This is a genomic window from Pseudomonas abyssi (assembly GCF_002307495.1).
In the GTDB taxonomy this organism is placed as follows: domain Bacteria; phylum Pseudomonadota; class Gammaproteobacteria; order Pseudomonadales; family Pseudomonadaceae; genus Halopseudomonas; species Halopseudomonas abyssi.
Window position 1 is genome coordinate 1 of sequence record NZ_NTMR01000031.1, and the last position, 51,343, is coordinate 51,343.

The window sequence follows — 51,343 nt, forward strand, 5'->3', positions numbered from 1 at the left end:
AACCATTAAATCCGTATACCCGAAAAACGGAGGAGCCAGGATTCTGATTTTACTGCCATTTCCGGACTAGATCACTGCCAAAAGGCCAGCCATCTTGAAAATCCGGCCTTCAAAGACTCAGTTTTAGCAGTAATCAGCTGCGTCATTAATCATTCTTCGAGTTTAATTCAGAATCAACGGGGTCATTCTGGCTGTCTGTTGGCGGAAGATCGATCGAGAATAGCTGGTACCGTTTGTTCTCCCCCAGCTTCTGAGCGTCAGTGGCCCGCGGACCAAGAACCTTATCTACCGCATCGTTTGGAATTGCGGCAAAGACCCTGGCGTACCCGTCAGCGTCCAGCAGACTGTCGAATTCTGTGGAGGTGATTTCGACAGCGTCGCCCAACGAATAAAAACGTGCGGAAAATGGCATCTTGCCAATGTAAAAGATTGGACCGTCTCCCGCTTGCTGAATGCTCTCATACCGGCCTATCAATTGCTTCTCGGTTTTTAGTGGTTTTACTCCGCTCACACCTATGAACACAGAAAGGGTAAAGAGAACGGGTGCAAGTAATACAGCACCCGACCTGATTCTGGACCAGGGACGTAAATTGAGCTGCGACACCCATCCGGCAATCAGAATGGCCGAGAACGGCAGAGAAGGAAGTATGTAAGTCCAGAGCGTGTTGCCTGCCAGGGTAAAGAACAGCATTGGCGTTATCGCACAAAACAACAGATACAGCGTTGAGGCGTCTTGAACAGCACCAGTGAATATATCCTTTGTTTTGCCTCGCGCCGCCGCAAGGCCAAAGCCAACCAAGCCAATGATACCCCAGGGGAATGAAGCCCAAATCCAGAATATCCAGATCATGCCCTTGGGCCGGTCATGGGCACTACCGTACAAATCGCCGGCCCACCCGGGGTCCAGAAACCGGCTAAAGTGTTCGCCAATGATGAAATAGTTGAGGAACCCGGGCGTTTTCAATTCAGCGAGCACGTACCATGGCACGGCAATCGCCAGTGTCAGAAGTGAGCCAAGAAGCCAGGGTAATTTTTTTAACGGTTGTAACTGCTGCCTGAAAATAGCAGCCCATAGCACCAGGGGGGTAACGGTCAATACAACAGCCAACGGTCCCTTTGACAACAAGCCGATAGCCAGGCCCACGAAAAACCACCAGCGCCAATAGTCAGACCGGCCCGAAAGCACGAACCACATGCTCACCAGAGAGAGGGTCGTTCCAAAAACCAGGAATGTATCCGTCATGACTGCGCCAGCACTGATATAAGTGAGTGCCATCGTGGAAAGCACAAGAGTAGACCACCGAGCGACCGCAGCACCTCGCGCATGATTTGCGAGGCACCACGTCAGCCATACGATTCCAATCGTGGCGAACCATGCCGGTAGCCGCAATGAGAATTCAGACAGTCCAAATATCTTTAGAGAGGCCGCTTGAGCCCAGAATGACAGGGGAGGCTTCCCCCAGAACGGAACGCCGGGTTCAAACCAGGGCGTTATCCAGTCCCCGGATTCAGCCATTAACCGAGCGATTTCAGCGTATCGGGGCTCCGTTGTATCCACGAAGGGAAACAGCGTCATTCCGATAAAGCGACTGAACAATACGGCAGCCAGTACCCAGAACCAGGGCTCAAATCGCTTTAACATTCTTGACGCCTCTGAAGTTGCTGATTTGGTCTCGGCTTGATACCTCTTTGTTCTCGACCACTTCTTCGGTCAGATACAGTGGTCGCTGTTTCGATTCGATGTAGGTTTTGCCCACATACTCACCAACGATACCAACGCTCACCAGTTGTATGCCGCCCAGAAAACTGATGAGGGCGATTAACGATGGGTAGCCGTCAGTCGGATCGCCGAGCATTATTGCCTTCGCTACAATCCAGACACCGAACAATCCACCAACGGAGGCGGCCAGCAAGCCGACAAGCGTTGCCCATCTGAGAGGTGACACTGAGAAGGAAGTCAGGCCTTCAAGGGCCAGGCCGACCAGGCCCGGGTAGTCCCACTTACTCTCGCCAGCCACTCTCAATGCCCGGTCGTATTCGATGATCGTCGTTGGCATACCAACCCAGGCAAAGAGTCCCTTCATGTAGCGGTTGCGCTCTCCTAACCGGAGAAGGGCATCAACTGCCCGCCTGCTCATCAATCGGAAATCACCCGTGTCGACCGGGATTTCAGTGCGACTGGTCTTATTCAGCAAGCGATAGAAAAGGTGCGCACTCCAGCGCTTGAGAAAACTCTCGCCTACACGTGATCGACGTTGCATCAGAACGACATCAAAGCCGGACTTCCAACTCTTGACCATCTCGGGAATGTATTCAGGTGGATCCTGAAGGTCCGCATCCAGAACGATCACCGCATCCCCCTTGGCATGCTCCAGCCCTGCTGTTACCGCTGCCTCTTTGCCAAAGTTGCGGCTTAGCTTGACGAGACGGATGCTCGATTTCCTTTTAATGAAAGTCCTAACAAATTCGGCACTGCCATCCTCGCTACCATCGTCCACAACCACGATCTCCGAGCGAATATCGAGGCTCGCAAGGATCGGCAATACATGCTCAAAGAATAGGGGAAGCATCGAACGCTCATTGAACACCGGAACCACCAGGGAAAGCAGCTCTGATTCATTCGGCGCACGGGAAGTCTCAAGAGGTTTGTTCATGAAATACCAGCCTTTGGTAGACAACATAGTTAAATACAGCGACAGCCGCAGTGGTTAGAAGCTGAGCAGGCACAACAGAGATTTCAAACAGTTGATGCAGGACTAAAAAGATCAGAACGTTCAGGAGAGCTGCGAGTGAACAGGAAAAGGCATATCGCCAGATGGCCTGGATGTGTGGGCGTGCGTTTGGAAAGGCCAAAGTTCGCTGCAACCAGTAGTTGGTAACCGCTCCTACAACGCTTCCAGAAAAGGTGGCTGCTACGGGGGCCATGCCAAGCAGAACCAGGCCGGACATGGCCGCCCAATGGAAAAGGGTTGCCATTCCTCCGGCGGCAATAAATCCACTTATTCTTTTAAGGCTACTCTGATTAATTCCGACGTTCATTTATAATGGATCCAGTCCCGATAACGAGTTAAACCTCATGCGCCAAGATTCCTTTTCCGATGCCGGATTCGAGAAATACCGGAATAAGGAATCAGGGATATCCCAGTTAAGACAGACAGATTACTGGATAGTTCATATCGGGATCCAAGCATCAGCTCACGCTTTTTCAGACAGCAAGAGTATTCTATTTTCGGTTCAGCCCCGGATAAGACATTTTGGGTATACGGATTTAATGGTTGATGGGGCACCTTCACCCCATCAACCATTAAATCCGTATACCCTATAAATCAAGGGCGATTCGCTGGTAGCGATGTTGCGGGCAAGTTATGGAAACAAAAAAGCGCCCCGAAGGCGCTTAGAGTGCAACTGCTTCCAAAGGAGCTTGGAAGCTGCCGGAGGCGAATATCGTTCAGATATGAAGCGGTTAGTCAGCTTTGGTTTCTTTCTTGCTTTCCGTATTGTTCTGATCTTGGCGGGTATCCTTAATCTGTAATTCGTCTATTTTTCGTTTGGCGGATTCGGTTCCGTGAATTCGTTTTTGATCTGCTCGGAATTTTTCATAAAATTTAATTGAGCGGTCATAGCCATCTTCTGCATAAGACAATGCGGAGCCGCAGATTACCAAACCAACAACAATAGCTTTCAACAGATTCATAGGGCAGTCCTCGCTAAATTCAAAGGTGGCTTGCTGAGCTTTCTCGCTGAGCCCTGCAGGTTCGAATGAATTTTGCGTGATTGAAGCTAACAGCAGCATGAGCCAAGCATTACATTATTGAAATGTAATGCTTCCATTGCGCGGTGACATGAGCGCCTTGCTTCGTCATGTCAGCACCGAGGCGCACCAATCTGCAAGGGCCTATCCTACGAAAAGAATGATTGGAAGATTACAATCTTGTCATCCTCGGATTGACGCCGTATCATCTATCATTAGCGAGCAACGTCGTTTAACGTTTGAGAGGGATCGGCCAGTTATCGGCAAGTTTCAGACGATAATGCACGAACTCGCTTGAGAGTGGTCGCATTTCTGTCAGTGTGGTTTGGAAGGCCAGATGGTATTGGTGCTAGTATTATCTATTACTTTTTTTGGGCTCCCTATCCTTGTCTTATGTTATTTAAGGACGGTTAAAAACCAATGGCTCACGAACATAACCATAACACCGAAGCCATAGGCGATAAGCGTTTAATCGCTGCCATTGGCGTTAATACTGTGCTAACTCTGGCACAAGTTGTTGGAGGAATAGTTTCTGGCAGTTTATCACTCATAGCTGACGCGCTACATAACTTGAGCGATGCCGCATCACTGGTTATTGCGCTCATCGCACGTAAAATCGGTCGCAAACCGCCAGATGCTTTTAAAACCTTCGGCTACCGACGCAGTGAAACCATAGCGGCTTTGATTAACTTGGTCACGCTGATTATCGTTGGTCTCTACCTCATCTACGAAGCTATAGGTCGGTTTTTTGCCCCACAGCCCATTGAAGGATGGACAGTGGTCGTGGTGGCGGGAATAGCCTTGATTGTAGATGTCGTCACGGCCTTGCTCACCTACACAATGTCTAAGAATAGCATGAATATAAAGGCGGCATTCCTGCACAATGTGTCGGATGCGCTGGCCTCCGTCGGGGTTATTATTGCCGGAACATTGATTCTTCTGTATGGCTGGTACTGGACGGATACTGTCCTGACACTGATGATTGCTGGGTACGTGCTCTGGCAGGGCTTTAGCATGCTGCCTAAAACCATTCACTTGTTAATGGAGGGCGCACCAGAAGGAGTTTCCATCACTGATATAATCAATGTCATGGAGCAAGTGGACGACGTTGTGAGTGTTCACCACGTACATGTCTGGGAAATTGCCGAACATTCAACTGCATTGGAAGCTCACGTTGTCATCAAGAAGGCTAGCCTGCCCGAAATTGAACGAGTAAAGACTGATTTAAAACGAGTACTTCATGAGCAATTCAAAGTCAGCCACTCGACACTTGAAATGGAACTAGACGGCAGTGTTTGTATCGACACCAGGCAGGCCGACAGTCATCGCAGCGAAGCATAAGCCTGCTTTGCGCTCAACGCTGTTGCTAGACAGTTAGCTCGATATCAACCGGAGTGAACTTGTGACATCACTCGTTGCCGCTATGTCATCGACCAGAGACATGCTAGCGGCATGTGCCCAAATCAGTTCCTCACGAGGAGATCAGGCTAGGTCGTGGGCATCTTCGGCATGCTGATGTGACGAGTATGCCCCGGCAGTCGCTAACGCCGCCGAGGCTCAGAGCCAGCGGCGGACTTGTGCGCGGTAGCGGACGAATGATTCGCCGAACAGTGCTTCCAGCGCCCACTCTTCGGCTGCTATCTGGAAACGGTTCATGTACAGCACGAAAGCAACCACGCCCAGCAGGGTCAGAGGCGAGGCCAAGGCCAGCGCCCAAGCCGCAAGGATAATGGCGAAGCCTAAGTACATGGGGTTGCGGCTGTATTGGTAGATGCCAGCCTCCACTAATGCCGAAGCCTGCTGCGGCATTAGTGGATTGACCGTAGTGCGAGCGCGGCGAAACGACAGTACGCCGGCGAGGCACACGCCGAGCCCCAGGAGCAGTACCGGCAAAGCGAAGGTCAGGCGCTCGGTCCATGCCAGTTCGATGCTCGGCAATCTGGGTCCCGACAACCCCATCAGCAGAGCGATCAGGACCGCTACGAGCAGCGGTGGCACGCGGTTCTCCAGCGCGCTCATAGGGGGCCATGCCGAGATAAGGAGAAAATTCATTCATTTAGGCTGTAGGCTTCTGTTCTGTAAGGCTTTTCTGCAGAAGTGGCCACATCAGAGCCGTGGGCTGGTGAAGGTACTCGATGCTGTGGAGCGTGATGCGATTAAGCCAGCAGAGAAACGGTTTGGCTAAGGCTTAACGGGGGCATGCCGAGATAAGGCAAAAATTAGGACATTTGTTCTGTAACCTGCTGTGTCTAAAGGATTAATTTTGAGAGGCGCTGCTCAATTGCGGTGGCTAAATATTGATCAATTATCTCTGCCGAGATAATTGCAGATAATTCCCGCCGTCCGTACTCAGCGCGAGTTCATAAGATTGGAGAAATGCCGAGTTAGAGGGCCTGCGAACAGCTTTGGTCGAGGCTTTGCGCTTCGACGCATATGGCTGCTTAGCACTGGGGGCTCTCCCAGAAGCGACAAAGGCGGCCTCAACGAGACCGCCTCAAACCAAGTTTCATCACCGGTACACGTACCCGGGAGAGGAAGCTCTTGGGCAGGTTTCAATAATAACACCGATCAAAGCGTCACTGCCAAAGCCCTCTCGCACTGCCGAGTAGCCTTCAAGTAATGTTCATTCGGTCTCTCTCGAAACTACGGTGCGGATGGTTCGAAGCCATCATGCGCAAACTCGGGGCCAAGATGACATTATCAAATGGCCAATTATCCTGGAGGCAGTTATGGGAAGACTCCTCGAAAAACTGGGTTTGCCGAAAGGCCACTACTACCTGCACGTCGCCGTGCTGGCGGGCCTGCCGATTTCGTTGATCTCCGATTTGGCGAGCGAGCTGGAACGGTCGGCGGAGCAGATTGCGGAGTGGGTCACTGCGTCCCCCGACAGTACCGTGATGTCTATGCAGGCAGGTGAGGTGTTCTGTCGTCTTATCGAGATCCTCGATGCGCTATTGGAGCTGCACGAAGGTGATCTAGGAGGTTCGCTCCGCTGGCTAACGGCACCGAATGTCGTGCTGTCCAATGAGAAGCCGGTCGAGCTACTGGTAACCGGATTTGGTACGCGCGCTGTGCGGCAGGCTATTCGTTCGATTGAATATGGACTGCCAGTTTGATCCCTGCCGAGGGCGGCCTTTGAGCTGGAAACACAGGGTCATGTACCTGTTTCATTACCGCTGGTAGTGAGCGGCGTATGCCCGAGCAGTTTCAGGTGCGTGATGGCTTCGGCCAAGCGCTCCTGCAGGATCTGCGCTTGCTGCGCCTGGGTCGCGGAGGTCTCGCTTAACCGAGACACCTCCTCCTGCAATGTGCTGCAGCGCTGTTCCAGGGCCTCATTCGCGCGTTCAGCTCCGATCAACGTGCGCTGAGCGGCTTCCAAGGCCTGGACCTTCTGCGCCAATAGCTGTTGCTGTGCATGCTGCTCTTTTTGCAGCTGCCGCGCCTCTGTGAGCAGGCGCGCATTGTCGCGGTTCAGTTGGGTCAACTCGTCCTGTTTGACGATCAGGGTCTGCTGCAATTGCCGTAGTTCCAGTTGCAGTTGCTGCATCTGCGACTCGTGGCGACGCTGCTCCTGCTCACGCTGTTCCTTGCTGGCCTGGCGATAGTGCTCCAGGGCATCACGAGCATGTTGATGCTTATCTTCCAACGAGAGGATTTGCTCATCGCGATCCCGCAGGCGCGTTTCTTGGTCTTGGTTGGCTTGCTGTAGGCGGGCATTCCCGACCTCAGCCTGCTGACGCATCTGTCGTTCCTGCAGTAGCGCTTGCTGGGCAGTCTGGAGCTGCTCCGTGAGCTCAATGCACTGACCTTCCAGCTGCTGGATACGGCTTTCTGCCTGCTGAACCTGGTTCTGGTAATCAAGTCGTTCCCGAGCCAGTTGCTCGCGCTCGTGCGCCACCTCGGCCTTCGCTTCCTCCCTGAGCTGATCCGCCAACTGGCCCACCAGGTTGGCCAACTGCTCGCTGAGCGGCAGTACGACAGCGCTCCGATCGGAGTCAGCGTCTTCGAGTTCTTTCAGGTAGCGGTGAATGGTGGTTTTTGAACCAGTGTTTCCCAGTTCGACCCGTATCGCATCGATGCTGGGGTTCTCTCCTCGCGCCAGGATGGCCTGGCGGGCCTTCTGAACCAGCGCCTTATTGATGCCGCCGCGGGCCATGGTCTGCTCCTACGATTTCGTATTGGATTACATACCACGTATTTACATACTAATTTGTTCTGAAGTAAAGCAGGATTTGAAGGATGAAATAAGATAAAATAACCGAGACTTATTTAATGGGATGGGCGAAAATGGCTATTTTTCAGTCGTTTTCCAGTACACATAGGGCAAACCCCAGGCGATGAAGGACGTCGAGCGCTATCTGCATGCCGGCACGCGGGAAAACACCCGCCGCAGCTACCAGTCGGCCGTCGAACACTTCGAGGTGACTTGGGGCGGCTTCCTACCGGCGACCGGTGACAGCATCGTGCGCTACCTGGTGGACTACGCCGACACTCTGAGCCTCAGTACGATGAAGCAGCGGCTGGCAGCCCTCGCCCAGTGGCACATCAACCAAGGCTTCCCCGATCCAACCAAAACACCCACAGTGCGCCAGGTACTCAAGGGCATCCGCACCCTGCATCCGGCGCAGGCTAAGCAAGCAGCCCCACTGCAGGTGCAGCATCTAGAACAGGCAGTTCAGTGGCTGAATCAGGAGGTCGAACGCGCTCAGCAGTCGGGCGACTTGGCAAGTCTGCTACGAAGCCGACGCGACATGGCGTTATTGCTGGTCGGCTTCTGGCGGGGGTTCCGCAGCGACGAGCTCTGCCGCTTGCAGGTTGAGCATGTCCAGGTTGAGGCCGGCGCCGGCATGACCTTGTTCTTGCCGCAGAGCAAGGGGGATCGGGAGAACCTTGGCACGACCCATTACGCTCCAGCCCTGAAACGCCTCTGTCCGGTACAGGCTTATCTCGACTGGATCAGTGTCGCCGGCATAGTACGAGGGGCCGTGTTCCGCCGCCTGGATCGCTGGGGGCACCTGAATGACAGAGCGCTGCATCCCGGCAGCCTGATCAGCCTGCTACGCCAGATATTGCAGCGTGCGGGTATCCCGGCTGAGCTGTATACCAGTCATTCGCTGCGCCGCGGCTTCGCCACCTGGGCCACGGCCAATGGCTGGGATCTCAAGGCACTGATGACCTACGTGGGCTGGAAGGACATGAAGTCAGCCATGCGCTATATCGACCCCGCTATTTCTTTTGGTGGCCTAGCAGCTCGACCCGCCCTTGAACTTAATGCTGGCACTTTGACTCACTCGCCAGCTTCTCACTAATATCGACGCAGGACAGGAGTGACTGTGCAATGAGTACACAGACAAGCATCGAATGGACGGAAATGACTTGGAACCCCGTGGTGGGATGTACCAAAGTTTCGCCAGGCTGCAAGCATTGCTACGCCGAAAACATGGCGCACCGGCTGCAGGCGATGGGGACGCCAGGATATGAAAACGGTTTTCGCTTGAGTCTGCGACCGGAGAAGCTTCAGGAGCCGTTGCAGCGCAAGAAACCGACGATTTACTTCGTGAACTCAATGTCTGATCTGTTCCATGAACATGTGCCAGACGATTACATCGATCAAGTCTTCGAGGTGATTCAGAAGGCCTCTCAGCACACATTCCAAATACTCACTAAGCGTGCCGAGCGCCTAGCTACATACTTCGGCAGCCGGACACCGCCTGCCAATGCCTGGCTGGGGGTGTCTGTTGAGGATCGCGAGTATGGAGTGCCAAGGATCGACTGTTTACGCCGTGTAAACGCCACTATTCGCTTTCTCTCTGTTGAGCCACTGTTGGAGGATTTGGGAGAGCTGGATCTGACTGAGATTCACTGGGTGATCGTTGGTGGTGAGTCAGGGCCGAAAGCCCGGCCGATGAAACAAGAATGGGTGGATAACATACACCAGCAATGCGATTCATTCGGCTCAGCCTTCTTCTTCAAGCAATGGGGCGGCTGGGGCTCTGATGGAGTGAAACGCTCGAAAAAGGCCAACGGGCGGCTGCTGAACGGCCAGACCTGGGATGAAATTCCGCTACTCAATCTCGCCTGATACCAAAATAAGGAATGCAGATGGCCAAGGATGAAGAGAAGTATCGTTGGGATTGGGGAACGCAGACCTTCCCGACCATTGATCCGCACAGCAGGATCAAACATCAGATTATTGATGATTACATACAGGCCTACATTGATGTTCTGATGCGGAATCAGCAGATGCCGGAGCTGGGGCTATCCATAGTTGATGGTTTCAGCGGCGGCGGCATCTACCATGACGGCGCTGGCGGCACCCACTTCGGCTCTCCAGTAATTGCACTGGAGGCCATTCAAGAATCAGAGGTGCGTAACAACCAGGGTCGCATCAAGCCGCGCACCATTCGCTCGCAGCATTATTTCGTAGATGTGAAACCTGAAAACATTGCTTGCCTGCACGCTGTACTGGCCGCTCGCGGCCATGCCTCTCGAGTGGGTAGCGATGTCCACCTGCATAGTGCCGAATTTACCCAGGCCCTGCCAATCATTGCGCAAAAGCTCAAGTTCTTCGGGAAAGGCGAACGCGTGCTTTTTCTCTTGGATCAGTATGGATACGGCGACGTACCATTTCCCAAGATCAAATGGATTTTCCAGAATCTGAGCAGTGCAGAGGTTCTGCTTACATTCAATGTCGACTTCCTGGTTACGTACCTTGCTGACCGACAGGCAAACCGCAAAGCTATTTCCAATATCGGCTTAGATCACCATGTGCCATGGAGCACGCTGAAGGAGTTGAAGGCACATCAGCCTCGAAATTGGCAATACATCATTCAGCGCTTCCTTTCGGAGGGAATCAAACAAGAAAGCGGCGCGGAGTACATGACCGTATTTTTCATCCGTCCAGCTGGCAACAACCCGATGGCCTATTGGTTTATCCACCTGGCGAACAACTACCGTGCCAACGATGTAATGAAGAAAATTCACTGGAAGTACGGCAATAATTTTTCCCATATGCTGTCACCGTCCAGTTTTTTCGGATATGACGCCAATCGCGATATCGCCGTAACTGGGCAGCCTGATCTTCTTTTGGATGAACACCATTTTGATGACGCAACGGCCGATCGCATCCGTGATGAGCTCTCAGAACTCCTCCCCAGGCAGGTTTATGATCGTGAGCGGCAGCCGTTCAGCGGACTAATGACCGGACTGACGAATTACACCATGGCCGACGAGCTACGTGTAAAGCAGGCTCTGGATATGGCGATCGCTACAGGCGATGTGCTTGCGGTCGGAAAGGACGGAAAAACGAAACGCCGCAAAGGCACAAGCATCAAATCCACTGACACGCTGATTGCCCCTCCACAGAGGCCAATGTTTTTTCTGCCGCCGGTGAAGAAGACCAAGCCCGAAAGCTGATTGCAATCGACGTGCGCACGCGCGAAGGCGGATCACGGCTCATGGTTTGCTTCAAGATTAACCAACGGAGCTTGAACCTCGGCCCGAACACAAGCATTCGTGGCGCGCGGCGGGTCAACCTTTAGTAGCGCAGTGTGGCTGCCGCTATCTGCAGGCTGCCGGAGCACTCTGGAATGAGCTTTATAGGCGATTATAAAGTGATTATAGAGCGATTATAGAATCTGATTTTTTGGCCCAATTTGAAGGCTATTAGTCCAGATAAGTCGGCTTCCAGCGCTTTCTGCGCAGGGATGTGCTTGATGCCCTGGCCGTCATTCCTGGCCACTGAGACTCCGATCCGCTTCGAGCAGGTAAGCGGTCTGGCCTGTTTTCTCAGGGGTTTTGGTGTATTGCGCTCCAGCCTCAATGAGGCCTATCAGGGCCCGCGTCGGTTATGCAGGCTGTTGGATGCCAAGATCTTCGGGCTCTCGCACGGCAAGTCATGGTTACCATCATCGAGGATACGATTAGGCAGGAGCAGCCATTTCCTCAGGACTGGCTCGGGCAGCGCGTCTGCTATGTCTACGATGAACCCATTATCGAGGGCGTGACTCTGTGACCAGCACTATCAGTCTGCGAATCCTCTTGCGTGAGCGCTGGCGGGAGTGATCGCAGATGGCGATCCCGCCATGGTGGGGTTGTAGGTTTAATGGGCCCAACAGTACGCATCATAGGCACTTATGGTCTTGGCTTCGGGGCTAGTTGACTACCATAAGCGATCCCGTGCTTGAGCAGATTACCCAAGCGACTGAAAAGACCTACGAGGCATCGAGACCGGTTGCTTCAAATAACCAGTTGCTGGCCTGAGGGGGCATAGCTGCGAACAACACGAACCGGACGCATAAAAGAAAGCCGCCCGAAGGCGGCGCTGAGCGACAGGCGCTCGGACTCTTGGTTCCGCTTACTTCTTCAGCGATTGCAGGTAGTCCTTCAGGGTCTGATCGTCCGCAGATTTAACCGTCATGCCATTCGGGCCGCTACCGATGTCGGTGAACTGCTTGGCCGGCTCGCCGGTTTTCTTGAATTCTTCCAGTTCCTTAGAGCCTTCGCGGAACACCCACAGGCGGCCATCTTCGACTTCGGTGACAAAGCCAGGCTTGTCGTACTGACTAGCGAAGGCGGCGGTGGCGAACAGGCTGGTCAACAGCATTGCAGTCAAAGTCATTTTTTTCATCGCAAGGTTCCTGCTTGGGTTAGAGATGCGATGAAGCCTAAGGCTCTTCTGATGACGAAAAGATTACAACATTCATATATGCGATCAGGCAGATGTTACTGAGTATTTCTAGCTCACGATATCGGTCTGACGGCAGCAGGAAGCCAGCAAAACCAAGCTATTGACATCACTTTCCGGGGAGCTCGTGCACCGGATGATGATTTTCGCTTTACTGTATATTCGATAAAACATATATTTGCTAAACCATATTCGATTCGAGATTTGGCAATGTCTAACAAGACCCGCGTGCTGTTCGTTTGTGTGGCTAACACTGCTCGCTCGCAGCTGGCTGAAGCGCTACTGCGACACACTGATTCCGAACGTTTCGAGGCATTCAGCGCCGGCACTGAGCCTGGTGAGGTTGATCCGCGCACCCTGGATGCGCTTGAGCACCTTGGCGTAAGCACCGAGGGGCTGCGCAGCAAGTCCATTGATGAGTTTGCCGGCGAGCGTTTCGAATACGTCATCACACTGTGCGATAAGTCGTCTTTGGAGTGCCAGGCCCTTCCAGGTGCTGGTGAGGTACTGGCGTGGAACTTTGAAGACCCGGTGACCAGCACCCAGCCCGACGCATTCCGCCACACCCTTCACGAGATACACGAGCGCATCAAGATGTTCGTGCTGGTGAAAACTAAACGTTGAGACCTCTATGGCTGACCACCTGACACCGACCACCGTATTCAAATGCCTGGCTGACGAGACCCGCGTTCGCCTGATGCTGCTCATCACCCGCGAGGATGAGTTGTGCGTTTGTGAGCTGACCTGCGCGCTGGATGAAAGCCAGCCGAAGGTTTCCCGCCACCTAGCACAACTGCGCAACTGCGGTCTGCTGGAAGATCGCCGACAAGGCCAGTGGGTCTATTACCGCCTGCACCCCAGCCTACCGGACTGGGTGATCGCTGTTCTGAAAACCACTCTGGATGCCAATCAGCATTGGCTCAGCCTGGATGCCAAACGCCTCGATGTGATGGGCGACCGCCCGCAGCGGCTCGCTGCCTGCTGCTGAGCCGCACTCTACTTTTACGAGATAGCTCGATGAAGATTTTGTTTCTCTGCACCGCCAACAGCTGCCGCAGCATTCTTTGCGAGGCTGTGTTCAACCACTTGGCACCGGCTGGCATGAAAGCCTACAGCGCCGGCAGTCAGCCGAAAGGTGTAGTGCATCCGCTAAGCCTGAAAACGCTGGAGAGCGCAGGTATCTCGACTACAGGGCTCTTCAGCAAATCCAGCGATATTCACGAGAGTCTAGCCCCTGACTTCGTGATCACGGTCTGCGACAAGGCTGCCGGCGAAGCCTGCCCGGTATTTTTTGGGCCGGCGACCAAGGCTCACTGGGGGCTGGCTGATCCATCGGAATACCAGGGCAGTGAGGACGAGATCGAAGCCGCTTTTGCCGCCACCCTGGAGCAGATTAAAACCCGCGTTGAAGCCTTCCTGGCTTTACCGCTGCAGATGGATACCGAGCAACTCAAGGCTGAGCTGGCCTTGATCGGTACGCTCTAACTCTGGAGGCATGAGGATGAGCAAAAGCCGCCTTTCATTTCTTGATCGCTACCTGACGATCTGGATCTTTCTCGCCATGGCCATTGGGGTCAGCCTGGGCAGCCTGTTCGAGGGCCTACCGGCCAGGCTCAACAGCTTGTCGGTAGGCTCGACCAATATCCCGATCGCCATTGGCCTGATCGTGATGATGTACCCGCCGTTGGCCAAGGTCAGGTATGAAGAGCTACCCGAGGTGTTCAAGGACAAGCGCATTCTCGCGCTGTCGCTGATCCAGAACTGGGTGATTGGCCCGGTACTGATGTTCGCCCTGGCGGTGATCTTCCTGCGCGATTACCCCGATTACATGACAGGCCTGATCCTTATCGGCCTGGCGCGCTGCATTGCCATGGTACTGGTGTGGAACCAGATCGCAGGGGGTAATAACCAGTACGTTGCTGGCCTGGTCGCGTTCAATAGCATCTTCCAAATCGTGTTTTTCAGCCTGTATGCCTGGATCTTCCTCGGCCTGCTGCCACCTTTGTTCGGACTACAGGGCAGCGTGATCGACGTGAGCTTTGTCAGCATCGCCGAGTCCGTACTGATCTATCTCGGCATTCCGTTTCTGGCTGGTTTCATGACGCGCAAGCTCCTGATCAGCCGCAAAGGCGAAGAGTGGTTCAACCAGCGTTTCATCCCCCGCATCAGCCCGCTGACGCTGGTCGCTTTGCTGCTGACTATCGTGGCGATGTTCAGCCTCAAGGGCGACATGGTGCTGCAACTGCCGCTGGATGTGCTGCGCATCGCCATCCCGCTGACCATTTACTTCGTGGTGATGTTCTTCATCAGTTTCTGGATGGGCAAGCTGTTGGAGGCTGACTACCCACGTACTACCGCGCTGGCCTTTACCGCTGCCAGCAACAACTTCGAACTGGCTATTGCTGTGGCTATTGCCACGTTCGGTCTGGCTTCGCCGGTGGCCTTTGCCACGGTGATCGGCCCTCTGGTGGAAGTGCCGGTGCTGATCGCCCTTGTCGGGGTGGCGCTGTGGCTCAAGCGCCGCTGGTTCGACCAGCCTCGCGCAGCACTCGCTCAGGAGTAGACGTATGTCTGAAGAACACATCCCCAATCTCGATGCTCAACTAGTCGATCTGCCCACCCTCGACAAACTCGGCGGCCCTCTTACCGTCAAGCACAAGCCGCGCATCTTGCTGCTCTACGGATCGACCCGCGAACGTTCGTTCAGTCGCTTGCTGACTGAGGAAGCCGCTCGCCTGCTGGAGCACTTCGGTGCCGAAACTCGGATATTCAATCCATCTGGCCTGCCGCTGCCGGACGATGCTCCAGATAGCCATACCAAGGTGCAGGAGCTGCGCGAGTTGATGCAGTGGTCGGAAGGACAAGTCTGGTGCTCGCCGGAGCGTCACGGCTCGATGACTGCCGTATTCAAGGCGCAGATCGACTGGGTTCCGTTGGCCATGGGTGCAGTCCGCCCAACTCAAGGTAAAACCCTAGCGGTGATGCAAGTCTGTGGAGGCTCGCAATCCTTCAACGTGGTCAACCAGCTGCGTGTACTTGGCCGCTGGATGCGCATGTTCACCATCCCGAACCAATCGTCTGTCCCGAAGGCTTTCCTGGAGTTCGATGAGGCTGGCCGGATGAAACCCTCGGCTTTCTATGACCGCGTAGTGGACGTGATGGAGGAGCTGGTGAAGTTCACCCTGCTGCTGCGTGAGCGTTCCGACTACCTGGTTGACCGCTATTCCGAGCGAAAGGAATCGGCAGAAGAACTCTCGAAACGCGTTAATCAACGTTCCATCTGAAGGATTTTTTGATCGTGCAACAGCATCCGTACTCCGTGCTGACCTCCGAGCAGGTCAAAGGCCAACTGATCTTCACGCCGTGCCCTGGTACCAAAGACACATCGGTCGCTGAGGCGCTGGACACTCTCAAAGGGGCCGGTGCTTCAGCCTTGCTGACCCTGATGCCCACCGAAGAACTGACCCAGAACGAAGTCGAAAATCTGCCTGGGCAGTGTCGGCAGCGCGACATCGAGTGGTTCCACCTGCCGGTGGAGGACGATCAGGCGCCCGGTGAGCGATTCCAGGTGGCGTGGGACGTTAATCGCGAGCGGATCAAGCAGTTGCTCACGGAAGGTAAGAACATTGCCATTCACTGCAAAGGCGGGTCGGGTCGTACCGGCCTGATTGCCGCACAGCTGCTGATCGAGTGCGGCGTACCACTGCGCGAGGCGATCAGTGATGTGCAGGCGCTACGCCCCCGTGCGATTCAGCACCCAGCACATACCCACTACATCAGCCAGTTCGACACAGCCCAGTCGTAATTCCCCGCAGCTAGCCGCCCCGAGAGAATACAAACATGAGCATCAAAGTAGGTATCAACGGTTTTGGTCGTATTGGACGTCTCGCCTTGCGTGCAGCCTGGAGCTGGCCAGAGTTCGAGTTCGTACAGATCAACGACCCGGCAGGTGACGCAGCGACTCACGCCCACCTGATCAACTTCGATTCGGTGCATGGCCGCTGGAACAACGAAGCCAGCGCCGAGGGTGATCATGTCGTGATCGGTGGCAGCCGCATCAAGGTCACCGCCAATAAGGCGATTGCTGACACCGATTGGTCGGGCTGCGATCTGGTCATCGAAGCCAGCGGCAAGATGAAAACCGTTGCAGTGCTGCAGGCCTACTTGGATCAGGGGGTGAAGCGTGTGGTGGTGTGCGCGCCGGTCAAGGAGAAAGGTGCACTGAACGTGGTTATGGGGGTCAATCAACACCTGTTCGATCCCACTCAGCATCGCATCGTTACCGCTGCGTCCTGCACCACCAACTGCCTAGCTCCTGTGGTCAAGGTCATTCACGAGAACCTGGGTATTCGCCACGGCTCGATCACTACTATTCACGACCTGACCAATACCCAGAGCATCCTCGACCAGCCGCATAAGGATCTGCGTCGTGCTCGTGCCTCGGGCATGAGTCTGATCCCGACTACCACGGGTTCGGCCACGGCCATCGCAGAGATCTTCCCCGAGCTGCGCGGCAAGCTGAATGGCCATGCCGTGCGCGTACCGCTGGCAAACGCTTCTCTCACCGACTGTGTGTTCGAAGTCGAGCGCGCCACTTCTGCAGATGAGGTCAATGCGCTGCTCAAAGCCGCCGCCGATGGCCCGCTAAAGAATATCCTCGGCTACGAGGAGCGTCCCCTGGTCTCAATTGACTACCGCACCGATCCACGTTCTTCGATCATTGATGCACTGTCGACCATGGTGGTCAATGACACCCAAGTGAAGATCTACGCCTGGTATGACAACGAGTGGGGATACGCCAACCGCGCTGTAGAGCTGGCCAAACTGGTCGGTTTGGCCAATTAACAGGGAGCGATCATGAAGGCGTTGTCAGCCCTTTCCCCGGAAGTGCGCCAGTATCTGCTGGTCACCGGCAACTACTGGGCCTTTACCCTCACCGACGGTGCCTTGCGCATGTTGGTGGTGCTCCACTTCCACACCTTGGGCTACACGCCGCTGCAGATCGCGGCGCTGTTTCTGTTCTACGAGATCTTCGGCGTTATCACCAACCTGGTGGGCGGCTATCTCGGGGCTCGGCTGGGCTTGAATCGCACCATGAACATTGGCTTGGGCCTACAGGTTGTGGCGTTGTTGATGCTCACTGTGCCCGTCGCCTGGCTAACCATCCCTTGGGTGATGGGCGCGCAGGCCATGTCGGGTATCGCCAAAGACCTCAACAAGATGAGCGCCAAGAGTTCGATCAAGCTGTTGGTGCCTGACAACCAGCAAGGCACGCTCTACAAGTGGGTGGCGATCCTCACTGGCTCGAAGAATGCGCTGAAAGGAGTTGGCTTTTTCCTCGGCGGTGCGTTGCTGGCATTGATGGGGTTCACGGGCGCAGTGCTGGCGATGGCCGCCGTACTGGCCCTGATCTGGATAGCTAGCCTGTTCCTGCTGAAGAAAGACCTGGGCAAGGCCAAAGCCAAGCCCAAGTTCCGCGACATCCTCTCCAAGAGCCGGGCGATCAACATTCTCTCTGCGGCCCGGCTGTTCCTCTTCGGTGCCCGTGATGTGTGGTTCGTGGTGGCCTTGCCGGTCTACCTGAGCACCGTGTTTGGATGGGACTTCTGGCTGGTGGGCGGCTTCCTGGCGGCTTGGGTCATCGGCTACGGCATCGTGCAGTCGTTCGCCCCGAACATCACCGGGAAAAAACGTGGTCATGTCCCCGATGGGCGAGCTGCTTTTGTTTGGGCGTCACTGCTGGCTGGCTTACCTGCGGCTATTGCCCTTGGTCTTTCGGCGGGGTTGTCGCCTCAGGTTGTGCTGCTGGGTGGGCTGATGCTGTTCGGCGTTCTGTTCGCTGTGAACTCGTCGCTGCACAGCTACTTGATCGTCAGCTACGCCAAGGAGGATGGCGTGTCGCTGGATGTGGGCTTCTACTACATGTCCAACGCGCTGGGGCGACTGATCGGTACGTTACTCTCGGGCTGGGTATTCCAGGCTTATGGTCTGGAGGCCTGCCTGTGGGTTTCCAGTGCGTTTGTGCTGGCCGCTGCGCTGATTTCCATCGCCTTGCCCAGGCACCTCGATGCGGCTCCGCAGGCCTGATCAAGCGGCTCAGAGCGGAGGCCCTCAGGCCTCCGCCGTTGCCAAAAACTGTTCGATCTCGGTTGCGGTGCTACGTGCCGTACGGGTCACCCCGATCAGGGTTGCTGAAGCCGATCCCGTCCATTCGCCATAGCCCACCAGCCAGAGCCTGGGTTCGTGGACGGCGCGAGTCCCCTCAACCTCGACTCGCCCCTCATCGTTGATCAGCCCCAGGTTGGTCAGGTGACCCAACGCGGGTTTGAAGCCGGTGCACCAGATCACTGCATCGACCATGGTCTCCGTGCCATCGGGCCAAACCACACCATTACGGGTGAAGCGTGTGAAGGTGCATATTCCGGCCCATCGTGACCGCCCATTCCGTTTGAACGTGACCGCCTGTTCTGGGCTATCGTGACCGCTTATTCCGTTTCATCGTGACCGATTTTGGGTGCTTGCCCGGAATCGTCGGTCACGATGCCGGAATCATCGGTCACGTTCCCCCGGAATCACAGCCAACGCACTGGAATTCTTGAACTTTATCCAGCATACCCCTTTCTTTTTTTCGAGGAAGAGCGGATGCCGGCTGCGAGGATTTCCATGCGACAGATCATCGAGATATTACGCCTCAAGTACGAAGCCGGTCTGAGTCACGAGCGCATTGCCCGTGCCTGCGGCCTCTCCAAGGGCGTGGTCGGCAAATACGTCAGCCTGGCCCAAGTCCAGGGTGTTACTTGGCCACTACCGAAGAACCTAGACGAGGCCCGGCTGCACGCGTTGTTGTTCCCGGCCAAGACGCCCCCGTCACGCTTTGCCGAGCCTGATTGCTTCCAGGTCCACCAGGAGCTCAAGACCAAAGGCGTGACCCTGCAACTACTCTGGGCCGAGTACGTGGAGCGCCACGGAGACAAGGCCTACCGCTACAGCCAGTACTGCCATCACTACCGGCTCTGGCGTGGCCGGCAGCGCCGTAGCATGCGTCAGGTCCACCGTGCCGGTGAGAAGATCTTTATCGACTACTGCGGCCCGACCGTGCCTGTGGTGGATCGCTCTACCGGTGAAGTGCGCAAGGCACAAGTCTTTGTGGCAGTGTTGGGCGCCTCCAGTTACACCTTCGCCGAGGCCACTTGGAGCCAGAGCCTTCCAGACTGGGTCGCCTCCCACCAGAGGATGCTCAACTTCTTCGGCGGGGTACCGGAACTGCTGGTTCCGGACAACCTCAAGGCAGCAGTGACCAAGGCGGACCGCTACAGCCCGACGATCAACGAGACCTACGCTGAGCTGGCCTGCCATTACCAGACAGCGGTGTTGCCTGCGCGGCCCTACAAGCCCAAGGACAAGGCGAAGGCCGAGACGTCGGTGCTGTTGGTCGAGCGCTGGATCCTGGCCCGCTTACGGCATCAGACATTCTTCTCCCTAGCCGAACTGAATACCGCCATTGCCGCGCTGCTACCAGCACTGAACCAGCGCCCGTTCCAAGGCCGGGTCGAGAGCCGTCAAAGCCTGTACGACGCGCTTGACCGTCCAGCCCTGCGACCGCTCCCAGCAACGCCCTATACCTACGCCGAGTGGCGCAAGGCTCGACCGGGCATTGATTATCACATTGAGATAGACAAGCGACTGTACAGCGTACCCCATGCCTTGGTGGGGTTGGTTCTGGACGTGCGGTTAACGGATACCGCCCTGGAGGTTATGCACAAGGGCCAGCGTGTTGCCTTGCATCCCCGTCACGGGAAGAGCCGCTTCGTCACTCTGACCGAGCATATGCCCAAAGCGCACCAGGCCCACAAGGACTGGTCTCCGGAGCGCTTCCTCAATTGGGCCAAAGACATCGGTCCCGCATCCCTGCAGGTGGTGCAGGGCCAGCTCAAGGATCGCCCCCATCCTGAGCATGGCTATCGCGCCTGTCTGGGGTTGCTGAACCTCAGTCGGCGTTACAGCCGTGAACGCCTTGAGCAGGCCTGCGCTCGGGCGCTGTCGATCAACTCGGCCAGCTACCAGAGCATCACCTCAATCCTGAAACAAGGACTTGATCAGCTCCCCCTGCCACTGGCTGAGGAAGAGCGTGATCTGACCGACCTGCCTGCGCATACCAACGTTCGCGGCCCGCATTACTACCACTGATACCGGAGAGATCTATGCTGACCCAAACCACACTCAACACGCTGCGCCAACTCAAGCTGACGGGCATGTGTGACGCCCTGGAACAACAGCGGGCTCAGCCCGAGACCCACGATCTGGCGTTCGAGGAGCGCTTGGCTCTGCTGGTGGACCGGGAAGTGCTGCACCGGGAAAACCGTCGGCTGGACCGCCTGCTCAAGGCTGCCCGCTTGCGCGTGCCAGCCTGCATCGAAGACATCGACTACCGGCACCCGCGCGGTCTGGAGCGCTCGCGCATGGCGGGCCTGGCTAGCTGTGACTGGATCAGGCAATCGCTGAACCTGTGCATCACCGGCCCCACCGGCTGCGGCAAGACCTGGCTGGCCTGCGCCCTCGGCAATCAAGCCTGTCGCCAAGGGCTGTCCGTCCGTTACCTGCGGGTGCCGCGGCTGTTCGAGCAAGTAAGGATCGCCCACGGTGATGGCAGCTACGCTCGCCTGATGACGCAGTTGTTGAAAACCGACCTGCTGATCCTTGATGACTGGGGTATGCAGAAGATCAATGCCCAGCAACGACAGGATCTGATGGAAGTGATTGAGGATCGCCACGGACGAGGCTCAACCCTCATTGCTAGCCAGCTACCCACCGAACACTGGCACGACTACATCGGCTCCGCCACGCTCGCCGACGCCATCTTGGACCGACTGCTGCACGGAGCCCATCGACTCAATCTGAAGGGGGAATCACTGAGAAAGGCCAACGCTCAAAACACGGTGCTGGTTGACCCATCGTGACCGCTCAGAGTACAAAACCCGTTCCAGCGTGAAGGCCGTGCGCAAATCGGTCACGATCCCCGGAATGACCGGTCACGTTCGCCGGAATACGCAGAAGGGGCGAACTGCGTGCAAGACGCCACGTTCACGCGCTTCGACCACGGGCGGTACCATCACCACATCGCCCAGCCCGCCCACTGGTTGTTCGATGACGCGACCTTCCTGCTGGGCTTTCCAGCGGTCGGTCGCTCGCTCGAACAACACACGACCATCGACATCATCGGGCTGAAACAGCGGCTTGGTGGGCGTCACCCAGGTAGCTTCGGCCACTTTGGAGACCTCTGCCAGGATCTGTGCCCCGGAGTTTCCACCGCCTACCACCAGCACCCGTTTGCCTGCGAACGGCTGGGCCTCGACATAGTGGGCCGAATGCAACTGCTGGCCGCGGAACAACTCGGTACCCGTATAGTTGGGGATATGGGGATTGCTCCAGGTACCAGTAGCACTGACCACTGCCTTGGCATCCCAATGCCCTTGCTCGGCATGGACGCGCAGCGCGCCATTGATGCGTTCGACCGAGGTGACTCGCACTGGTCGCTCGACCGGGAACTGGTAACGCGCCTCATAGCGTGTCAGGTAGTCGATGACGTGATCACGCGTCGGGTAACCCTCTTGAACTGGCGGCATCATCCAGCCGGCAATCGAACTCCAAGTCGCCGGCGAGAACAGTCGCAAGGAGTCCCAGCCATGACGCCAAGCCCCGCCAGGGCCATCCTCGGCATCGAGCATCACAAACGACAACCCCGTACGCCGCAGAAAGTACGCGGTGGTCAACGCGGCTTGGCCGCCGCCGATGATGACTACATCCCACTTATTTTCAGGGCGAGCTTCCACTGAGGGACTCCAAACAGACCGATTGCGCAGTGTAATCGCCCGAGTCAGCCTGAACGCTGATCTATCTCAGGCAATTACCTGCTCAGTTGCCTTCGCGATCTGACAACTCATTTACTCTATGTTCTGGAACCAGATCGACCAACGGAGCGATCATCATCTGAGCAGTTCGAACCCAGGAACTCAACGTCTCGAGATCTAATAGCACTGATTCGGCTACCTCCCAGACGGAGGACTCCTCGGTCGTAACTGGCGGTAGAGTGCCTTCGACCAACGCCTGGGCCATCGTATGCAGCTTCAGCAACTCGTCGCGTATAGCAATCATCCCACCCAGCTCAGCCAGGCTAGTGTCAAGTCGATCGACCAAACCGAGTAGCTGTGACGTATCGAAGCTGTTGCGTAGCTTCTCCAATGCGGCGGCGTCCACCTCGCCGCACGGCGTAACGTGAAAGGATGCGGGAGGAATTTTGATCATGGGGCCAACTCGGTATCGGCCTGGCGGGGCGTGCTGACACGCAGCGAGCCGGCGGCTTGTTGAAACACCGAATCCTTGATCCAAGGCTCCGGTGGCCGATTGAGCTTGAGGTTGAACTCGCCGAAGCGTTTGACGTTGCTGGTCAGGTAGGGACTTAGGAACGACACGTCCTCATCAGTAAACTGCCAGCCCTCGCGTGCCAGTTTCTGCAGGATACGCATCATGTCCACAGTGTTCTGCAGGATCACCGACGAGGCCACCATGTCGTTGTAGCGCAGTCGCTTCTGTTGCTCGTCCGGATCGTTCTCAGCAATCACATCGCCGCCGAAGGACAACCACTTGGAGAATCCGTTGTAGGACTCGATCTTGTTGGTGTTTGCCGTGACTTCCTGGCGCAGCTCGCGGCTACCGATCCAGTTGAGCAGGAATATCGTGCGGATCACGCTGCCGAGCGCCTGTGCCGCGTGGTAGAGCTTGTTGCGCCTGCTGTAGGAACCGAGTTTTCGCAGCAGCATAGGCGAGGAAATTTTGCCGGCCTGGATTGATAGCGCGACCTGCATCAGATCCTGCCAGTGGGTTTCGATCAGGTGCCAGTCGGCAGTGTCGGTGAACAGGCGGTTGATGTGCTTGTATGATACGCCGCGATCCGGCCGGCACATCACTAGGTCGCGCCAGTTGCGGATACGCGGCATCAGGTTGATGCCCAGCAGATGGGTGAAGGCAAACACCGTGGCCGACTGCCCTTGGGTGTCCGAGTACACCGTATCGGGTTCGACGCTGAGGTCTATTTTGAGTAGCCCCTCGATCACATAGATCGCCTCCCAGATACCCGGCGGGATGAAGTGCTGGAACACGGCGATGTAGTTGTTGGCCACATGCCGGTAGGCCACAGCCCCCATTTTGCGGTAGCGGAAGTGGTAGCCGGCCAGCAGATTGTCGTCATAGAAGTCGAACTGCGTACCGTCCGCGGCCACTGCCTTGCCATCGCCCCAGAGTTTGGGCAGGTCAAGCTGTAGGTAGAGTTCCACCAACTCGCGGTTGGCCTTGTCCAGCTTCTCCAGCGAGAGGTGACGGCGATTCGTGTAGGACAGCATGTGTGGCGTTACATTACCGGTCAGATGCCGCGCGGCCTGGTTAGGGCCTAGGTTGCAGCCCATGGCGAAGATCGTCATCAGGTAGCGCTCGGCAGGTTCTTTGAGCTTCGGCTCGTTACCGGACATAGGCCCGAAATGCCGAGTGAACTGAATCCAATGCTCGATGTTGGCCATTATGTCGAGCACATGTCTGGTCGGCATGCGCTGCATGAGCGCAGTCTGTAGCGAGATAGCCGAGGGCGGGATATCTCGAGCGGTCACTCGGCGGAGAACCGGCTCGCCGGTTTCGTTGATCGATACGTCCCCTCGGCATGATGGGAATTTCTCGTCTAGTTGCTGCGCTGTTTCCTCAAGCTGGGCCTTGAGAGAGACAACAAACTCCTTCGCTGTACCAGGCAGCCCCATTTTTTCGCAGTAGGCCGGTAGTCGCTGGAGACATTCTTCCCAGGGCAGCAACTGCTTGCGATAGTCGGCGAAGGATTCCGACCCTTGCACGCACATGTCGCCGGATCGCAGCTCGCTGGCCAGGTAAGAGAAAACGCAAACCTCCAGATAGCGCCGGTTGGTCGGTGGTCCCTCACTGGAAGGACGGCGAACGACCTTGACCCAGCGATCCGACGCAAACGACAAGTCAACGTGCTCGTCGATCCACTCTCGGTGTAGGTTCTCGCTGTCCTGGATCAATTGAAGTGCCTGAATCAGCGACCGATCCTGAGTCGTGGGCTCCAGTTGAAGAAGGTGGCTGAGGCGGAACAACAGCGATCGATGGGATCTGAAGTGCTTCCAGATCAGCGGCAGGTAGTTGTTACCACCGGTAGCCTGAACTTCGGCGCAAGTCTCGCGCAACCGATCCAGATTACCATCGGGGGAGAGGTATTCGCGAATCAGGCTGCCGGCCTCCTGATCATCCGGTTCTTGAACCAGAATCTGCACCACGCCGTCCAGGGTCGCCGCCAACTGCTCCAGCTTCTGGCGTTGCCTAGCCTGGATTTGCTCCAACTCCTCCTTGGCGCGTTTATGAATCGTCGAAATCCGTCGGATGAACATCTCGGCCAGGTGATCTCGTGTCCGCACGCGCATGCGATAGATCAAAGCCAGCATCAGCGTGTAGCGTTTCGGTAGCGAGCAGTCTTTCAGCTCGGAGACGTCCGATGCTGCTGCCTGGGCAGCGAAGTGGCGGATCTTAGTATCGACGATGCCCTCAAATATAGCGTCGAGATTCCCGAAGCTTTCCAGCCAGGCCAAGTGATCGATCAGTACTTCCAAGTGCTTGCGGGACGGCTTCTTGGGCGCCTGCTTCAGGGCATTGAAGTCGCTTTGGCGTCGGCCGAAGTCAGTGTCGAGCAGTTCTTTCAGCTTGTAGATCACCTCGATTGGGGTTCTGGTTACCACCAGGTTGAATATTTTGTCCTGGGCGTCTGCCCGCGCGTGCTCCGCCAGGTCGTTCAGGGTCGAGTAGGCGGGCAGCTCATAGTTTTGACGCAGTAGTTCGTCGATCACCGCATTGATAATGTCCGCACGCTGTTCGAGGAGAGGAGCCATCAACTGCGCATGCGCGACTGCAATGCCCTGACCATCAGAGCCATAGAACGGCTGCACCCCGAGCCGCTCTCGCACTGCGTTCATATGACGGTAAAGCTGCATCCATTTGTAGGGCGATAGGGCGACCTTACTGCGCAGGCCTATTTGAGTACGGATGAAATCAACGACTGGATCAGGTACCTCAGCGATTTCTGGAAAGTATCGGAGTACCTGGAAGGTCTTGAACAAAACAGCGAGGTTCAGTCGGAATGCAGCATTGGCGCGACTTTTGATCCAGGTAACTTCTTCCTCGGAAAATGTGAATTCGCGCTGCAGCTCGGCCCTTGAATACGAGCGCGACAGAACTGGATAGGCAGTACGTTCGAGGGATGCCATGGATCACTCCTTTCCTGAGTCAACTGGAAAAGATAGACCACGCATCTGAAACAGCCTTTTCTGTAGAAAATATCCTTTAAAAACATAACTCTACAGACCAAATGAATGAATTTTCTCCTTATCTCGGCATGACCCCCGGTAATGAATAACTTCAGGCGGATTCTTTCCGTTAGCGGCAGCATACTCTTGCATGGCCTGCTCATTGGCCTGAATCATCCGACCATAAACACGATCAGCGCCGCCTTCTGCCAGAGTGGCAGAGGAAACAACCATAGCGGCAAGGGCTGCAATAACTTTGAGGCTTTTCATGTTTAATCACTCCTTCAAGGTGGTGATTAAAATATATCAGCTCAACCTGTCATAAAAATGAAGTCAAAGTTACATCGCCGTAATGCTTCCTGCCGCGTTACCCGGGCGAGTCAGCTTGGCGCGTGGCTTGCCCGGGTTTGTAAAGCTATAGCTCCTGCGGTGCGCGAACCTTCTGTGTACGCTGCCTTCGCATCAGCCAGTACGCGGCCGGCAAAACCAACATGGACATCAGCGGCGCGGTAATCATGCCGCCGACCATGGGCGCGGCGATGCGCTTCATCACCTCAGATCCGGCACCTCCGCCCCAGAGGATTGGCAACAGGCCGGCGATGATCACGGCCACCGTCATCACCTTGGGCCGCACACGCAGCACCGCGCCTTCACGAATTGCCTCCAGTAGGGCCGGATCACCGCTGCGCCCGGTATCCACACGCGCATGCCAGGCGTTCTTCAGGTACAGCAGCATGATCACCCCGAACTCGGCCGAGACGCCGGCCAGGGCGATGAAGCCCACGCCGGTGGCCACCGACAGGTTGAAGCCGAACCAGTAGAGCAGCCAGATGCCGCCCGACAGGGCAAAGGGCAGGGTGGCCATGATCAGCAGGGCCTCGCCGAAGCGGCTGAAAGTCAGGTAGAGCAGCACGAAGATAATCAACAGAGTCGCCGGCACCACCCAGGCCAGCCGCGCATTGGCGCGCTCGAGGAATTCGAACTGACCGGAGTAGGAGACGGTCATGCCGGCGTCGAGTTGTACCCGCTCGGCGACGCGCTGCTGCAGCTCGCGCACGGTCGAGGCCAGGTCGCGCCCGCGGACATCGACATAGACCCAGCCGGACAGTCGCCCGTTCTCGCTGCGCAGCATCGGCGGCCCTTCGGTCAGACTAACCTGGGCGACGGTGCCCAAGGTGATCTGCTGGCCGGCTGGGGTGAGGATCGGCATACGCCGTAGTGCCTGCGGACTGTCTCGCCACTCCTTGGGATAGCGCAGGTTGATCGGGAAGCGGGCCAGTCCTTCAACCGTCTCACCAATATTGCTGCCGCCGATGGCGCCCGATACCACCGCCTGCACATCGGCGATGCTCAGGCCATAGCGCGCCGCGGCCAGTCGATCGATCTGGATGTCCACGTAACGGCCGCCAGTAAGGCGTTCTGCCAAGGCCGAACTCACCCCAGGCACCTCTTTGGCCACGGCCTCGATATCGCGCGTTATGCGCTCGATGTCGACCAAGGAGGTTCCGGACACTTTCACCCCAATGGGGCTCTTGATCCCCGTCGCCAGCATGTCGATGCGGTTGCGGATGGGCGGCACCCAGATATTGGACAGCCCCGGAACTTTTACCGCGCGATCCAGTTCCTCGATCAGCTTTTCGGGTGTCATCCCCGCGCGCCATTGATCGCGTGGTTTGAACTGCACCGTGGTCTCGAACATTTCCAGCGGTGCTGGATCGGTGGCGGTCTCTGCTCGCCCGGCCTTGCCGAATACCCGTGCCACTTCGGGCACCGTGAGGATCATCCGGTTGGTTTGCTGCAGCAGCTGGGTGGCCTTGCTGGCCGGCAAGCCGGGCAGGGCTGATGGCATGTACAACAGGTCGCCCTCGTCCATCGGCGGTAGAAACTCTCCTCCGAGTCTGCTGAGGGGCCAGAGACTGGACAAAAACACTAGCAAGGCCAGCGCTAGGGTCACCTTAGGCCAAGCCAGCACCCACTCCAGCACCGGCCGGTATGCACCGATCAGCCAACGATTCAAGGGGTTCTGTTGTTCGCTGGGGATATGCCCACGAATCCAATAGCCCATCAGCACCGGTACCAAGGTGATCGAGAGGCCAGCAGCGGCAGCCATGGCATAGGTCTTGGTGAATGCCAGCGGGCCAAACAGGCGACCCTCCTGGGCCTCCAGGGTGAAGACCGGGAGGAAAGACAGGGTGATGATCAAAAGGCTGAAGAACAGCGCCGGCCCGACCTCGGCCGCAGCTTCGCCGATCACCCGCCAGTGCGCCTCGCCCTGAAGCGGTTCACCGGGGTGTCGAGCCTTCCAGGCCTCGATGTGCTTGTGCGCGTTCTCGATCATCACCACGGCGGCATCGACCATGGCGCCGATGGCGATTGCGATCCCGCCGAGCGACATGATGTTGGCATTAACGCCCTGGTAGCGCATGACGATGAAGGCCATCAGGATGCCCAGGGGCAGGGTGATGATCGCGACCAGCGACGAGCGCAGGTGCCAGAGGAAGATCAGGCAAACCAGGGCAACCACCGCGAACTCTTCCAGCAGCTTGTAGCTGAGGTTATCGATGGCGCGGTCGATCAATTGCGAACGGTCATAGGTGGTGACCACCTCGACGCCGGCCGGCAAGCTGCCCTTCAGGCTGTCCAGCTTGGTCTTCACCGCGGCGATGGTATCGCGGGCATTCTTTCCGGAGCGCAAGATGACCACGCCACCTACAACTTCACCCTGGCCATCCAGCTCGGCAATGCCACGACGCATCTCTGGCCCCAACTGAATGGTGGCCACCTGACCCAGCAGCACCGGAACTCCGCTGGCCGAAGCCCGCAGCGGCACATTGCGGAAATCCGCCAGGCTCTCTAGATAGCCTGAAGCCCGGACCATGTACTCGCGCTCTGCCAGCTCCAGGATGGCGCCGCCGGTTTCCTGATTGGCGCTCTTCAGCGCCGCTTCGACCTCCTGCTGAGTTACCCCATAAGCCACCAGCTTCTGGGGATCGAGCAGCACTTGGTATTGCTTGACCATGCCGCCGAGGGTGGCCACTTCGGCTACGTTGGGCAGGCTCTTGAGTTCGTACTTAAGGAACCAGTCCTGCAGTGCCCGCAGCTGGGCAAGATCATGCTGGCCGCTGCGGTCGACCAAGGCGTACTGGTAGATCCAGCCCACGCCGGTGGCATCCGGCCCAAGGGTGGTGGTAACACCCTCGGGCAGGCGTTCCTGCGCCTGGTTGAGGTACTCCAGCACCCGCGAGCGTGCCCAGTAGAGGTCGGTATCGTCCTCGAACAGCACATAAACGAAGGAGTCGCCGAAGAACGAGTAGCCGCGCACTGTCTTCGCCCCCGGCACCGAGAGCATGGTGGTGGCCAGCGGGTAGGTCACCTGGTTCTCGACAATCTGCGGTGCCTGCCCGGGGAAGCTTGTGCGGATGATGACCTGGGTGTCGGACAGATCCGGCAGTGCATCCAACGGCGTGTTGCGCAGCGACCAGATGCCCAGGGCGGTGATGAACAGGGTGGCCAGCAGTACCAGGAAGCGGTTGCCGATAGACCAGTGGATCAGGCGCGCGATCATGGCTGGTCTCCTTCCTTGCGGAGCTGCTCGATCAGCAGGCCGGAGTTTGTCTGACGTGCGGCGATGCGTACGTGATCTCCTGGCTTAAGTCCCACAGCTACTTCGGAGCTGACCAGAGGAAAAGCCATGGTCATACCTGGCATATTCAGGCTCTCGAAGGGGCCATGCTCCAGGGTGACTTGTTTCCCGTCCAGTGCGCGAATAACGCCGTGAGACACATGCAGCCCCTCCGTGCTGTCCTGTTCTGCATTGCCGGCCAGGATGCCCTGCAGGCTGGCTTCCGAATCGATGAGGAACTGGCCGGAGGTAACGACCGCCTGACCTTCCTCAAGACCGGACAACACCTCCAGACGCCCATCGGCCTCGCGGCCCAAGGTGATTTCCTGGGGGCGGTAGCGTCCGTCGCCTTCGGCCAGCATCACCAATGCACGCTTGCCGGTGCGAATCACGGCTTCACTCGGCACAAGAAGCGTGGATTGTTCGACGGCACTGTTCAGGCGTACGGCGGCGAACATGCCGGGGCGCAACTTACCGGCAGGGTTGGGTAGCTCGCTGCGTACCGTGAGCGTGCGCGTTTGCGGATCGGCACTCGGCAGCAAGGCTATGACGCGGCCCAGCAGCGGTCGATCAGGAAAGGCCGTCAGGTTGGCGCGGATCTCGTCCCCGACCTGGATACTTCCGGCCATGGCCTCGGGTATCGCCGCATCGAGCCAGACACTGGATAGCCCGTTAATCAACGCCAGATCCTGCCCGGCTTCGACGGTCATCCCGGCGCGTACCTGCAAGGCTTGGAGCTCGCCGCTGATAGGTGTGGTGAGGGTTTGCACCGCCCGTGGTTTGCCGCTGCGGCGGACCTGCTCGATCAACGTTTGAGGCATGCCAAGCAGGCGCAGGCGCTCTTGGGCCGCACTTATCAAGCGAGTGTCAGCGGTACGCAGTACCGCCAGGAACTCCAACTGCGCGGCGGACCATTCGGGAATCAGCAGGTCGACCAGGGGGGCTCCGGCAGGCAGCACATCGCCCGGGGCGCGACCGTAAACCCGCTCGACGAATCCGCCGGCGCGGGCCTGGAGGTTCGCCACTTCTCGCTGGTTATAGGCCAGGGAACCCACCGCCTCGATATCCGAGGGCAGTACACCTCGGATCACCATCGAGGTTCGCATTCCGAGGTTCTGCACGGCTTGAGCGGGGATGCTCAGGACAGACGGATCCTGCTCGGATCCTGCGTATTTAGGGACAAGTTCCATATCCATGAAAGGTGACTTGCCCGGTTTATCGAAGCGCTGCTCAGGCTGCATAGGGTCGTACCAATAGAGCACCTTGCGCTCGTCCGTCGGTGCGGAGCTAGGCAGTAGCTCGTGTTTGGCTTGCCGCTGGGCCAGCCAGTAGCCACCGCCCGCCGCGCCAATGCCCACGGTCAGCACGGCGACCGCAAAACCAAATGTCGATATCTTCATTTCAGGCCCTCCACATAGGCGTAGTACAGACTTGCGGATAGCTGGCTCAACTTGCGCTGCTGTTCAATCTGCCGCAGCTGCGCCTCAATCAGGTCGCGCTGGGCAGTAATAACGGATGTGAGCTGGCTGTTACCGGCTTGGTAGGCGGCCAGTTCGAGTTCGGCACGTTTGCTTGCAAGCGGGATCAAGGTTTTTTCGGTGCGTGACAAGGTCCTGCGCAGTTGCTCAAGCTCGGCAATACCGCCTTCCAGCTCAGCCTGATGGGCGCGCAGTAATGCTTCCTGCTCGGCTTCCATCTGCGACACGCTTTGTTGTCTGGCGTTGATCTTGGGCCCCTGACGTGTGCCTACGAACAACGGCAGGTCGAACGTGAATTGCACCATCACCATATCGCCGAACTGGTTGTCGCGATTGTTGTAGGCAAACTCAACACCCCAGTCGGGGGTCTTCTCGGCGATGGCCTCGTTCAGCTCGGCGCTAGCCTCGCCGACTCGGGCGGAGGCAGCGCGCAACTCAGGGTGTGAGGCAATGCGTTGCTGCAGGTGCGGTGCCACCAGGTTCAGATTGGGAACACCTCCTTGCAAAGGCTGGTCAGCCTCGTTGCCTATCCAGCGGCGCAGCTTGGCACGAGCTACTGCCACATCGCGATTCAGTTCATCTCGCCGATCTTGTAACGCCAAAGCTTCCTGGTCGGCCTGCAACAGCTCGCCAGGCTGAGCACTACCGCCGGCAATTAGCGATTGCACGGTCGAGCGGAGCATCTCGATCTGACGGTCCAGTTGATCGAAGAGGCCAACACTGCGTTCGGCGTAGTACACGTCCAGCCAGCTCACTGCCGTCTGGCGCTTGATTTCCAACTGCATGGCACGCTGCTCGGCCTCGGCCCGCGTCATGGAGGCTTCGGCCAGTTGGCGACGGGCCAGACGCTTGTCGCCGTTTGGTACCTCCTGCATGAGTCCAATGCGGCGCATGGTCATGGAGTCACGATTAAGTGTGTAACGGTCAGGGCCTTCGATCGGCAGGTTGTCGATGCCTATAATCAGCTTGGGATCGGGCAAGGCGTCTGCGGGCCCTACAGCCTGCTGTGCCGATGCCACCTGCGCCTGGCGCGCGAGGTTCTCAGGGGCACTCTGTTCGGCCAGAGCTTGGGCTCGTTCGAAGGTTAGGGGCTGTGCCTGCGCGGCAAGCCAGGGAGCTGCCCAGAATGCGGCAGCCAACACGCCGAGATAGCCACGGCGTGGAAAAAGGAAAGCGGACATGCTTTCGCCTCCAATGCGATTGATTGAGGTCGCAGCTACGAAACGTGGTCGCGACGATGCGCCTGACTGTAAGGCGCGGGATGATCACGGCATTAGACGAAACGAGGAGGGCGCCAGAGTCCTGCGGGCTCTCGCTTAATCACCGACTGGGTCAGCAATATCTCGGGGCGTGAGGGGAGAGGGGATATGCTCTTGATCACGGTGGTCTGGAGAAGTCCTCCGGTCTTGCATTCCTGGCCGGATTTGCAGGGAGACTTATTGGCCACCCCATCAGACGTGTCCATTTGCTCGCAGCACGGAGCATCGGCCGTTGCATGGCCCTGATGATCGGCGCTCTGCATCGGGCAAGGTTGTGCCGGCATGCTGAAAGCCATACCGCCGAAGGTCGGCAGCACGAGGCTAGCAATCATTACCAGGATCAATCCAATCCGACGCACAGCAATTCACCAAGCGGGGCTATAGGGCGACTTTAGCAGATTGCCTCGAGGCATGAGCGCTCCTTTTGACGATAACAGCACTTCGTTGATTTGGATCACTCTGCCATAGCGCCAAGGTCTCCGCCGAGCTGAGGAATCACCACTCTGCTGGTGTTGCGCCGCGTGGTCGTGCCCTTGCTTCGCTTTAGTCGTGAGTAGTGGCTGGTCGTTCGAAGGCTGAGATTTCAGCTTCGAACCGAGCAACGAAGTCCAACAGGCTGATATTCAGCACCGCACAGATATCCCGGAGCTGGATCAGGTCAATCCGGCGAAACCCCCTTTCCATGTCGCTCACAAATGATTGAGCGCGGCCCAGAGCTTCAGCGAATTGACCCTGAGTCAGCCCAGAGTCCGTGCGGCACTGCCGCAGCAGCCGGAGCAGTACGACATATTCATCCCGGTGGATCGAGCTAACCATAACGTGCGCCTAGTGACTTTACAGCGAGCCACTGTAAATCTATGCTAGCGCTTTCTGGATATACGCAAAACAGATATATGTATTTTCTGCGCCGTCACATAGGAGCAAATCAATGCTGAGCTTCAAAGGATTAAGTTTGAGGGAGGCAGTAGAACGGGTCGTTGCGTGTCGAGCACCAGCGATGCAGCCGGAAGACCGTGAAGCGTTTGCCGCGTTGCTAGTCGCCGAGCTATTTAAGCTAGACCTTTATGATCGGCGTGATGGCCGGAATGAACGTATGTACTCCGCTAGTGAATTGTTGGACCAAGCGAAGGATGTGCTCGACACCTCGGAGCGAACCAAGGAGGTTTATTTCAACCTACTGCTCAGGATGATTCATGACCTTGAGACCCGCTGCGCCGATATGAGTTATGAACATTTTGGGGCCTGGATCAACAGGACTCACAACGATGTAACCCCGCCCCAACCGCTGCGATCTGGAGCTTGGATTTCTAGGATGTTGTTCACCCAGCGAATGCAGCAGGACGAGAGGGAGGAGGCCGCAGAGTAGAGCGTCAGAGTTCTTAATAAAGATGGCTTATCACTAAACGATGGTGCCACCTGCCAGCTCTACGCAGTCTAGCATCGCGGGAATACCAACCTGATTTGCGGAGAATGAACTTGGAATTAGTTGAAAGAATTTCGGCACTTTTGCACGGTCCGGGCGAGCCGATGGTTGGGAGCACGATGACCAACAATGAAGCGCTTGAGTACGCCCATGCAACCTCAAGCGGTGCTCCCTTCTGCTTGGTTCGCGATTGGATATGGATAGACCTGGATGGGCCGGAAAGCCAGCATGACTACCTAGCCCAACTGCAGCTGCAGCCAGTTATCCTTTTTGCCCACACGGTTGTGTACGACTCATCGCGACGATGGGACGTTGGGGATTTTGTGCGGACTACACCGCTGCATGCGTTCACGGATGGATTCGTGTTTCGCACGTTGAATACCAACTATGTCCTGTTGGGGGATGGTCTCCGGAAGCTTGCACACCCTGAAACCATTGCGATGATTACTGGATAAGGCGACTTTTTGCCGTCAAAACCTTTGATTCAGCTTGATTTTACAGCTGTAAAATCAAGCTGAATTAGTGAATCAAGGGGGGCTTGTCGACCCTAGGGAAACAGGGTGTGTACTGTAGTGGTCAAGTGTTTTAGGCCACCGTCTTTTGAGCTTTCCAGTAGGCCTGCTCAGCCACATTCGGCGGCAGTCCTTCATTATGCTTATGCGGGCGAAGGGCGCTGTAATAACCGATTCTGTTTTCAGGCTCCTGAAGAAGCGCTCTGTTGGGGCGTTATCCCAACAATTTCCCCGGCGACTGAGGCTCTGTTTCATCTGGTACCGCCAGAGCAACTGTCGGAAACCCAGGCTGGTGTACTGGCAGCCCTGATCCGAATGAAACATGACTTCCGACGGCTCTCCGCGTGATTCGTAGGCAATCGTCAAAGCCTTTTTTACCAGCTCCGTATTGGGCGATAAAGACATTGCCCAGCCTACCGGTTCACGAGAGAACAAATCGATGACCACCGCCAGGCCCGGTAGCTACTGCGATGCACCCCAAACACCTGACACAGATGGTGCACCGCATGGCTCTCTTCAAGTCGCTCGATTATCGAGAATTGCTCAGGGAGTCCGACATCAAGAGAGCGGTAGCCTTTTTTAATATCTCCTTCTCTTCCTCCACCCGCCGCAGCTTGCGCTTCAGTTCCTGAATCTCACGCTGCTCCGGGGTCAGCGCCTCACCTTTCTGTGGAGCCTTGCCGGATCGCTCCGCTCGGAGTCGGCGCACCCAGTACTCCATCGTGGATTTACCGACACCCATTGCCTCACAGGCTGCCTTCAGGGTGTAACCCTGGTCTACCACAAGCTGGGCGGCTTCCAAGCGGAATTCCGGGCTGTATCTTTTAATCTTCCTCATCGTCTGCATCTGACTTTCTATGTGAGTGATCATACACTCAAAGTCAGGTGGCCAGATTCACTATGCCACTACATAGCCGTTCTGTTGTTCGGTCTGGTACAAGCACAGCTGCACCTGCAGCATCCCGTCCGGCTCCGGTGGACCAACCGCTGTTGCAGGTAACTGCGAGCCAGTTGGCACAGGCCTATGACCGCAATACCGTTGCGGCGGATCAGCAGTTCAAGGGCAAGCGGTTTCAAGTTACGGGTGTCGTCGACTCGATTAACACCAACTTTCTTGGGCGTCCCTATTTGACGCTCCGTGACGGTGTGAATCAGTTCATGGAGCCGCAGTTCGAGCTGGATCGTAGCTATGAATCCTACGCGGCCAAGCTTCAGGCCGGCATGCGTGTCAGTCTTGTGCACACGGGTAGCGGCGATGTGGCTAAAACGCCGATGTCCAAGGGTTGCAAGCCCGCGGATTGAGGTCGCTTTGACTTGCACGTATTGAACGCTTGAGCTGGCTGCGTTAGCTATCCAGAATGTAGCGGATAGTATTTACTGCAGGCGACGCAGTGCGCAGCCGCGGTGAAACGGCTCTTTTTGACTATTGGGATGTGATACGTGCCAGATTACCAACCTCCGTTAACGCTGACTCCCCGCATGCTCGCTCTAGTGGCCGAGATCAGCGAGCTGGTTGGGCGTTTGAGCGCACAGGAGCAGAGCCGCCTTACCCCGCAGCTTCGACGCGGCAATCGGATTCGAACCATTCAGGCCTCTCTTGCCATCGAAAACAATACCTTGAGCGTTGAGCAGGTGACTGCGGTGCTTGATGGCAGGCGAGTGCTCGGGTTGCCGGCGGAGATTCAGGAGGTACGTAATGCGTTTGCGGCTTACGATGCTATGGCCGGTTGGCAACCCGACTCGGTGGAGCACCTGCTGACAGCACATCGCCTGCTCATGCATGGGTTGCTGGACGATGCAGGGTGCTATCGAGCGGGCGGTGTAGGTATTTATCGCGGCGAGAAACTGCTGCACATGGCGCCACCGCCCAGCCGGGTTGCTTTGCTGATGCAGGACTTACTTGCCTGGCTCGCTGCTACCGAGCTACCGGCCCTGATAGCGAGTTGCGTGTTTAATTACGAGTTTGAATTTATCCATCCCTTTGCGGACGGTAATGGGCGCATGGGGCGACTCTGGCAGACGCTCATCCTGAGTCGCTGGCAGCCATTGCTGGCTTATCTGCCGGTGGAGACGGTCATTCAGACACATCAAGGTGAGTATTACGCAGCACTTGCCGAAGCTGACAAGGTATCCGAAGCCTCCCCGTTTGTGCTGTTCATGCTGGGTGCTCTACGCGAAGCGTTGCTTGAAACGGTAGCTGGCGACCAAGTAAGCGACCAAGTAAGCGACCAAGTAGAACGGTTGATGGCGGTGCTGCAGCCAGGTGTTGCACTGAAAGCGAGTGAATTGATGGAGCTTTTGAATCTCTCTCATCGTCACAGCTTCGGCAAATCGTATTTGAAGCCGGCGCTTGCCGCCGGCTTGATCGAAATGACTGACCCCGCGTCGCCGCGGAGTCCTGCGCAGCGTTATCGACGCAAGTTGCTTTGATAGTGTCAGAGCGCGGGCCTCGGCTGCGTCATGCCACCAGGTCGATCTGGTACACATACTCAGGGTAAGGCGTTACGCAGAGCGCAAGGGAGTGTGGCCGGGGAGGGTGTCTTACGGAGTACAAGTATGCAGGGATCGCTGTTTGATCAGTCGCCATCCGGCGATGCTGAGTTGCCGCCCCCAGGGCGTATGCCGCTTAATCACGGAGGCCGTCAGGTTCATCGCACCCTGATGCCAGACCTTTTGGCTGATGGCGATGCACTAGTTGTAACCGGCTACAGCGGGCTCGACCAGCTCATACGCTTGGTAAGTCAACGAGGGGACGCTGCAGGTCAGCTCAGACTGTTGCTGGGCTCGGAACCCTCCTCAAGCAGCTCACAGGATTTTTCCCTGCACAATAGGAGTTTTGAGCAGGAAGTACGTTCTTATTGGCTCAGCAGAGGGATCTCTCTGCGCTTGAGCGGACAACTGATTCATTGCATTGAGTTGCTTCGGAATGGGCTCGTTTCAGTCCGCTATCCGGGGCCGGGGCCTCGTGTGCATGCTAAAATCTACTGTACGCAAGTGGCTGTTACCCTGGGTTCCAGCAACTTCACTGCACCGGGTCTGCACTCTCAGCATGAGGCCAACGCCCGTTTTACCCCCAAAGACGAGCCGCGGCGTTACCGAGAGATATGGCAATACGCTGAGTTTCTGTGGGAGCACGGTACCGATGCTAAGGGCGCTTTACTGGTGCTACTGGAAAATCTGCTGCGCTGTGTAACCTGGCGTGAAGCACTCGCTCGGGCCTGTGCCGAGCTGCTTGAGGGGAACTGGGCTGCCAGCTATCTGGAGTCTCTTGGACATTCCTCAGATGTCGCGCTCTGGCCTTCCCAGCGCAAGGGTATCGGTCAGGCACTGTATCTCATCGAGACGGTGGGAGGCGTGTTGATCGCGGATGCGACTGGCTCGGGCAAGACCCGAATGGGCGTGCATCTACTGCGTGCCGTTTATGATCGGATCTGGTCAGCATCCCGTGGGCATAAAGGCCTGATTGCGATGGTGTGCCCGCCCTTGGTATTGGCCAGCTGGGAGCGCGAAAGCCTGCGTTGCTTCCTCCAGATCAATATTCGCTCTCATGGCGCATTGAGTCACTCCAGAGCAGGGGACGAGAGCGTCATCTCCGACCTGATGGTGCGGTCACAAACCCTGGCGGTTGATGAGGCGCACAATTTCCTGAGCCAGACGTCTAACCGCTCTCGTCAATTGGTTCATAACCTGGCAGATCAGGTCGTGCTGTTTACAGCAACCCCGTTCAATCGATCCGCCAGCGACCTGCTGCGTATGATCGACATTCTTGGTGCAGACAACTTCGATGATCAGGTGCTAGCCAGCCTGGAACGACTGACGCGTCTGAAAGGCGGGTTGAGAGACGCGGCACCAGAGGATCTCGCGACGCTTAAGAGTGCGCTTGCCCGATTCATGGTGCGCCGCACCAAGAAGCAGCTCAATAGCATGGTCGATCTTGAACCGGACGCATACCGCTTGCCTACCGGCCGAGTTTGCCGATATCCGGAGCATCATTCGCAGGTCTACGAACTGAACGAAAGTGCTCATGACATCAAGCTTGCCGGAGAGATCCTGGCAATTGCCCGGTCATTGGTGGGCATAACGCATTTTGAAAAAGCTTTGTATCTGCCCGAGAGCCATGCTCGATCCGGAATGAGTGCTGAGGCGTACCTGCAAATGCGGCTAAAATCCGCCAAGGGGCTTGCCTGTCATCATGTTATGGCCAGTTTGCGTTCATCTCGACTGGCCTTGTTCCGGCATATTCTTGGTGAGCGCGAGGCATTGCAACGGTTGCATCTGCAGCATGATCTTGCAGTGGAGGGCGATGATGCCACCGGCAATATGCGGGAGCGTATTACTGCTCTGCAGGGGCGTGTTCCTGAGAATCGTCTGGGCATCGACTTGCCTACATGGTTATCAGACCCGGAGGAGCATCGCCGGGAGTGCGAAGCGGAGGTAGGTCGTTACACCTATATCCTGATGCGCTTGGAGCGCATGAGCGACGGCAGGGAGCAACGTAAATGCCAGCTTTTACTTGGCCTGGCTCGGCAGCACGAGCAAGTCATTGCCTTCGATCATTTTCCTTTGACGTTACGTTATCTTCAGTACCTTATAGCGCGGCCGCATGGCGACAACCGTGTCGAGGTTTTGCTTGGGGTAGGGGGCAAGAAACGGCAGAACCAGGCGCTGCAGGCGCGACTCGATCCTGAGCGTGGGAAGGGGCGGGTGATCGCGCTGTGCAGCGATGCCTTGTCTGAGGGCGTTAACCTGCAGCGCGCCTCGGCAATGGTGCATCTGGATATGCCCAGCGTGGTGCGTTACGCCGAGCAGCGGGTCGGTCGCATAGACCGTATGGATAGCCCCCATGACAGCATCGAATGCTGGTGGCCCAGGGACGCCGATACCTTTGCTCTCAAGGCAGATGAGCGGTTTATTGCGCGCGTAGAGGATGTTGAGTCTTCGCTTGGCGGTAACTTGCAACTGCCCGATGCCCTGCTGGCCAACTCAGGACCAGAGCGGCTGATAACACCAGAGCAACAGCAGCAGGAGCTTGAGGAGCGCGCATCTATTCCCTGGGACGGTGTTGAGGATGCATTCGCAGCGGTGCGAGGGCTGCTCGAAGGGGATCGAGCGATGCTGACGGCAGAGGACTACGCCATGGTTAGAGAAGAAACTCTGGCGGTCTTGTCCCGTGTCAGTCTGGTGAAGTCCGATCAACCGTGGCTATTTGTTTGTCTGGCCGGAGAGGCCAAAAGGGCGCCTCGCTGGGTGTTGATCGTTGATCAGCAGCCTAAGCCGTTGGTGCATTTGCCGGATATTGTCGAACAGCTGCGGCAACGCTTGGGGCAGGGGCAGAAGGACCTCCCGCTCAGTCATGGTGCTGGGCGGCAACTTGAGCGCTTCCTCGTAAGGTTGTCTGAGCAGGAGCGGCTGTTGCTGCCGCAACGTAAACAGCGTGCACTGGATCAGATGCAGGATGTTATTTCGGTCTGGGCAAGCCGCAAGGGGTGGATTGAAAGCACTGGTCAGGCTGATGCTATTCAGCGTTTGTTACAGACGCTCAAGCATAACCACATAGAAGGCTGCCCCGATTGGGCGCAGCTGGCAGACGCCTGGTTGGATCTCGTGCGGCCTACATGGTTTGGCTATCTGAACAAGGTTGCTCGACGCTCACAGATTGTCCGCTTGCGTGACATTCGCAAGGCGCTACTCGCTGAGGCGTTGCCGGCTTCGACTATCATCGAGCGGATCTCGGGCATCGCCCTGCGGCAAACTTGGGAAGAAAGAATTGTTGCGTGTGTGCTGGGTTACTCCGGCACACAGACGGAATAAGGTAACTAGTGCCCTGTCTGCTTAGGCGAATTACGTCAGACCTGCCTGAAAACTTGACCTGTATGCATGACCATTATTGGTCTGTCAGCTAACGCGACATATCATCCAACTGTGCCCGCTTGGAGTGGGCAGGGATGGAACCCCTTGGTCATGGATGACCGACTCTGTTTCAGCGTCTCCGGCAAAAACACCGCGGGAGACAACAACCGCTTTACCCCGTGACTGTCGCTGGCTAAAGTGATGGCCATCACACTTCGCCGCAGGTCATCAGGGATGGACCGCTCGATGCTACCTGCTTCGCTCCTCCCTGCTTGCCTCCGGTAATCCGCGTTGTTTCAAGGCCGCCGTAGCGTGGCTTGCAGGAGTTTTGTTATGCATGATCAGGCCCGCCTGTCGCAGTCGCTGTTGGCTTTGGTGCCGGTCGATGGTTCCAGCATTGGCAACCAGTCGTTGTTCGAGCAGTTGAGTGCTGCCTTTCCTGATCTGTCTCAGGCTGCTTTTGTCGAGGCGCGTGATGCGTTGATTGCGCAGGGCGTGCTGCAGAAGGGGCGAGGGCGTGGTGGTTCGGTCAAGCGCAGTGAGGCCGAAGGCAGCGCTGTGGCGGCAAAGCCAGCTGCAGTAAAGAAACCGGCACGCAGCACTGAGAAAGCCGCAGTAAGCAGCATGGATGACCTGAAGAAGACCCTTTGGGCCACCGCCGATAAGCTGCGCGCCAATATGGACGCTGCTGAGTACAAGCACATCGTGCTTGGGCTGATCTTCCTCAAGTACATTTCCGACAGCTTCGCCAGCCGCCGCGCCGAGTTGGAGCGCAAGCTGACCGATGAAAGCGATGACTACTATCTGGGTGATGACGACCCCGAGTTGCTGGCCGCCGAGCTGGAAGACCGCGATTATTACCGCGAGGTCAACGTGTTCTGGGTGCCGGAAGTGGCACGCTGGGAGTCGATCCGCTCAGCTGCCAAGCAGGCGGACATCGGCAAGCGCATTGATGATGCGCTGGCGGCCATTGAGGCAGAAAACCCGCGCCTGAAGAACATTCTCGACAAGCGTTACGCCCGCGCCCAACTGCCGGACGGCAAGCTGGGCGAGTTAGTGGATCTGGTCTCGACCATCGGCTTTGGTGACGACACCGGCAAGGCGCGCGATCTGCTGGGACAGGTGTACGAATACTTCCTCGGCCAGTTCGCCAGTGCCGAGGGAAAAAAGGGCGGGCAGTTCTATACGCCGGCCAGCATCGTGAAAACCCTGGTGGCGGTGCTCAACCCTCACCACGGCAAGGTCTACGACCCTTGCTGCGGCTCGGGCGGCATGTTTGTGCAGTCCGAGAAGTTCATCGAGGCTCACGGCGGCAAGCTGGGCGATGTGTCCATCTACGGCCAGGAGTCCAACCCCACAACCTGGCGCCTGGCGGCGATGAACCTGGCCATTCGTGGTATCGACTTCAATCTGGGCAAGGAGCCGGCGGATACCTTTATCCGCAATCAGCACGCTGACCTGCGTGCCGACTTTGTATTGGCCAACCCGCCGTTCAATATCAGTGACTGGTGGCACGGCAGCCTGGAAGGGGACCCGCGCTGGGTCTATGGCACCCCGCCGCAGGGCAACGCCAACTACGCCTGGCTGCAACACATGCTCTACCACCTCAAGCCCAATGGCCGCGCCGGTATCGTGTTGGCCAACGGCTCTATGAGCTCCAGCCAGAACAGCGAAGGTGACATCCGCAAAGCCATGGTCGAGGCCGATGTGGTGGAAGTGATGGTCGCCTTGCCCGGCCAGCTGTTTTTCAACACCCAGATTCCCGCCTGCCTGTGGTTCCTCGCTAAGGACAAACGCCACAGCCAAAGCCCCGGCGGCGTCGACCGCAGCGAGCAGGTGCTGTTTATCGATGCCCGCAAGCTCGGCACCAGCGTCAGCCGCGTGCAGATTGAGCTGACCGATGCCGATATTGAGCGCATCGCCCAAACCGTCGCCGCCTGGCGCGGCGAAACCCTCGATGCGCCGGACTCCACCTCCCGTCATTCCCGCGAAGGCGGGAATCCAGTAGCAGCCTACGAGGACATCCCCGGCTTCTGCCGCAGCGTCACCCTCGCAGAAATCGCCGAGCATGGCCATGTACTCACTCCCGGTCGTTATGTCGGTGCCGAAGAGGTGGAAGACGACGACGAAGCTTTTACCGAGAAGATGCAGCGGCTGACCAAGCAGTTGGGTGAGCAAATGAAGAAGGGCTCGGAACTCGACCTGATGATCCGGCAGAAGCTGGGGGGGCTGGGGTATGAGTTCTGAGTATGGTTTTGTTCCGCTTCGGGACTTAAGTGTCCGTATCACGAAGGGAACTACGCCTACAAAAGGGGAGGGCTTTGTTACGCAAGGAGTCAACTACATCAAATCTGAGTCCATCACTTCTGATGGCTCAATTGATGCATCTAAATTTGCATTCATAGATGCGGAGACCCACGACAAACTCTCTCGCTCAAAGCTTCGTGCTGGTAATGTCTTGTTCTCTATGGCAGGCGTTTATCTTGGTAAGTCTGCCGTTGTTTTGCCAGAGCATTTGCCTGCGAATACAAATCAGGCAGTTGGTATCGTTACGCTTGATGAGTCGAAAGCTGATCCTTACTTTATTCACTATGCACTGCAGTCTCCCGCCTGTCGTGCTTGGGTATTACGCTCAGCCGCACAATCCGCGCAGCCGAACTTTAATCTTCAAGAAATTGGAGAATTGAAAATTCCCGCATTTCCTCTTGCGTTGCAAAAGGAAGTTGCGGGTGTGTTGCGTATGCTCGACGACCGCATCACCCTGCTACGCGAAACCAACGCCACCCTGGAAGCCATCGCCCAGGCGCTGTTCAAATCCTGGTTCGTCGATTTTGCCCCCGTGCGCGCCAAGACCGAAGGTCGCCAGCCGGAAGGCGCTATACAGGGAAGTATGAGTGCCGCTGAAGGCAGGATGCCGAAAGCGGCCATGGACGCCACCACCGCCGCTCTGTTCCCCGATAGCTTCGAAGAGTCCGAACTGGGCTTGGTGCCGAAGGGGTGGCAAGTTTTGCCAATTGGTGATGCTGTTGATTGCGTTGGTGGTGGTACGCCGGACACGAGAAACGAAGACTTCTGGCAGCCAGGGGAGTTCTGCTGGTCGTCCCCCAAGGATTTGTCGAGCCTTGGAACGCCGGTCTTGCTATCGACTGAGCGGAAATTGTCCCTTCGTGGTTTGGCGAAGGTGAGTTCTGGCTTGCTGCCAAGCGGCACGCTGCTGATGTCTTCCCGAGCCCCCATTGGCTATCTGGCTATCACTCAAATACCGCTGGCTATAAATCAGGGCTATATCGCGATGCCTCCGGGCGGAAGGCTACCTCCGCTATATCTGCTTTTCTGGTGCCGTGAGAATCTGGACGTGATCAAGGGCCGCGCAAATGGCTCAACTTTTATGGAAATCAGCAAGAAAGCTTTTAGGCCAATACCGGTGTTGGCCCCAGCTTCTGAGGTAATTGAGGCATTCCAGTCCGTTATTGATCCTCTGTTTGAGCGATTGGTAGCCAATGAGCGCCAAGCCCAATCCCTCACCCAACTCCGCGACACCCTTTTACCCCGCCTGATCTCCGGCCAACTGCGCTTGCCGGACACAGTAAAAAGCGAAACACCTTATGTTGACTAACGAATATTTAGACAAAGTCTGCTCCGCACGTGAAGGCGAGGAAGATATCAGGCGCTGGGTTCAAATGGTGCTTGAGGCGATTGTTGCCCGTTATCCTGATGTGGATATTTATCCAGTTTCTCTACGGTCGAGAAAATACACTGGACTCGGCTTTGGCTGTAAATCAGGTAGCAAAGCGAGTCACGTGGCTCTTGGTTTAGCTGTTTTTCCTGACAGGGTTCGGCTGGGCCCTAAGCGAAAAACGCCTCTTCGCAAGGCGCTTGAGGCTGCGGGTAGAACGGACTTGATTGTGTCAAAACAGGACAAACTTGCTGACAGGGCGGCCGTAGACGACTGGTTAAGCACGCTGGAAGGCGCGCTCGGTCAGCCTTTTGTTGACGCGATGAAAGGCAACTCACGGCGGCCAGAGGACTTTCCTGTTCCTGAATTGGATGACAGCGAAGATGGTAGCGCTCAGTCAGGCGCCATTGAGGGATACCCGGACAGGCGAGTAACTGAATTGCTTCGGAAGGGAAGCGAAGAGGATAAAGCCTGGTTCTGGACGCTCATTAGTACACTGCGCCAGCGCTTTCCAACAGCAGACCACTACACAGTGAACCTTGACCCTACCGACGTGCGCGTGGGGAGCAAGGCCAGGGCGGAGAAGAGTGGCAAGGTCGCGTTCCGCATCCGCTGGAGTAAAGACGGGTTTACCTGTGATGCGCGTGATTTGAAGAACCATTTGGCGTTGCTGCAAAGCCAGGGCATAGAAGAGCAGATCAACTCAAGAGTGCAGGTGGATCAGCCCCAGATCAACGCGTGGCTGGATGCTGTGATTAACGCGGTGTCTTTGGAAGCGCTGCCATTGGAAGGAGAAGGGCGTATGCCACGCGACTATGAAAACAATGAATCGCAGAGCAATGATGCAGGGGAGAGCACTGCGCACAACGGCGGCAGTACAGGACTACCGCCACTCAACCAGATCCTGTTCGGCCCGCCCGGCACCGGCAAGACCTACAACACCATCAACGAAGCGCTGAAGATTCTGGCGCCGCAGTTTTGGGAGCAGAACAGTGGTGACGACCCCGACTCGCGCAAACGCTTGAAAGAGGCGTTCGATGAGCTTGTTGACAAGGAGCGTATCCGCTTTGTGACCTTTCATCAGAGCTTCAGCTATGAGGACTTTGTGGAAGGTCTGCGCGCTCGCACGGATGAGACAACTGGCCAGTTGCGTTATGACGTGGTGGATGGGGTGTTTAAGTCACTCTGTGAGGCTGCTGCGTCCAAGGTAACTCAACAGGCTGATGCGCCTGCTGGAGTCGGTGCGCGACGTGTTTGGAAAATGTCGCTGGGTAATACGCTGGGCGATGACGCCAGCATTTTCCAAGAGTGTATCGACGGTGGGTACGTTCTGCTCGGCTATGGTGGCGGAATCAACTTTGCGGGCTGCGCTAACCGGCAGCAGGTTCAGGCGCGCTTTGCGGATAACAATGTGTTGCCAGACAACCCAGTGACCGATTACGGCATCACTAGCGTGACAGCCTTTGTGGCCAAGATGAAAGTCGGTGACCTGATTGTCGTGTCGGATGGCAACTTTAAGTTCCGGGCTATCGGAGAGGTGACAGGCAACTACGAGTTCAAGCCGCATAACGAGTTTGACGATGGTTATTCGCAACTGCGGGCGGTGAAGTGGCTGCGACATTACCAACCTTCTCTGCCTCACTCGGAACTGCTGAATGGGCAGTTCAGCCAGATGACCTTATACGAATTGCGCGCGCCAACGCTCAATAAGGAGAAGCTGGAGCAGCTGCTGGGCGCCGGCGTTCCGGAGGGTAGGGCAGAGAATGATGCTCGGGTGCTGATCATTGACGAAATCAACCGAGGTAGCGTTTCTCGCATCTTCGGTGAGCTTATCACGTTGATCGAAGAGAGCAAGCGAGCGGGGAGAGCCGAGGCGCTCTCTATTGTTTTGCCGTACTCCCAGACGCGATTCAGCGTGCCGGATAACCTTTACATCATCGGCACCATGAACACCGCCGACCGCTCCTTGGCCGGGCTGGACATCGCCTTGCGCCGTCGCTTTGCGTTCAAGGAAATGCCACCCAAGCTTAAGCCGCTGGATGGTGTTCAAGTGGCCGGCGTCAGTGTTCGTAAACTGCTGAAAGTGATGAATCAGCGCATCGAAGTACTTCTGGATCGCGATCATTGCCTGGGGCATGCGTACTTCATGCCGTTGAAAGAAGACGGTCTGACAGAGGAGCAGAAGCTGGCGCGGCTGGAGCTGATCTTCCGCAATCAGATACTGCCTCTGCTGCAGGAGTACTTCTTCGAAGACTGGCAGCGCATTTGTTGGGTGTTGAACGATCATCGCAAGCCTGATTTAGACCGTTTTGTGGGCCAAGTCGAGCAGGATGTCGCTGAGTTGTTTGGCGTCGCCAACGTGCCTGTGCAAGGTGGTGTCTGGCGTATCAACGACGAGGCTTTTAAGCGTGCTTCTGCCTATGCCGGCATCATTGCTGCTAATTACAAGGGTGAGGCCTCAACGGATGAACCAGAGGAGGCGGATGCGTGAGCGCATCTGTCGTCGTGCGTGAATACGCGTGTCTGACCACTGCACCGGTAGCGCCCGATGATCTTGATTATGCACAGGTATCGGAAAGCGCGTTCGACTGGCTTTGTGAGCTGAGTGCTCGCTTTAACAGCAATGGCGCGAAACTGCTACAGGTGCAGGGGCGTCGCTCGCTGAAGTGGGACTCCTACGTGGGCGTGCTGGAGACCCCCTGTGGCACGCGCCTGGAAATCGTACCCAAGCACCACGAAGAGGGTGATTGCCTGCAAAAAGGACGGCAGTTGCTGCGTAAGCTTATTCAGCGAGCTCTGGATCTGAAAGCCCGTGAGGCATCGGTGGCAGGGTTAGAGCTGTTTGAGGCGCCGCTCAGCGAATGGGTAATGGCGCAGTTTTTGGCGGAGCTCGACCTGTTGGTGAAACGGGGTGTGCGGTTCGACTATCAACGTGTCGAGGAGGAACAGCGCTTTTTGCGTGGCCAGCTCAACGTGGTTGCACAGATGCGTCAGCGCCCCGGAAAGCAGCACTACTTCCAAATTCGCCATGATGTATTTCAACCGAACCGCGCTGAGAACCGTCTGCTCAAATCAGCTTTGGAGCAGGTGGCGAAGAGTACCAGGGATGCTAACAACTGGCGGCTAGCCGCTGAGCTGCGCGCGATGCTCAGCGATTTGCCCGCAAGCCGTCAGATCGACTTGGACTTCCGGGCTTGGAGCACCGACCGCCTGATGGCGCACTACCAGGCAATAAAGCCCTGGTGCGAGCTGATCCTCAATCAGCAGATGCCGCTGGCGGTGAGCGGTGAGTGGCGCGGAATGAGCATGCTGTTCCCGATGGAGAAGCTGTTTGAACGCTATGTAGAGGGCTGGCTGAGGAACTGCCTAGTGCCAGGTGCCGAGCTGATTACGCAGGGCAAAGGGGGCGGTGAGTCTTTGTGCAAACAAGGTTCAAAACCGGTGTTTAAGTTGAAGCCCGACTTCCTTGTTGATAACGATGGTAGGCGTTGGGTCTTGGATGCAAAGTGGAAACGCGCCGCGCAGGGGGCTGAGAAAAAGAAAGAAGCACTGCGTGAAGCGGATTTTTATCAGTTGTTCGCCTATGGTCACAAATACCTGGATGGCAAGGGCGAGCTGGCGCTGATCTACCCGAGAACCCGACAATTCGACCAGCCGCTGCCACCCTTTGATTACAGCCCGGATTTGCGGCTTTGGGCTTTACCTTTTGATTTAGACGCTGATAGGTTACTGATCGATGATGAGATGCAGTTCACAGACTGCATGAGGGCGGCAATGGGTACTGCTCCGCTCGACCAGGCAGTAATACCGGGATAAAGGAATGACCGAAGATCAACTGGAGCAGGAAGCACTCGGCTGGCTGGGTGAGTTGGGCTATCAGCACCTCTATGGGCCGGATATTGCCCATGATGGCGATAACCCGGAGCGCGAGAGCTACCGTGACGTGGTGCTTGCCATGCGGCTCCGTGCAGCGGTTGCGCGGCTGAACCCCGCTGTGCCGCTCGCCGCTCGTGAGGAAGCGGTGCGTCAGGTGCTGGAGTTGGGTGTACCTGTTCAGCTGTCTGCCAATCGCCTGTTTCATCGTCTGGTGGTCAGTGGCGTGCCGGTCCAATATCAGAAAGACGGCGAGACGCGTGGCGATTTCGTGCGTCTGATCGACTGGGCGGATGTGAAGGCCAACGAGTGGCTTGCGGTCAATCAGTTCAGTATCCAGGGCCTCAAGCATACCCGCCGACCGGATATCATTCTGTTCGTCAATGGCTTGCCTCTGGTACTGGTCGAGCTGAAGAACCCGGCGGATGTGAATGCGGATCTGGTCAAAGCGTTCGACCAGATCCAGACCTACAAAGAGCAGATTCCGGACTTATTCCAATACAACGAGATCCTGATTATCTCCGATGGTAGCGAAGCCCGAATGGGCTCGCTGTCGGCCGATATCGAGCGCTTCGCCCGTTGGCGCACCATTGATGGTGTGAGTCTCGACCCGCTTGGGCAGTTCAGCGAGCTGGAAACGTTGATGCGCGGTGTGCTGGCGCCGGAGATGTTGCTCGATTACCTGCGCTACTTCGTGTTGTTCGAGGATGACGGCAGGTTGGTGAAGAAGATCGCCGGCTATCACCAGTTTCATGCGGTGCGCGCTGCCATCAATCAGGTAGTGGATGCGTCGCGCCCGGGCGGTTCGCACAAGGGCGGGGTGGTGTGGCACACCCAGGGCTCAGGTAAGAGCATCACTATGACCTGTTTTGCTGCACGGGTGATGCAGGCGAGCCAGATGGAGAACCCCACCATCGTCGTGATCACCGATCGTAATGATCTGGATGGTCAGCTGTTTGGGGTGTTCTCCCTGTCGCAGGACCTGTTGCGCGAGCAGCCGGTTCAGGTTGCCACCCGCGGAGACCTGCGGGAAAAGCTGTCCAATCGCCCGAGTGGCGGGATAGTGTTCGCGACCATTCAAAAGTTCATGCCCGGGGAGGATGAAGACAGCTTCCCGGTGCTGTCTACCCGTTCCAACATCGTCGTCATTGCCGACGAGGCACATCGCACGCAGTACGGCTTCAATGCTGAGCTCAAGGTCGATACGTTGAAGGTGGCCGAAGGGCAGGCTCGGTATCAGGTGGGCTATGCACAGCACCTGCGTGATGCACTGCCGAATGCCACCTTCGTGGCGTTCACCGGCACGCCGGTTTCCAGTGAGGACCGTGATACGCGCGCGGTGTTTGGCGACTACATTCACGTCTACGACATGCAGCAGGCAAAGGAAGATGGTGCAACGGTCGCTATCTACTATGAGTCCCGCTTGGCCAAGCTGGCGCTGAAAGACAGTGATATGCCGCACATTGACGATCAGGTCGATGAGCTGGCTGAGGATGAAGAAGAGGATCAGCAGTCACGGCTCAAGTCGCGTTGGGCCGCACTGGAAAAGGTGGTGGGTGCAGAGCCACGCATCAAGAGTATTGCGGCAGATCTGATTCAGCATTTCGAGGAACGCAATCAAGCGCAGCAGGGCAAGGCCATGGTCGTCACCATGAGTCGTGAGATCTGTGTGCACCTCTACAACGAAATCATCGCGCTGCGTCCTGATTGGCATGACGAGGACCCGGAGAAGGGCGCCATCAAAGTAGTGATGACTGGCAGCGCATCTGATAAAGCGTTGCTCCGGCCGCATATCTACTCTGGGCAGGTGAAGAAACGGCTGGAGAAACGCTTCAAAGACCCGAAAGATCCGCTGCAGATCGTGATCGTCCGTGACATGTGGCTGACCGGCTTCGATGCACCCTGTGTGCACACGCTCTACGTCGACAAGCCGATGAAGGGGCACAACCTGATGCAGGCGATTGCGCGCGTCAATCGGGTGTTCAAGGATAAGCAGGGCGGACTGGTGGTCGACTACATTGGCATCGCCAATGAACTCAAGTCGGCGCTGAAGGAGTACACCGCAAGCAAGGGGCGCGGGCGGCCTACTGTCGACGCTCATGAAGCCTATTCGCTGCTGGCCGAGAAGATGGATATCTTGCGTGGCATGCTGCACGGCTTTGATTACAGCGACTATCTGAATGGCGGCCACAAGCTGTTGGCTGGTGCGGCGAACCATATCCTTGGCCTTGAGGATGGCAAGAAGCGCTTTGCTGACAACGCACTGGCGATGAGTAAGGCGTTTAGCCTGTGCTGCACGCTTGATGAGGCGAAAGCTGAGCGGGAGGAGGTTGCGTTCTTCCAGGCAATCAAAGTTCTGCTCACCAAGCGAGATATCAGCGCGAAGAAAAAGACCGACGAAGAGCGTGAGTTGGCAATCCGCCAGATCATCGGCAATGCGGTTGTGACGGGTGATGTGGTGGACGTGTTTGCGGCTGTTGGCCTTGATAAGCCGAACATCGGTTTGCTCGATGACGACTTCCTTGCTGAAGTGCGCAGCCTCCCCGAGAAGAACCTCGCGGTAGAACTACTTGAGCGCCTGCTGGAAGGGGAGATCAAAAGTCGATTCTCCACCAACGTCGCTCAAGAAAAGAAATTCTCCGAGCTGCTGAGCAATGTCATTGCCCGCTATCAGAACCGTTCCATTGAAACGGCTCAAGTCATTGAAGAACTCATCGACATGGCGAAGAAATTCGCCGCCGCTAGCAAACGCGGCGAGACCCTGGGTCTTAACGATGATGAGCTGGCTTTCTACGATGCGTTGGCCAATAACGAGGCTTCCGTCCGCGAGCTGGGCGATGAGATCCTTGCCAAGATTGCCCATGAGCTGACCGATGGTTTACGCAAAAATGTCACGGTGGATTGGAACAACCGAGACAGCGTCCGGGCAAAGCTGCGTCTGATGGTTAAGCGCATTCTTCGCAAATACAAATATCCGCCGGACAAGCAGGAAGAGGCAGCACAGCTGGTGCTGGTGCAGGCTGAGAAGCTGTGTGAGGAATGGGTGTGAGAAGTCGAGAACGTGGATGTTTCTGCTCCAGCATGCCGAGCTGCCAGCTGAAGCTTTTATCGTTGGAAGGCTTGTGTGTAGTTGCCCCCGCTAAACCGGACACCACCTCATTCGTTTGATGCCAGTTCCGCCCTGTACTCCCAGGGCGATTTCATTTTCAGCCCCTTGTGCGGGTGGCTGCGGTTATAGTCTTCGACCCATTCCGGCAACCTAGCCATCACCGTGGCGGCATCAGGGAGATCGTTCAAGTACACATAGTCGCGCTTAAACGTCTTCACGAAGGCCTCAGCCATGCCGTTGCTCTGAGGGCTTCTCACCGGTGTGGTGCACACGACAAAGCCCAGAGAGGACGCGAAGGCTCGCGTTTCTTTGGCAGTGTAGCAACAGCCATTGTCCGTCAGCCATTCCAGCGGATGAGGCACTCGCTCTGACTGGCCGAATCGGTACTGCAAGCTTTACAGCAGCAGGTCTTGAACCATCTCACCGGGGATGCCAGCAGTAGTCGCCACGTAGCGCATCGTAAGCGTACGGGGAATACACCTTGCGTCGATCAGCCCGGAATCCACTGATGCGGCAGCAGTTGCTCGATCTCGCTAGCCTTCTGCGTCGGCAACCGCGTTAGCACGTCCTTCAGGTAGGCATACGGATCATGGCCATTCATGCGAGCTGACTGGATCAGGCTCATGAATGCAGCCGCGTGTTTACCGCAAAGCTGGAGTTCAAAAGGTGTGTTCACCGGACGCTTACGGCCTTTTTTTGTAACCGTCCGGGCAACACACCTCCTCAATTCCGCCTGGTAGCGGCATGGTGTC

Annotated in this window: 39 protein-coding genes and 5 pseudogenes; 25 read left to right on the forward strand and 19 right to left on the reverse strand. The window is 56.8% G+C overall.

Going from position 1 to position 51,343, the window contains the following annotated elements; genetic code table 11:
• Positions 1–145: 145 nt before the first annotated feature.
• The 4 genes from CNQ84_RS18685 to CNQ84_RS18700 form a co-directional block, all read right to left on the reverse strand.
• A complete protein-coding gene (locus CNQ84_RS18685) occupies positions 146–1,642 on the reverse strand; it encodes an ArnT family glycosyltransferase (RefSeq protein ID WP_083729403.1) in 1,497 nt (498 codons plus the stop codon).
• On the reverse strand, positions 1,626–2,654 hold the full coding sequence (locus CNQ84_RS18690; RefSeq protein WP_083729405.1) for a glycosyltransferase family 2 protein: 1,029 nt from the start codon (positions 2,652–2,654) through the stop codon (positions 1,626–1,628). The genes CNQ84_RS18685 and CNQ84_RS18690 overlap by 17 nt, the downstream gene beginning before the upstream one ends.
• Positions 2,638–3,039, reverse strand: coding sequence for a GtrA family protein (locus tag CNQ84_RS18695; protein ID WP_008930568.1), 402 nt, complete (start codon positions 3,037–3,039; stop codon positions 2,638–2,640). The genes CNQ84_RS18690 and CNQ84_RS18695 overlap by 17 nt, the downstream gene beginning before the upstream one ends.
• 424 nt (positions 3,040–3,463) lie before the next feature.
• Positions 3,464–3,793, reverse strand: coding sequence for a hypothetical protein (locus CNQ84_RS18700; RefSeq protein WP_229744518.1), 330 nt, complete (start codon positions 3,791–3,793; stop codon positions 3,464–3,466).
• Positions 3,794–4,171: 378 nt separating this feature from the next.
• On the opposite strand from CNQ84_RS18700, the gene CNQ84_RS18705 reads away from it, so the two are divergent.
• The gene (locus tag CNQ84_RS18705) at positions 4,172–5,092 is read left to right on the forward strand and encodes a cation diffusion facilitator family transporter (protein ID WP_083729407.1); all 921 of its coding nucleotides are present in this window, start codon (positions 4,172–4,174) and stop codon (positions 5,090–5,092) included.
• Between the two features lie 216 nt (positions 5,093–5,308).
• On the opposite strand, the gene CNQ84_RS18710 is transcribed toward CNQ84_RS18705, so the two are convergent.
• Positions 5,309–5,770 (reverse strand): methyltransferase family protein, encoded by a 462-nt coding sequence (locus CNQ84_RS18710; protein WP_083729409.1) that lies wholly within the window; start codon positions 5,768–5,770, stop codon positions 5,309–5,311.
• Between the two features lie 710 nt (positions 5,771–6,480).
• Between CNQ84_RS18710 and CNQ84_RS18715 the strand changes: the two genes are divergently transcribed.
• Positions 6,481–6,867 (forward strand): antitoxin Xre/MbcA/ParS toxin-binding domain-containing protein, encoded by a 387-nt coding sequence (locus CNQ84_RS18715; protein ID WP_096006314.1) that lies wholly within the window; start codon positions 6,481–6,483, stop codon positions 6,865–6,867.
• Between the two features lie 38 nt (positions 6,868–6,905).
• Here the strand turns inward: CNQ84_RS18715 and CNQ84_RS18720 are convergent, their stop codons facing one another.
• Positions 6,906–7,907 (reverse strand): DNA-binding protein, encoded by a 1,002-nt coding sequence (locus tag CNQ84_RS18720; RefSeq protein ID WP_049688556.1) that lies wholly within the window; start codon positions 7,905–7,907, stop codon positions 6,906–6,908.
• A gap of 181 nt (positions 7,908–8,088) precedes the next feature.
• On the opposite strand from CNQ84_RS18720, the gene CNQ84_RS18725 reads away from it, so the two are divergent.
• Genes CNQ84_RS18725 through CNQ84_RS18735 form a run of 3 tightly spaced genes read left to right on the forward strand, consistent with a single transcriptional unit; the run spans position 8,089 to position 11,167 of the window.
• A complete protein-coding gene (locus tag CNQ84_RS18725) occupies positions 8,089–9,060 on the forward strand; it encodes a site-specific integrase (RefSeq protein ID WP_096006315.1) in 972 nt (323 codons plus the stop codon).
• Between the two features lie 29 nt (positions 9,061–9,089).
• Positions 9,090–9,833: a phage Gp37/Gp68 family protein gene (locus CNQ84_RS18730; protein WP_096006316.1), complete on the forward strand. Its 744-nt coding sequence runs from the start codon at positions 9,090–9,092 to the stop codon at positions 9,831–9,833.
• Between the two features lie 20 nt (positions 9,834–9,853).
• Positions 9,854–11,167, forward strand: a complete 1,314-nt coding sequence (locus tag CNQ84_RS18735; protein WP_096006317.1) for a three-Cys-motif partner protein TcmP — start codon at positions 9,854–9,856, stop codon at positions 11,165–11,167.
• A 940-nt stretch (positions 11,168–12,107) separates the two neighbouring features.
• On the opposite strand, the gene CNQ84_RS18740 is transcribed toward CNQ84_RS18735, so the two are convergent.
• A complete protein-coding gene (locus tag CNQ84_RS18740) occupies positions 12,108–12,380 on the reverse strand; it encodes a hypothetical protein (protein ID WP_096006318.1) in 273 nt (90 codons plus the stop codon).
• A 267-nt stretch (positions 12,381–12,647) separates the two neighbouring features.
• Here CNQ84_RS18740 and CNQ84_RS18745 point away from each other — a divergent pair, with 267 nt between their 5' ends.
• The 8 genes from CNQ84_RS18745 to arsJ are packed head-to-tail and all read left to right on the forward strand — an operon-like array spanning position 12,648 to position 18,524.
• A complete protein-coding gene (locus tag CNQ84_RS18745) occupies positions 12,648–13,061 on the forward strand; it encodes an arsenate reductase ArsC (RefSeq protein ID WP_096006319.1) in 414 nt (137 codons plus the stop codon).
• Positions 13,062–13,068: 7 nt separating this feature from the next.
• Complete coding sequence (locus CNQ84_RS18750; protein ID WP_065336111.1) at positions 13,069–13,425, forward strand: metalloregulator ArsR/SmtB family transcription factor; 357 nt, start codon at positions 13,069–13,071, stop codon at positions 13,423–13,425.
• 29 nt (positions 13,426–13,454) lie between these two features.
• Entirely contained in the window at positions 13,455–13,922 is a 468-nt protein-coding gene (locus CNQ84_RS18755; RefSeq protein WP_065336089.1) for an arsenate reductase ArsC, read from the forward strand.
• Between the two features lie 16 nt (positions 13,923–13,938).
• Positions 13,939–15,000, forward strand: a complete 1,062-nt coding sequence (gene arsB, locus CNQ84_RS18760; RefSeq protein WP_096006320.1) for an ACR3 family arsenite efflux transporter — start codon at positions 13,939–13,941, stop codon at positions 14,998–15,000.
• Positions 15,001–15,004: 4 nt separating this feature from the next.
• Entirely contained in the window at positions 15,005–15,721 is a 717-nt protein-coding gene (gene arsH, locus CNQ84_RS18765) for an arsenical resistance protein ArsH (protein ID WP_034073044.1), read from the forward strand.
• A 14-nt stretch (positions 15,722–15,735) separates the two neighbouring features.
• A complete protein-coding gene (locus CNQ84_RS18770; RefSeq protein WP_096006321.1) occupies positions 15,736–16,242 on the forward strand; it encodes a phosphatase domain-containing putative toxin in 507 nt (168 codons plus the stop codon).
• Between the two features lie 35 nt (positions 16,243–16,277).
• On the forward strand, positions 16,278–17,282 hold the full coding sequence (locus tag CNQ84_RS18775; protein WP_096006322.1) for an ArsJ-associated glyceraldehyde-3-phosphate dehydrogenase: 1,005 nt from the start codon (positions 16,278–16,280) through the stop codon (positions 17,280–17,282).
• A 12-nt stretch (positions 17,283–17,294) separates the two neighbouring features.
• On the forward strand, positions 17,295–18,524 hold the full coding sequence (arsJ, locus tag CNQ84_RS18780) for an organoarsenical effux MFS transporter ArsJ (RefSeq protein WP_096006323.1): 1,230 nt from the start codon (positions 17,295–17,297) through the stop codon (positions 18,522–18,524).
• Between the two features lie 24 nt (positions 18,525–18,548).
• Here the strand turns inward: arsJ and CNQ84_RS18785 are convergent.
• Positions 18,549–18,848, reverse strand: a pseudogene (locus tag CNQ84_RS18785) (pyridine nucleotide-disulfide oxidoreductase); the annotation flags it as partial.
• A gap of 231 nt (positions 18,849–19,079) precedes the next feature.
• Between CNQ84_RS18785 and istA the strand changes: the two are divergent.
• On the forward strand, positions 19,080–20,624 hold the full coding sequence (istA, locus tag CNQ84_RS18790; protein WP_165771327.1) for an IS21 family transposase: 1,545 nt from the start codon (positions 19,080–19,082) through the stop codon (positions 20,622–20,624).
• Between the two features lie 14 nt (positions 20,625–20,638).
• Positions 20,639–21,394 carry an IS21-like element helper ATPase IstB gene (istB, locus tag CNQ84_RS18795; protein ID WP_065335626.1) on the forward strand — a complete coding sequence of 252 codons (756 nt, stop codon included), beginning with the start codon at positions 20,639–20,641 and terminating at the stop codon, positions 21,392–21,394.
• 78 nt (positions 21,395–21,472) lie between these two features.
• On the opposite strand, the pseudogene CNQ84_RS18800 reads toward istB, so the two are convergent.
• From CNQ84_RS18800 to CNQ84_RS18840, 8 genes and pseudogenes are all read right to left on the reverse strand, one after another.
• Positions 21,473–22,267: pseudogene (locus tag CNQ84_RS18800) on the reverse strand (ArsO family NAD(P)H-dependent flavin-containing monooxygenase); the annotation flags it as partial.
• 82 nt (positions 22,268–22,349) lie between these two features.
• On the reverse strand, positions 22,350–22,739 hold the full coding sequence (gene tnpC / locus CNQ84_RS18805; protein ID WP_096006324.1) for a Tn3 family transposase post-transcriptional regulator TnpC: 390 nt from the start codon (positions 22,737–22,739) through the stop codon (positions 22,350–22,352).
• Positions 22,736–25,750 carry a Tn3 family transposase gene (locus CNQ84_RS18810; RefSeq protein WP_096006325.1) on the reverse strand — a complete coding sequence of 1,005 codons (3,015 nt, stop codon included), beginning with the start codon at positions 25,748–25,750 and terminating at the stop codon, positions 22,736–22,738. The genes tnpC and CNQ84_RS18810 overlap by 4 nt, the downstream gene beginning before the upstream one ends.
• A gap of 135 nt (positions 25,751–25,885) precedes the next feature.
• Positions 25,886–26,059 (reverse strand): annotated as a pseudogene (locus tag CNQ84_RS18815) (co-regulatory protein PtrA N-terminal domain-containing protein); the annotation flags it as partial.
• A gap of 145 nt (positions 26,060–26,204) precedes the next feature.
• The gene (locus CNQ84_RS18820; protein WP_096006327.1) at positions 26,205–29,354 is read right to left on the reverse strand and encodes an efflux RND transporter permease subunit; all 3,150 of its coding nucleotides are present in this window, start codon (positions 29,352–29,354) and stop codon (positions 26,205–26,207) included.
• Positions 29,351–30,811, reverse strand: coding sequence for an efflux RND transporter periplasmic adaptor subunit (locus CNQ84_RS18825; protein WP_088277994.1), 1,461 nt, complete (start codon positions 30,809–30,811; stop codon positions 29,351–29,353). Before CNQ84_RS18825 ends, CNQ84_RS18820 begins: the two co-directional genes overlap by 4 nt.
• The gene (locus CNQ84_RS18830; protein ID WP_096006328.1) at positions 30,808–32,070 is read right to left on the reverse strand and encodes a TolC family protein; all 1,263 of its coding nucleotides are present in this window, start codon (positions 32,068–32,070) and stop codon (positions 30,808–30,810) included. The genes CNQ84_RS18825 and CNQ84_RS18830 overlap by 4 nt, the downstream gene beginning before the upstream one ends.
• Positions 32,071–32,691: 621 nt before the next feature.
• Entirely contained in the window at positions 32,692–32,964 is a 273-nt protein-coding gene (locus CNQ84_RS18840) for a helix-turn-helix domain-containing protein (RefSeq protein ID WP_096006329.1), read from the reverse strand.
• A 112-nt stretch (positions 32,965–33,076) separates the two neighbouring features.
• Here CNQ84_RS18840 and CNQ84_RS18845 point away from each other — a divergent pair, with 112 nt between their 5' ends.
• Positions 33,077–33,514 carry a hypothetical protein gene (locus tag CNQ84_RS18845; RefSeq protein ID WP_096006330.1) on the forward strand — a complete coding sequence of 146 codons (438 nt, stop codon included), beginning with the start codon at positions 33,077–33,079 and terminating at the stop codon, positions 33,512–33,514.
• A gap of 110 nt (positions 33,515–33,624) precedes the next feature.
• Entirely contained in the window at positions 33,625–34,026 is a 402-nt protein-coding gene (locus CNQ84_RS18850; RefSeq protein ID WP_229744500.1) for a DUF6957 family protein, read from the forward strand.
• Positions 34,027–34,156: 130 nt separating this feature from the next.
• On the opposite strand, the pseudogene CNQ84_RS18855 reads toward CNQ84_RS18850, so the two are convergent.
• Positions 34,157–34,921 (reverse strand): annotated as a pseudogene (locus CNQ84_RS18855) (DDE-type integrase/transposase/recombinase).
• 62 nt (positions 34,922–34,983) lie between these two features.
• Between CNQ84_RS18855 and CNQ84_RS18860 the strand changes: the two are divergent.
• From CNQ84_RS18860 to CNQ84_RS18895, 8 genes are all read left to right on the forward strand, one after another.
• On the forward strand, positions 34,984–35,385 hold the full coding sequence (locus CNQ84_RS18860) for an OB-fold protein (RefSeq protein WP_096006332.1): 402 nt from the start codon (positions 34,984–34,986) through the stop codon (positions 35,383–35,385).
• Positions 35,386–35,523: 138 nt separating this feature from the next.
• On the forward strand, positions 35,524–36,513 hold the full coding sequence (locus CNQ84_RS18865) for a Fic family protein (RefSeq protein WP_096006333.1): 990 nt from the start codon (positions 35,524–35,526) through the stop codon (positions 36,511–36,513).
• A gap of 126 nt (positions 36,514–36,639) precedes the next feature.
• On the forward strand, positions 36,640–39,894 hold the full coding sequence (locus CNQ84_RS18870) for an SNF2-related protein (RefSeq protein WP_245841520.1): 3,255 nt from the start codon (positions 36,640–36,642) through the stop codon (positions 39,892–39,894).
• A 372-nt stretch (positions 39,895–40,266) separates the two neighbouring features.
• Positions 40,267–42,180, forward strand: coding sequence for a class I SAM-dependent DNA methyltransferase (locus CNQ84_RS18875; protein WP_096006334.1), 1,914 nt, complete (start codon positions 40,267–40,269; stop codon positions 42,178–42,180).
• Positions 42,170–43,549, forward strand: coding sequence for a restriction endonuclease subunit S (locus tag CNQ84_RS18880; RefSeq protein WP_096006335.1), 1,380 nt, complete (start codon positions 42,170–42,172; stop codon positions 43,547–43,549). Before CNQ84_RS18875 ends, CNQ84_RS18880 begins: the two co-directional genes overlap by 11 nt.
• Positions 43,539–46,100, forward strand: a complete 2,562-nt coding sequence (locus CNQ84_RS18885; protein ID WP_245841523.1) for an AAA family ATPase — start codon at positions 43,539–43,541, stop codon at positions 46,098–46,100. The genes CNQ84_RS18880 and CNQ84_RS18885 overlap by 11 nt, the downstream gene beginning before the upstream one ends.
• On the forward strand, positions 46,097–47,425 hold the full coding sequence (locus CNQ84_RS18890) for an McrC family protein (RefSeq protein ID WP_096006337.1): 1,329 nt from the start codon (positions 46,097–46,099) through the stop codon (positions 47,423–47,425). Before CNQ84_RS18885 ends, CNQ84_RS18890 begins: the two co-directional genes overlap by 4 nt.
• A gap of 4 nt (positions 47,426–47,429) precedes the next feature.
• Positions 47,430–50,531: a type I restriction endonuclease subunit R gene (locus CNQ84_RS18895; protein WP_096006338.1), complete on the forward strand. Its 3,102-nt coding sequence runs from the start codon at positions 47,430–47,432 to the stop codon at positions 50,529–50,531.
• 107 nt (positions 50,532–50,638) lie between these two features.
• On the opposite strand, the pseudogene CNQ84_RS18900 reads toward CNQ84_RS18895, so the two are convergent.
• Positions 50,639–51,070: pseudogene (locus CNQ84_RS18900) on the reverse strand (integrase core domain-containing protein); the annotation flags it as partial.
• 11 nt (positions 51,071–51,081) lie between these two features.
• The coding region (locus CNQ84_RS20860; protein WP_245841526.1) for a transposase domain-containing protein at positions 51,082–51,343 on the reverse strand (262 nt) is incomplete at its 5' end.

Excerpts from the sequence above, each read along its gene's own strand:
- CNQ84_RS18840 (WP_096006329.1), bottom strand. The coding sequence starts at position 32,964 with ATGGTTAGCTCGATCCACCGGGATGAATATGTCGTACTGCTCCGGCTG.
- CNQ84_RS18700 (WP_229744518.1), bottom strand. The coding sequence starts at position 3,793 with ATGCTGCTGTTAGCTTCAATCACGCAAAATTCATTCGAACCTGCAGGG.
- CNQ84_RS18720 (WP_049688556.1), bottom strand. The coding sequence starts at position 7,907 with ATGGCCCGCGGCGGCATCAATAAGGCGCTGGTTCAGAAGGCCCGCCAG.
- tnpC (WP_096006324.1), bottom strand. The coding sequence starts at position 22,739 with ATGATCAAAATTCCTCCCGCATCCTTTCACGTTACGCCGTGCGGCGAG.
- CNQ84_RS18820 (WP_096006327.1), bottom strand. The coding sequence starts at position 29,354 with ATGATCGCGCGCCTGATCCACTGGTCTATCGGCAACCGCTTCCTGGTA.
- CNQ84_RS18875 (WP_096006334.1), top strand. The coding sequence starts at position 40,267 with ATGCATGATCAGGCCCGCCTGTCGCAGTCGCTGTTGGCTTTGGTGCCG.
- CNQ84_RS18730 (WP_096006316.1), top strand. The coding sequence starts at position 9,090 with ATGAGTACACAGACAAGCATCGAATGGACGGAAATGACTTGGAACCCC.
- CNQ84_RS18755 (WP_065336089.1), top strand. The coding sequence starts at position 13,455 with ATGAAGATTTTGTTTCTCTGCACCGCCAACAGCTGCCGCAGCATTCTT.
- CNQ84_RS18885 (WP_245841523.1), top strand. The coding sequence starts at position 43,539 with ATGTTGACTAACGAATATTTAGACAAAGTCTGCTCCGCACGTGAAGGC.
- CNQ84_RS18860 (WP_096006332.1), top strand. The coding sequence starts at position 34,984 with ATGCCACTACATAGCCGTTCTGTTGTTCGGTCTGGTACAAGCACAGCT.
- CNQ84_RS18870 (WP_245841520.1), top strand. The coding sequence starts at position 36,640 with ATGCAGGGATCGCTGTTTGATCAGTCGCCATCCGGCGATGCTGAGTTG.
- CNQ84_RS18690 (WP_083729405.1), bottom strand. The coding sequence starts at position 2,654 with ATGAACAAACCTCTTGAGACTTCCCGTGCGCCGAATGAATCAGAGCTG.
- arsH (WP_034073044.1), top strand. The coding sequence starts at position 15,005 with ATGTCTGAAGAACACATCCCCAATCTCGATGCTCAACTAGTCGATCTG.
- CNQ84_RS18750 (WP_065336111.1), top strand. The coding sequence starts at position 13,069 with ATGGCTGACCACCTGACACCGACCACCGTATTCAAATGCCTGGCTGAC.
- CNQ84_RS18830 (WP_096006328.1), bottom strand. The coding sequence starts at position 32,070 with ATGTCCGCTTTCCTTTTTCCACGCCGTGGCTATCTCGGCGTGTTGGCT.
- CNQ84_RS18745 (WP_096006319.1), top strand. The coding sequence starts at position 12,648 with ATGTCTAACAAGACCCGCGTGCTGTTCGTTTGTGTGGCTAACACTGCT.
- istB (WP_065335626.1), top strand. The coding sequence starts at position 20,639 with ATGCTGACCCAAACCACACTCAACACGCTGCGCCAACTCAAGCTGACG.
- CNQ84_RS18825 (WP_088277994.1), bottom strand. The coding sequence starts at position 30,811 with ATGAAGATATCGACATTTGGTTTTGCGGTCGCCGTGCTGACCGTGGGC.
- CNQ84_RS18725 (WP_096006315.1), top strand. The coding sequence starts at position 8,089 with ATGAAGGACGTCGAGCGCTATCTGCATGCCGGCACGCGGGAAAACACC.
- CNQ84_RS18775 (WP_096006322.1), top strand. The coding sequence starts at position 16,278 with ATGAGCATCAAAGTAGGTATCAACGGTTTTGGTCGTATTGGACGTCTC.
- CNQ84_RS18695 (WP_008930568.1), bottom strand. The coding sequence starts at position 3,039 with ATGAACGTCGGAATTAATCAGAGTAGCCTTAAAAGAATAAGTGGATTT.
- CNQ84_RS18685 (WP_083729403.1), bottom strand. The coding sequence starts at position 1,642 with ATGTTAAAGCGATTTGAGCCCTGGTTCTGGGTACTGGCTGCCGTATTG.
- arsB (WP_096006320.1), top strand. The coding sequence starts at position 13,939 with ATGAGCAAAAGCCGCCTTTCATTTCTTGATCGCTACCTGACGATCTGG.
- CNQ84_RS18810 (WP_096006325.1), bottom strand. The coding sequence starts at position 25,750 with ATGGCATCCCTCGAACGTACTGCCTATCCAGTTCTGTCGCGCTCGTAT.
- CNQ84_RS18880 (WP_096006335.1), top strand. The coding sequence starts at position 42,170 with ATGAGTTCTGAGTATGGTTTTGTTCCGCTTCGGGACTTAAGTGTCCGT.
- istA (WP_165771327.1), top strand. The coding sequence starts at position 19,080 with ATGCCGGCTGCGAGGATTTCCATGCGACAGATCATCGAGATATTACGC.
- CNQ84_RS18715 (WP_096006314.1), top strand. The coding sequence starts at position 6,481 with ATGGGAAGACTCCTCGAAAAACTGGGTTTGCCGAAAGGCCACTACTAC.
- CNQ84_RS18705 (WP_083729407.1), top strand. The coding sequence starts at position 4,172 with ATGGCTCACGAACATAACCATAACACCGAAGCCATAGGCGATAAGCGT.
- CNQ84_RS18740 (WP_096006318.1), bottom strand. The coding sequence starts at position 12,380 with ATGAAAAAAATGACTTTGACTGCAATGCTGTTGACCAGCCTGTTCGCC.
- CNQ84_RS18895 (WP_096006338.1), top strand. The coding sequence starts at position 47,430 with ATGACCGAAGATCAACTGGAGCAGGAAGCACTCGGCTGGCTGGGTGAG.
- arsJ (WP_096006323.1), top strand. The coding sequence starts at position 17,295 with ATGAAGGCGTTGTCAGCCCTTTCCCCGGAAGTGCGCCAGTATCTGCTG.
- CNQ84_RS18735 (WP_096006317.1), top strand. The coding sequence starts at position 9,854 with ATGGCCAAGGATGAAGAGAAGTATCGTTGGGATTGGGGAACGCAGACC.
- CNQ84_RS18710 (WP_083729409.1), bottom strand. The coding sequence starts at position 5,770 with ATGAGCGCGCTGGAGAACCGCGTGCCACCGCTGCTCGTAGCGGTCCTG.
- CNQ84_RS18845 (WP_096006330.1), top strand. The coding sequence starts at position 33,077 with ATGCTGAGCTTCAAAGGATTAAGTTTGAGGGAGGCAGTAGAACGGGTC.